General features: G+C 42.7%; 52 protein-coding genes (1 of these 52 running past the window's edge). 4 read left to right on the plus strand and 48 right to left on the minus strand.

Annotated elements, in window-relative coordinates:
* Nucleotides 1-149: 149 nt before the first annotated feature.
* The 7 genes from ACFPZG_RS02940 to ACFPZG_RS02970 form a co-directional block, all read right to left on the minus strand.
* Nucleotides 150-1601, minus strand: a complete 1452-nt coding sequence (locus ACFPZG_RS02940; RefSeq protein WP_283732611.1) for an alpha-amylase family glycosyl hydrolase — start codon at nucleotides 1599-1601, stop codon at nucleotides 150-152.
* A 203-nt stretch (nucleotides 1602-1804) separates the two neighbouring features.
* Nucleotides 1805-2179: a YisL family protein gene (locus tag ACFPZG_RS02945; RefSeq protein ID WP_283732612.1), complete on the minus strand. Its 375-nt coding sequence runs from the start codon at nucleotides 2177-2179 to the stop codon at nucleotides 1805-1807.
* 71 nt (nucleotides 2180-2250) lie between these two features.
* A complete protein-coding gene (locus tag ACFPZG_RS02950; RefSeq protein WP_283732613.1) occupies nucleotides 2251-3150 on the minus strand; it encodes a fumarylacetoacetate hydrolase family protein in 900 nt (299 codons plus the stop codon).
* 84 nt (nucleotides 3151-3234) lie between these two features.
* A complete protein-coding gene (locus ACFPZG_RS02955) occupies nucleotides 3235-4440 on the minus strand; it encodes a DUF418 domain-containing protein (RefSeq protein ID WP_317940630.1) in 1206 nt (401 codons plus the stop codon).
* Nucleotides 4437-8162 (minus strand): helicase-exonuclease AddAB subunit AddA, encoded by a 3726-nt coding sequence (gene addA / locus ACFPZG_RS02960; RefSeq protein WP_283734682.1) that lies wholly within the window; start codon nucleotides 8160-8162, stop codon nucleotides 4437-4439. Before addA ends, ACFPZG_RS02955 begins: the two co-directional genes overlap by 4 nt.
* Entirely contained in the window at nucleotides 8146-11637 is a 3492-nt protein-coding gene (gene addB, locus ACFPZG_RS02965; protein ID WP_317940629.1) for a helicase-exonuclease AddAB subunit AddB, read from the minus strand. Before addB ends, addA begins: the two co-directional genes overlap by 17 nt.
* A 281-nt stretch (nucleotides 11638-11918) precedes the next feature.
* Entirely contained in the window at nucleotides 11919-12542 is a 624-nt protein-coding gene (locus ACFPZG_RS02970; RefSeq protein ID WP_283732616.1) for a TVP38/TMEM64 family protein, read from the minus strand.
* Nucleotides 12543-12696: 154 nt separating this feature from the next.
* Here ACFPZG_RS02970 and ACFPZG_RS02975 point away from each other — a divergent pair, with 154 nt between their 5' ends.
* Entirely contained in the window at nucleotides 12697-13422 is a 726-nt protein-coding gene (locus tag ACFPZG_RS02975) for an AzlC family ABC transporter permease (RefSeq protein ID WP_283734683.1), read from the plus strand.
* A gap of 11 nt (nucleotides 13423-13433) precedes the next feature.
* Complete coding sequence (locus ACFPZG_RS02980) at nucleotides 13434-13742, plus strand: AzlD domain-containing protein (RefSeq protein ID WP_283732617.1); 309 nt, start codon at nucleotides 13434-13436, stop codon at nucleotides 13740-13742.
* Between the two features lie 87 nt (nucleotides 13743-13829).
* On the opposite strand, the gene ACFPZG_RS02985 is transcribed toward ACFPZG_RS02980, so the two are convergent.
* The 19 genes from ACFPZG_RS02985 to ACFPZG_RS03075 all read right to left on the minus strand — a co-directional run bounded on the left by ACFPZG_RS02985 (nucleotide 13830) and on the right by ACFPZG_RS03075 (nucleotide 33441).
* On the minus strand, nucleotides 13830-14096 hold the full coding sequence (locus ACFPZG_RS02985) for a CsbA family protein (protein WP_381426399.1): 267 nt from the start codon (nucleotides 14094-14096) through the stop codon (nucleotides 13830-13832).
* Nucleotides 14097-14120: 24 nt separating this feature from the next.
* Nucleotides 14121-15290: a PDZ domain-containing protein gene (locus tag ACFPZG_RS02990; RefSeq protein WP_283732618.1), complete on the minus strand. Its 1170-nt coding sequence runs from the start codon at nucleotides 15288-15290 to the stop codon at nucleotides 14121-14123.
* Nucleotides 15291-15454: 164 nt separating this feature from the next.
* On the minus strand, nucleotides 15455-16897 hold the full coding sequence (locus tag ACFPZG_RS02995; protein WP_317940628.1) for a S41 family peptidase: 1443 nt from the start codon (nucleotides 16895-16897) through the stop codon (nucleotides 15455-15457).
* 71 nt (nucleotides 16898-16968) lie between these two features.
* Nucleotides 16969-17562: a peroxiredoxin family protein gene (locus ACFPZG_RS03000; RefSeq protein ID WP_283732621.1), complete on the minus strand. Its 594-nt coding sequence runs from the start codon at nucleotides 17560-17562 to the stop codon at nucleotides 16969-16971.
* A complete protein-coding gene (locus tag ACFPZG_RS03005) occupies nucleotides 17555-18208 on the minus strand; it encodes a hypothetical protein (protein ID WP_283732622.1) in 654 nt (217 codons plus the stop codon). The genes ACFPZG_RS03000 and ACFPZG_RS03005 overlap by 8 nt, the downstream gene beginning before the upstream one ends.
* Before the next feature lie 232 nt (nucleotides 18209-18440).
* On the minus strand, nucleotides 18441-19724 hold the full coding sequence (locus ACFPZG_RS03010) for a murein hydrolase activator EnvC family protein (protein ID WP_317940691.1): 1284 nt from the start codon (nucleotides 19722-19724) through the stop codon (nucleotides 18441-18443).
* Between the two features lie 57 nt (nucleotides 19725-19781).
* Nucleotides 19782-20666 carry a permease-like cell division protein FtsX gene (ftsX, locus tag ACFPZG_RS03015; protein ID WP_317940627.1) on the minus strand — a complete coding sequence of 295 codons (885 nt, stop codon included), beginning with the start codon at nucleotides 20664-20666 and terminating at the stop codon, nucleotides 19782-19784.
* On the minus strand, nucleotides 20656-21342 hold the full coding sequence (gene ftsE, locus ACFPZG_RS03020; protein WP_283732624.1) for a cell division ATP-binding protein FtsE: 687 nt from the start codon (nucleotides 21340-21342) through the stop codon (nucleotides 20656-20658). The genes ftsX and ftsE overlap by 11 nt, the downstream gene beginning before the upstream one ends.
* Before the next feature lie 229 nt (nucleotides 21343-21571).
* On the minus strand, nucleotides 21572-21895 hold the full coding sequence (gene cccB / locus ACFPZG_RS03025) for a cytochrome c551 (RefSeq protein ID WP_283732625.1): 324 nt from the start codon (nucleotides 21893-21895) through the stop codon (nucleotides 21572-21574).
* A 220-nt stretch (nucleotides 21896-22115) separates the two neighbouring features.
* Nucleotides 22116-23217 (minus strand): peptide chain release factor 2 gene (prfB, locus tag ACFPZG_RS03030; RefSeq protein ID WP_283734685.1). Its coding sequence is split into 2 segments (ribosomal slippage): nucleotides 22116-23144 and nucleotides 23146-23217, totalling 1101 coding nucleotides; the frame shifts between segments, so codons are not numbered across the junction.
* Nucleotides 23218-23323: 106 nt separating this feature from the next.
* The gene (gene secA / locus ACFPZG_RS03035) at nucleotides 23324-25831 is read right to left on the minus strand and encodes a preprotein translocase subunit SecA (protein ID WP_283732626.1); all 2508 of its coding nucleotides are present in this window, start codon (nucleotides 25829-25831) and stop codon (nucleotides 23324-23326) included.
* A gap of 354 nt (nucleotides 25832-26185) precedes the next feature.
* A complete protein-coding gene (hpf, locus tag ACFPZG_RS03040; protein ID WP_317940626.1) occupies nucleotides 26186-26752 on the minus strand; it encodes a ribosome hibernation-promoting factor, HPF/YfiA family in 567 nt (188 codons plus the stop codon).
* Nucleotides 26753-26860: 108 nt separating this feature from the next.
* Nucleotides 26861-27262: a PilZ domain-containing protein gene (locus ACFPZG_RS03045; protein ID WP_283732628.1), complete on the minus strand. Its 402-nt coding sequence runs from the start codon at nucleotides 27260-27262 to the stop codon at nucleotides 26861-26863.
* 57 nt (nucleotides 27263-27319) lie between these two features.
* The gene (locus ACFPZG_RS03050) at nucleotides 27320-28801 is read right to left on the minus strand and encodes a methyl-accepting chemotaxis protein (protein ID WP_317940625.1); all 1482 of its coding nucleotides are present in this window, start codon (nucleotides 28799-28801) and stop codon (nucleotides 27320-27322) included.
* Between the two features lie 166 nt (nucleotides 28802-28967).
* Nucleotides 28968-29321 (minus strand): flagellar protein FliT, encoded by a 354-nt coding sequence (locus ACFPZG_RS03055; protein ID WP_283732631.1) that lies wholly within the window; start codon nucleotides 29319-29321, stop codon nucleotides 28968-28970.
* A complete protein-coding gene (gene fliS / locus ACFPZG_RS03060) occupies nucleotides 29318-29719 on the minus strand; it encodes a flagellar export chaperone FliS (RefSeq protein WP_283732632.1) in 402 nt (133 codons plus the stop codon). Before fliS ends, ACFPZG_RS03055 begins: the two co-directional genes overlap by 4 nt.
* A gap of 58 nt (nucleotides 29720-29777) precedes the next feature.
* Nucleotides 29778-31280, minus strand: coding sequence for a flagellar hook-associated protein 2 (locus ACFPZG_RS03065; protein ID WP_317940624.1), 1503 nt, complete (start codon nucleotides 31278-31280; stop codon nucleotides 29778-29780).
* A gap of 15 nt (nucleotides 31281-31295) precedes the next feature.
* On the minus strand, nucleotides 31296-31667 hold the full coding sequence (flaG, locus tag ACFPZG_RS03070; RefSeq protein WP_283732635.1) for a flagellar protein FlaG: 372 nt from the start codon (nucleotides 31665-31667) through the stop codon (nucleotides 31296-31298).
* Between the two features lie 172 nt (nucleotides 31668-31839).
* Complete coding sequence (locus ACFPZG_RS03075) at nucleotides 31840-33441, minus strand: gamma-glutamyltransferase family protein (RefSeq protein ID WP_283732636.1); 1602 nt, start codon at nucleotides 33439-33441, stop codon at nucleotides 31840-31842.
* 260 nt (nucleotides 33442-33701) lie between these two features.
* On the opposite strand from ACFPZG_RS03075, the gene ACFPZG_RS03080 reads away from it, so the two are divergent.
* Complete coding sequence (locus ACFPZG_RS03080; protein ID WP_381426400.1) at nucleotides 33702-33893, plus strand: hypothetical protein; 192 nt, start codon at nucleotides 33702-33704, stop codon at nucleotides 33891-33893.
* A gap of 90 nt (nucleotides 33894-33983) precedes the next feature.
* On the opposite strand, the gene ACFPZG_RS03085 is transcribed toward ACFPZG_RS03080, so the two are convergent.
* The 22 genes from ACFPZG_RS03085 to ACFPZG_RS03190 form a co-directional block, all read right to left on the minus strand.
* A complete protein-coding gene (locus ACFPZG_RS03085; RefSeq protein ID WP_317940623.1) occupies nucleotides 33984-34379 on the minus strand; it encodes a hypothetical protein in 396 nt (131 codons plus the stop codon).
* A 96-nt stretch (nucleotides 34380-34475) separates the two neighbouring features.
* A complete protein-coding gene (locus tag ACFPZG_RS03090) occupies nucleotides 34476-35951 on the minus strand; it encodes an acyl-CoA synthetase (protein ID WP_283732638.1) in 1476 nt (491 codons plus the stop codon).
* Between the two features lie 19 nt (nucleotides 35952-35970).
* A complete protein-coding gene (locus ACFPZG_RS03095; protein WP_283732639.1) occupies nucleotides 35971-36711 on the minus strand; it encodes a beta-ketoacyl-ACP reductase in 741 nt (246 codons plus the stop codon).
* A 12-nt stretch (nucleotides 36712-36723) separates the two neighbouring features.
* Nucleotides 36724-37620 carry an intracellular short-chain-length polyhydroxyalkanoate depolymerase gene (gene phaZ / locus ACFPZG_RS03100; RefSeq protein WP_283732640.1) on the minus strand — a complete coding sequence of 299 codons (897 nt, stop codon included), beginning with the start codon at nucleotides 37618-37620 and terminating at the stop codon, nucleotides 36724-36726.
* Between the two features lie 3 nt (nucleotides 37621-37623).
* On the minus strand, nucleotides 37624-38643 hold the full coding sequence (locus ACFPZG_RS03105; protein ID WP_317940622.1) for a 3-oxoacyl-ACP synthase: 1020 nt from the start codon (nucleotides 38641-38643) through the stop codon (nucleotides 37624-37626).
* A complete protein-coding gene (locus ACFPZG_RS03110; protein ID WP_317940621.1) occupies nucleotides 38643-39644 on the minus strand; it encodes a branched-chain amino acid ABC transporter permease in 1002 nt (333 codons plus the stop codon). Before ACFPZG_RS03110 ends, ACFPZG_RS03105 begins: the two co-directional genes overlap by 1 nt.
* A gap of 4 nt (nucleotides 39645-39648) precedes the next feature.
* Nucleotides 39649-40509 carry a branched-chain amino acid ABC transporter permease gene (locus ACFPZG_RS03115; protein ID WP_317940620.1) on the minus strand — a complete coding sequence of 287 codons (861 nt, stop codon included), beginning with the start codon at nucleotides 40507-40509 and terminating at the stop codon, nucleotides 39649-39651.
* 13 nt (nucleotides 40510-40522) lie between these two features.
* Nucleotides 40523-41230 carry an ABC transporter ATP-binding protein gene (locus tag ACFPZG_RS03120; RefSeq protein ID WP_283734686.1) on the minus strand — a complete coding sequence of 236 codons (708 nt, stop codon included), beginning with the start codon at nucleotides 41228-41230 and terminating at the stop codon, nucleotides 40523-40525.
* The gene (locus tag ACFPZG_RS03125) at nucleotides 41208-41981 is read right to left on the minus strand and encodes an ABC transporter ATP-binding protein (protein ID WP_317940619.1); all 774 of its coding nucleotides are present in this window, start codon (nucleotides 41979-41981) and stop codon (nucleotides 41208-41210) included. Before ACFPZG_RS03125 ends, ACFPZG_RS03120 begins: the two co-directional genes overlap by 23 nt.
* 98 nt (nucleotides 41982-42079) lie before the next feature.
* Nucleotides 42080-43351 carry a substrate-binding domain-containing protein gene (locus ACFPZG_RS03130; protein ID WP_283732642.1) on the minus strand — a complete coding sequence of 424 codons (1272 nt, stop codon included), beginning with the start codon at nucleotides 43349-43351 and terminating at the stop codon, nucleotides 42080-42082.
* Between the two features lie 660 nt (nucleotides 43352-44011).
* Nucleotides 44012-47212 (minus strand): BTAD domain-containing putative transcriptional regulator, encoded by a 3201-nt coding sequence (locus ACFPZG_RS03135; RefSeq protein WP_283732643.1) that lies wholly within the window; start codon nucleotides 47210-47212, stop codon nucleotides 44012-44014.
* 256 nt (nucleotides 47213-47468) lie between these two features.
* Nucleotides 47469-48437: a catalase gene (locus ACFPZG_RS03140; protein ID WP_283732644.1), complete on the minus strand. Its 969-nt coding sequence runs from the start codon at nucleotides 48435-48437 to the stop codon at nucleotides 47469-47471.
* Nucleotides 48438-48550: 113 nt separating this feature from the next.
* The gene (locus tag ACFPZG_RS03145) at nucleotides 48551-48859 is read right to left on the minus strand and encodes a hypothetical protein (protein WP_283732645.1); all 309 of its coding nucleotides are present in this window, start codon (nucleotides 48857-48859) and stop codon (nucleotides 48551-48553) included.
* 320 nt (nucleotides 48860-49179) lie between these two features.
* Nucleotides 49180-49929, minus strand: coding sequence for a DUF5694 domain-containing protein (locus ACFPZG_RS03150; RefSeq protein WP_317940618.1), 750 nt, complete (start codon nucleotides 49927-49929; stop codon nucleotides 49180-49182).
* A 77-nt stretch (nucleotides 49930-50006) separates the two neighbouring features.
* Nucleotides 50007-50456: a GNAT family N-acetyltransferase gene (locus ACFPZG_RS03155; RefSeq protein WP_283732647.1), complete on the minus strand. Its 450-nt coding sequence runs from the start codon at nucleotides 50454-50456 to the stop codon at nucleotides 50007-50009.
* 298 nt (nucleotides 50457-50754) lie between these two features.
* A complete protein-coding gene (locus tag ACFPZG_RS03160; protein WP_317940617.1) occupies nucleotides 50755-51276 on the minus strand; it encodes a cupin domain-containing protein in 522 nt (173 codons plus the stop codon).
* Entirely contained in the window at nucleotides 51276-51878 is a 603-nt protein-coding gene (locus ACFPZG_RS03165; protein ID WP_283732648.1) for a hypothetical protein, read from the minus strand. The genes ACFPZG_RS03160 and ACFPZG_RS03165 overlap by 1 nt, the downstream gene beginning before the upstream one ends.
* A 71-nt stretch (nucleotides 51879-51949) precedes the next feature.
* On the minus strand, nucleotides 51950-52783 hold the full coding sequence (locus ACFPZG_RS03170) for a hypothetical protein (protein ID WP_283732649.1): 834 nt from the start codon (nucleotides 52781-52783) through the stop codon (nucleotides 51950-51952).
* 436 nt (nucleotides 52784-53219) lie between these two features.
* Nucleotides 53220-54593, minus strand: coding sequence for a flagellin N-terminal helical domain-containing protein (locus ACFPZG_RS03175; RefSeq protein ID WP_283732650.1), 1374 nt, complete (start codon nucleotides 54591-54593; stop codon nucleotides 53220-53222).
* Between the two features lie 181 nt (nucleotides 54594-54774).
* Complete coding sequence (locus ACFPZG_RS03180) at nucleotides 54775-54996, minus strand: hypothetical protein (protein WP_317940616.1); 222 nt, start codon at nucleotides 54994-54996, stop codon at nucleotides 54775-54777.
* 173 nt (nucleotides 54997-55169) lie between these two features.
* Complete coding sequence (locus ACFPZG_RS03185; RefSeq protein WP_317940615.1) at nucleotides 55170-55529, minus strand: hypothetical protein; 360 nt, start codon at nucleotides 55527-55529, stop codon at nucleotides 55170-55172.
* A gap of 59 nt (nucleotides 55530-55588) precedes the next feature.
* Nucleotides 55589-55939: a hypothetical protein gene (locus tag ACFPZG_RS03190; RefSeq protein ID WP_283732653.1), complete on the minus strand. Its 351-nt coding sequence runs from the start codon at nucleotides 55937-55939 to the stop codon at nucleotides 55589-55591.
* Nucleotides 55940-56935: 996 nt separating this feature from the next.
* Between ACFPZG_RS03190 and ACFPZG_RS03195 the strand changes: the two genes are divergently transcribed.
* Nucleotides 56936-57671, plus strand: the start of a protein-coding gene (locus tag ACFPZG_RS03195) for a phosphocholine cytidylyltransferase/choline kinase family protein (protein WP_283732654.1). It continues 1136 nt past the right edge of the window; only the first 736 of its 1872 coding nucleotides appear in the window; it begins with the start codon at nucleotides 56936-56938; its stop codon lies beyond the right edge, outside the window.

Genomic DNA, 57671 nt, shown 5'->3' on the forward strand with positions numbered 1-57671 from the left:
ATATGATTGGTTCCGTTATAGGATCACATGCCGGCCCTGGAACAATCGCAATTTTCTTTTTGAATAAATTAAATTAATGACTTACTAATAAAATGCCTTTTCAAACACGGTTTTGTCCGTGTCATGAAAAGGCATTTTGTAATAAATGATTAAGCTTTTTTACTTTCTACTTTTCTTCGTTCTCGTCCTTTTTTTATCATAATGAACAGGAATCCAAGGAAAATTACATAGACAAGAATCGATGCGATTAAGTAAGGAGTATTGAATCCTTTATCATCATCAGCGATATACACTTCCGCGATTTCCCTATCTAAAACGACTCGGAAAACACCATCATCCGATTCACGGATCAGATCGCCGTCTAAGAGGCCGCGTAACTTTTTATTTTCGCCAATCTTTTCAATCGGAATTTCCACGTTGGCAGTCTTCGATGTATTGTTAACAGCAATGAGCCATGTCTCGTCTTCGGAAGAACGTTTGTAAACGATGAATCCATCTTTGTTGTGAAGCAATTCAAATTCACCATTACGAAGTGTATCCGATTTATTACGCAACAGATTCAGATTGCCGATCAATTCCTTGAACTCCATATCTGTCTTGAAATTGAATAACGGATGGCTTTCAGGAGCTTCTTTTCCGTTCACCGCGATTTCAGTCCCATACGTCATAAGCGGAACGCCAGGAAGCGTGAAGAGTGCCGTTGCTGCCACTTTCCATCGGGTCGGCGGGAACATCCTCAATTCAACCATATCATACGTGAGACGTGGTCCTGTTAGATCATCGAATTGAATCAATCTAGTTTCGTCATTGTCTTTGAAAGTTTCCATATTCGATGAATCCGGATCTATCGTCATGAATGTTTCACGAAGGATATCCATCTTCGTGCCACTTGGAGTAGAATCGAAATTCGCAGCGCTTTCCTCATTCGTCAAAACATATGAACCTTCCTGAGCACCGTGGATAGCGTTAATCATTTCATTCAAATAAGCATCGTCAAATCCGTCCAATTGCGTAAGACGAATACCATCCAAATCATATGTTATTACAAAATCAACTACTGCCCTGATCAAATCCTCACGAACTTTTGGATCAGAAGTATTCCAATCGACTGTACCATCCGCGGAATGCGTGAATTTATACGTACGATCTTTGGTCCACTCATGATCTGCACCCACTTTGCCTAACGGAAAATCCGCAATCACTTTCATCTTCTGTTTATGGACTTCCTCAACCAAATCCTTAAGCTCGTCATCTGTTCCAAAATGCGGATCCAATTCGGAGTAAGACAACGCTTTTTTTCCATCATAGGACTCGGACTTAAATACCGGCCCGATGGAAATCATCGTGAAGCCCATTTCAATAATATGCTGCAATCGGGCATGGATTCCAACAAAATCCCCACCATGGAATGCATAGTCATCATGAATATCAGCATCCAAATCATTCTTGCGATCACCGTTATTATAGCGATCCACCAATAAATCATATATGCTTTCATCAGCAATGCTTGTATCTACTTTGGCTGAAGCATTTGCCGGTAAAACTGTTGAGATGAACAGTAAAAAACATGCAACAAAGCCAGTAAAACGTTTTCTTTTCACAAAAAAAGCCTCCCTACCCGAGCTATCTGTAGCCATTTTATCAAAACAGAACGCTCCCCGCCATGTAATGAAATAAAAAATGAATTGCCACTGGTAAAATGAGTCTAATTTGTGAATGGGAGGCGTGTTTTTGCAAGGACACCTTCACAAAAATAAAACCTCCGGCATCATTTGCCGGAGGCCCAAACCTTTTCATATCATGATTAAAAGAATTCAAAGCCCATCGGCAATTTGAAGCCGAAGAACATTGTCACGAAAAAGAAAACGAAGAACAAAATCCAGAACATTGTTACAGGCTTTCCTTTTGTAGAACGAACCAATACCATTTCCATCATCCCGATTGTCACTAAACCAAGAAGGAATTTGATACCGTATTCAGCACCTCTGCCATAATCCATACCTTTGATGAAAAGCGCAACGCCTGAAATAAGGATCAGCACATAGAATAGGCGTGCGATCATATGCGTAATTTTCTTGCCTTTCGTCCCGTTAGCCATTACAGCTGCGACGAGAAAAACGATTATACCAACGACCCATGTGAAAATATGAAAATGGGTTGTATCCGACAAAAATCCCAAACTGTTCACCTCATCTATTATAATTCCTATTTATCCTATCATAGAAGGGCTTGCCAATATAGAAAAATGGTTTACACGAAACGATTAACAAGCGTACCGATATTCTCGATGGAAATCTTCACTGTATCTCCCGCCTTCAGGTATTTCGGTGGGTTCATTCCCTTTCCGACCCCTGCAGGTGTTCCGGTCAGAATGACATCGCCTATCTCCAGCGTGACAAATTTCGAGATTTCAGAGATCAACTCATCTATTTTGAAAATCATATCAGCTGTATTTCCATTTTGGCGTAATTCACCATTCACCTTTGTTGCAATCGAAAGCTGATGCGGATTCGGAATTTCATCCTTCGTCACGATATACGGACCCATTGGACAAGTACCATCCAAGCTTTTCCCAAGGAAGAACTGTTTATGGCCATATTGTATATCCCGTGCAGTCACGTCGTTTGCAATTGTATAGCCGAAAACGTGGTCATAGGCAAGTTGTTTCGGAATTTTACTCCCTTTCTTACCAATCACAATAGCCAATTCGCCTTCATAGTCCATGTTCTCCGTGAGGTCTGCGTGAATTGGAAGGTCCTGTTCGTCAGCAGCAATCGAAGTCGGTGATTTTGTGAAGATCATCAATTTTTCAGGTGGTGTGTCCGCGCCCATTTCCGCTGCATGTTCGGCGTAGTTTCTGCCGACGCACAGTACATTCTTTGGCGTCCGTGGAATTGGAGAAAGCCATTCGATATCCGTAAAAGCATGTTTGAATTGTTCCGGATTTTCACTATTCCGAGCCTGTTCGGCAAGTTTCCTCACCTTTTCAACAAACTCCAAACCTCCTGCGATTCCCTCGATGATTGTTGAAGGGAAATCCTTTTCACCGAATGTCTCGGCAATTGATTTCACATCCCAGACCGCTTCCTCTTTTTTCACTTTCGGACCGAATAATGTTTTGCCTTCAAACCGGAACGATAAAAGTTTCATGTACAAGCCCATCCTTCCTCATAATTTGGATAACACTTCATTTAATCAATCATATAAGCACCTACGCTTATATATCCATTAATTCTACAAAACTTTCCCGTTCTCCTCTTTTTTCGGCAAATTTCTACCGAAGGCATCTCTGCCGTAGGTCCCTTTGCGCCATAACCATTCAAACGGCCCCATCCTGAACTTCATAAGCCATAGTTCCGCAAAAATCACTTGAATGGCAAAAATCCCTACAGCTATCATTGTTCCTGTCTCTATATCCACTTTCCCGTATAGTCCCAATCCGTAATTGTAAAATAGCAGTGTTCCAATGACAGATTGCATCAAGTACGTCGTCAATGACATACGTCCCGCTTTTGAAACAGGTCGGAAAATGGTCATGAAAATAGGCAATTGACATAAAAGGATAATGATTCCCGCATATCCGATTGCCAATATTGGACCTCCAATTAGTTGCTGGATCAACGTATTGTAGGACGTGTGGGTGTCCATATATGGCCATGATTTAATGAAAATCCCGATTGTTAGGCTTAAAATAGTAACGAGGGCAATTCGCCCTTTCCATTCAGAGGCACGTTCAAATAACTTCATTTTGGAGAAAGCCGCGCCAATCATAATAAGCGGAAGAATCATGAAAACTCCCATAAATGTGCCTGTCATTCCGAACAATAACCATTCTGAAATCCTGAACGCAAGCACTTCTACATATGTCCCATGCCCATAGGCAGTTATAGCCCTTTCAATCTGTTGGATATCCGAGAAACCTTCCATCAGCTGATTGGGGTCGTATATTGTCATTAAATAAATGACACCAATCAGTAATAGCGAAGGAATCAAATAGACTAAGGCTGCAATCCATAAAAGCCACTTTTTCGGTATTCTTACAGCTGCAATCATTATGAAGCCCATTATCGCGTACGTAAAGAGCACGTCCCCCGACCAAACGAATAGTGCATGAACCAAACCGAAAGCCAAGAGTATAGCAAGTCGCTTTGCCATCATCGGAGCATAATTCGCCCCGTTCGCGTTTGCCTTATCATACTGCATATTCAACCCATAACCGAACAGCATCGCAAAGATGGGATAAAAGCTTGCCTCTATAAAAATATTGATTAGCTTGTAAGACTCCTGATCACCCGGCGTCCCGAAATAGGTTTGTGCATCGATGTAGAAATATGGTGAATGGAAAATTAGCATATTTGCAATGAGAATTCCAAGAAGCGCAAAGCCCCTTAGCATATCTAATGAATCTATTCTGCTGCCAATCGTAGGTGATACTCTCAAACAGACTCCTCCTGAACTTGCATAATCCTCTCCCCGTCGAACAAATAGAGGACCATTTCTTTTATTTGTATTTTTGCAATTGACTCTACAGCCTTCTTGTATAGGCTCAACTGGATGCCATAGCGTTTCTGCATTTCATCGACAAGGTCAGCTTCATTTTTATAAAGCCCACGAATCCGGTCTGTCTTATAATCTAAAAGCACCCAGCCATCCGCTTCTTCGAATAAGCAATCGGCAATCCCTTGTAAAATCTGATGATCTCCGTCTTTTCCATCGAATGCATACGTAAATGGAACTTCCCGAAGAATACGATTCGATTGCGATAATCGCTTGAATATCGGCGTTTCAAAAAAATGAAAGACCATATTCACATCGACTGCTTTCGCTTCGTCCTCCGTAAGTAATTGACGTGCCGTTAATTCGGTAATAAATCGTTCAATCTCTTGTACCGAATGGGAATTAGTCATTTCGATATGCTGCATGATTGTATGCATTGCAGTCCCGATTTCCGCACCTGATAATGCCCTTGATTGCAAGAACGAAGGACGGGCATGCAAATATGGAGTACTTACTTCATCATCCTTTGAAGCAAAGAAATCATCGAAATCGTCCTCCCGCTCAAGCAGTGACACCCTTTTCAACTCACTTACCGTCTGTTTGGATCTTTTTGAAACAGAAGCCATATACGGGTAAACATAGTCAAATCTTCGCTTTACTTCAGAAGACCAATCCGCGTCTACTGCTTCATCTACGGGAATCAGTTCCTGTATTTCAGCAGTTTCCACTGAATTGACTTCGGTATCTACAAATGAAGAAACTGGATATGCGAAAATTTCCCATTTGGATGCATCAGCGGTCAAACTACCGCCGTACATAACACCAAACTTTTCGAAATCTGAATGTCTTGCAATCGCAGGTCCGATCCAATCCAAATAACCGTTCGCCCGGGATCTTGTGTATTCCGGCAACATAGCACCCGATTCCAACAGCTGTGCATCCTGCCATTTACCGATTGCCTTTTCGATATCCTTAACAGATGCAATGAGTTCGAGATGCTCCTTCGCCCTCGTCATTGCTACGTATAGGACCCGCATCTCCTCCGCACGCATTTCAAGTTCCTTCTTCTCTTTCATCGCGAGGAAAGGCAACGATGTATACGTAATACGAAGATCTGGATCAATCGCTTTTACGGCAAGACCGAAATGCTGGTCGAATAAATACGGTTCGTTGAAATCCATCTTATTGAACTGCCGGCCGGCCCCTGCTATGAAAACATAAGGGAACTCCAGACCCTTTGACGAATGGATTGTCATGATACGGACGACATCCTCCGTATCGCTGACGTAACGAGCTGCCCCAAGATCATCTCCACGCTTCTGCATCCTGTCGATGAAACGTAAAAAGCGGAACAGGCCCCGGAATGATGTCTTTTCATAGTCAATTGCACGGTCATGCAGCGCCCTCAAGTTAGCTTGTCGTTGCTTTCCGTTCGGCATGGCCCCAACCATTTCATAATAATGGGTATCCGAAAACACTTGCCATATAAGCTCGGCTAATGAACCCCGCCTTGCCTGATTGCGCCAGTCCTCGAACATTAGGAAAAAGCGTTGTAGTTTCACTTGTGTTTCCGAAGCGATTCCCGCCCCGCCGGTTGCCATGAATAGCTTCAATGCCTCATAGAACGGCTTGTTCTTCGCAGCAAGTCGGACTTGGGATAACTCATTTTCTGTCATACCGACAAATGGCGCCCGAAGTACGGACGCAAGCGGAATATCTTGATAGGGATTATCGATGACACGTAATGTATTGAGCATAATCATCACTTCAATAGCGTCAAAGTAACCATGTGATAATTCCGCGTAAATCGGTATGTTAGCAAGCTTAAATTCTTCCGCAATTTCTCCTGACCAGCTCATTGAGCGCATTAGAATGACAATATCTCTGTATTCAAGAGGTCGACGCTTTTCAGTGAATGCATCTGTCACTTCTGCGCCAGTTGCCATTAGATCCTTAATTCGTTTAATCATATACCGTGCTTCCACCTGTGAACTTTTCAAGCTCTGTCCAGTTAACTCTGTTGCCTCATTGTCGTCCTCAGTACCGATATCTTCTCCATCATCCGCGTAAAGCAAGGTCAACGCTGTGGCCGACTCCTTTTCCGGATAACGAGCACCGTATTTCAAGGCGGCTGCATCGTCATAGTCAACTTCTCCTACACGTTTCCCCATCACTTGAGAGAAGATGAAATTCGTTGCATCCAACACTTCTTTTCGGCTTCTGAAGTTAGCGTTCAAATCGATTTTTAACCCATTTTCGCCATCATTCGACGTAAATCGAGTATATTTCCCAAGAAATAACCCTGGTTCTGCCAAACGAAAACGATAAATCGACTGTTTCACATCTCCCACCATGAATAAATTCCCGTCCGCTTCGCTGCCACGCTTAACCAATTGGATAATCGCTTCTTGCAACAAGTTGACGTCCTGGTACTCATCAACAAGAACTTCCGCGAATCGATCCAAATAATCTGTCGCGATATCCGAGGGCACAAGTTCACCGTCCACTTCCCTCGCAAGAATTTGCAAGGCGAAATGCTCCAAATCCGAAAAATCCACAAGTCCTCTATCCATTTTGACTCGTCCATAGCGTTCACCAAAATCTATGACTAACCCGACAAGCGTATGCATCGCTGGGGCCATGAGACGTATTTCATTCAATAGACGTGCAGGTGTACGGGCAAAATAGGACTCTTTCAATGTATTGATGATTTTCTTCACTGAATCCCTTATCGCTTTTGCTCGTTTCGCCAACTCCTCATCACATGTGTTTTTCCTGATTGTACCTGCCTTGACCCAAGTCAATGAACCGAAGAATGAATATGTTTCCTCCCAAGTACCTTCCTCAATTCGCCGCTTCGCCTCCCTAATCCATTGCAAATCAGCATCTGCGGTTACTGCAAGTGGCTCGGGACCTTCTGGCATCAGTGCAATGCGTTTCATATCCTCAGTCAGGGCAATCGCTTCTTCAAGCGTATGACGAATTGCCGTTTTCAACGGTCCAACGAAATCGAGTTCATCTATCGTTATATCTTCCCCAATCTCATATTGCATCGGAATCATCCGGAGCCATCTTTCAGGAGAAGGATGAACCCTTGAATAATCATAGAGCTTATCGATTAACGTCTCGATTGACTGGTCATTGCGGTCTGATGTGAAACTGTCCGCAAGACGGTACATCGCTTCGGGATTTTCTGCATTATATGCGTCTTCAAGCACATCCCCGATTGTATCATCGCGTAGCAACGCCGCTTCCGTGCTATCCGCGATACGAAACCCCGGATCGATGTCAAGAAGATAGGCATACTGTTTAACAACATTGAGACAGAAGGAGTGCAAAGTGGAAATCTGAGCTTTATTCAAAAGGTTTAATTGCCTGCGAAGATGGATTGAATCCGGGTTGACTGCAATCGCTTCTTCGAGGGCCTCAGCCATCCGGTGGCGCATTTCAGCCGCAGCAGCGTTCGTAAACGTGACGACTAGCAATTCATCAACATCAATTGGATTAGAACTGCTCAACACTTTTTCAATCATCCGTGTTATCAACACTTTCGTTTTTCCCGAACCAGCAGCTGCCGACACAAGAATGTCTTTGCCTGTTGCCCAAATCGCCTTCCATTGCGCATCTGTAAACGTCACATCAGCCGGTTTAACTGGAATGTCCATCATCCATCACTTCCTTTCTCATTTTCTCTAATGTTTCCTCAGGTTTCATATCTTCATATTGGCGGTACAATTGCTCTGGATTAGTCGGATCGAATTGGCAAACCGATCGATACGAGCAATATTGGCAAGGCATCTTATCCTTCAATTTATACGGATAGACCCGTGTATCGCCGGCAAGCATCCCGTCGCCAGCCTGTTGATGGCGTTGTCTGACGAACTTTCGTACAACTTGCAGATCATCCGATGCAAGTACCCTTGAAGTCTTTGAAAACGTTCCGTCCGTCTTCAAAGCAGCCGGAATAACGGTCGATGTTTTGCCAAGTTGCGCATCCATTCCCATGACAACTTCCGTGTCATCTAATAAGTACCCACGCATTTTATAGGACTTTATGATTTCCTGCTCAACCAAATCCTCGGTGAGCTCCAACTCTGTTCTGATCATCGGATTATGGATATGCAAGTAAAGGACTCCTGCGGGATCCGCCTTGAATCCAATCCATTCTTCCGCATGTTCGACCGCGACATCTAAATACGTCAACATCTGTAAAGATACGCCATAATAGACATCCGTCAAATCCAGTTGTTTGGCAGAAGATTTGTAATCTACAATCCTCAAATAATTCTTCCCATCAATTTCAGTCGCGTCGATGCGATCTATCCGCCCACGGAGATTCATTTTATTACCACGGCGAAGCGGAATCTCTAAAGGCGGCAACTGTTCATTAGGTCCGAAGGCAGCTTCGATGGCGACCGGTCTGAACACACTTTTCGTCGCCTGCTTCCCAAGGGCGAAAATTGTCCTTGTTAGGATATGGGTCAGTTTCCGTCGGATATAATGATAGCGGCTTGTCGATAACAAGATACGATTGAAAAACATTGGTGTAATGAATTCCATTGCATCTCTCGACAGTTGCCAGCATTGCTCTTTCGACAATTCCGTCCAAGACTTCCCTGTCCGATTCATTTCATCCGAAATCCATTTCAATGCAGCGTGAAATAGATCCCCGATAGACGGGGCTTCCAATGTATATTCCATCCGTTCCTGCAGCCCGAGCCCATAGGACGCGAAATGCTGGAATGGACAGCTGTAATACGATTCCACCCTTGAAACACTTGAAACGAACGACTTGCCATACAGACCTTCCGTCATTTCCGGCGCGAGCCGTTCAGTCTCATTACGGCTATTCCTCGATTTCGTTATATGTTGAAGCACGGAAGACCATAACGGATCATCCTCATAATAATCAAGAACAGCCTTCCATTCCGCCTGAAGCTGTCCCGTTTTCTCGGCTTCCTTAACCCTCATTGATACATATGGTAGAGCCGTTCTTGGATGAATGATGTAATCGATTTGCTCACCATTATCTAATAGCTCAGATGGATCCGAAACTGCCAACTGTAACCCTATATTAGGCAATAACTGCCCAATCCGTTGAATATAAAGCGACGGTAAAAGTGATTTCCCTTCCTCATCCGCAATCGGATAGGAGATGAAAAGCTTCTCCCTTGCCGACGTGAACGCTCTGTACGCCATATATGATTCATCCATTAGTTTCATCTTGGATGACGGTGCAAGCTCAAGTCCGCTTTTCGAGAACCATTCCCTGTCTGAATCGGACAGAAGTCCTTCAGCATCGACTCGTTGTGGAAGAACGCCATCATTGACCCCGATGATGAACCCGACTTCGATTTCCATCAAACTTGCAAGTTCAATCGTCGTTACGGTCACTTGATCGAGGGACGGTGGAATCCGGGTGAATTCGAGCGTATCAAACCCTTCATCCAAAATCCGGGCTGCCTCTTTCAGCTCCATTTCTTTATCTCCAAACATAAGAACGAACTGATCAAGGACATTAATCCACGAATTCCATGCCTGCTCATGCTCTGTCGCATTCAATAGCCTACCGGCACGCTCTTCTTCCGCCCGCAAATCGATGATTTTATCAAATACATGCATAGATTCCAAGAATGAAAACATCGCCGCTGCGAAATCCCGTCCATTTTTAGCCCGTTTCAAGTCAGCTTCAAAATTATTCAACGGCTCACGGATCAAATCCCTTATCGCATGCAACTCCCGCTCTAGCTGCAATTCCTCATCGGTTTGCACTGTCGTATGCAATTCCAAACCACGATATCGCTTCACCTTCCAGCGAACTTCATCCATCCACCGCTTCCCGTAAATTCCATTCGCAATCACATAGTTTTCAAGACGATCCGCACGTTCACGCCAAATCAGCTTATCTTCCCTATGCGGAAAGAACAAATCCGTTTTTACAGCCCGGAATATGGTCTCATACGTCCACCCCGATGTCACGGCCTCCAAAACAGAACGTGAGAACTCAATTAGAGGATGGTGGAGCATCGGCTTTTTCCTACTGATGAATACAGGGATATCGTATTGCGAAAAGATCGTTTCGATTAATTCATCATATTTTTCCGGCTGTCTGTACAAAATCGAAATTCCTTTATATCGTTCGCCCCGCATCACTTGCTCACGGATTTTCCTTGCCACTGCATGAATTTCCGCCCGACGATCCGTCGCTTCGATTAAAGTTATTGCACCTTCGGACGGTCTTTCCTTCGGAGGATACAACTCAAATTCCCTTTCGAAATGTCTAAGTTCCTCGTTTTTAAACCGTAGTGCTTGTCCAAGATGAACGCCTTCTTCAATATCGACCGATTCATTACGCGCAATCTCCCTAAGTCTTAAGGAAGTCCTAACAGGATTAAAAAACAGCTCATGATCTGCATGCCCCGATAGATCAGATTCCATCGGAAGGACAACAGTCACCCGATGCCCGTACTTCAGCAATTCAGTAATTATTTCATACTCTCTTGCCGTAAAACTCTCAAAACCATCTATATAAATATCCGCGCCTTTTATCAGTTCCGAATGCTTAATTTGCGAAGTCAATAAAGTGAGATGCCCTTCACTATCCACATACGCTGTCCCAAGACGCTCCTCTATTTTCGTAAGAAGTAAAGTCAAATCACTTACCTTATCTTGCAGCGTACGTGGTGCATCGCCCGCGGACAATTCCTGCTGCAAACCGATTAAGGATTCATGATCCAAGCAATACCTGCTGAACTCTTTCATAAGGTCTCCAATTTTTTCGGTGAACCCTCTTTTATTGGCCGCCTGCCTGAACAATTTCAACTCATCACGATTCTCTTCCAAAACACTTCGCACAAGCATCCGATAACCGAACCCATCAACTTCCTTGCGCGTGATGCCTCCCGTTTCCTGCAGAACCCGCCACGCAAGCCGCTTAAATGTCGACACTTGCGCTCGAATTATTCCATTCAAACCGAAGTTAACCGACAAACTATGTTCCATCGAATACGACATCTGATCCGGGACAATTAAAATAATCGCAGATCCAAGCGGGTCCCGTTCAAGCTCAGCTGCAATCTCCCGCTCTATCAACGTCGTCTTCCCCGTCCCGGCCCTGCCGGTTACAAAGCGTAAAGTCATCGCCCTCATCCCTCCTATCAAAATAAAAATCCCTATCTCCCTATCTTTCATTGTACCGAAAGAATAGGACGACAGGAACTATTTGCATCATACCTTTTTAAGGTATGCCTACCATCAAAAAACTTATAAAATCATCCAAAAACTTATAAACTCGCCTATACACGCATAAATCACGTCAAAAACTCATAAATCCGCCTACTCACGCATATATCACGCCAAAAACGCATAAATCTGCCTACTCACGCATAAATCATGCCAAACACGCATAAACGCAACCGCCATCAATCTTCATCCTCATCATAAAACATCGTACTCGATTCCTCTTCCACTTTCTTATCAAGACGCTTCTCAAAATACTTTCCTACCACCCATAACAACACGATAATCCCCACAACAATCGCAGTACGAATCGGCTGCGTCAACAACGCCTTCAAATCATACCCGATAAATCCAATCGTGAAAATCATAACGAATTTCCCAGCAAGAAGAACCAACAAATAACTTTTCTTCTTCATATTCGACAAGCCTGCCACAAGATTCACAAGTGCGGACGGCGTAAACGGAAAGCAAAGCAATATGAACAACGGCCCGAAGCCATTCCTCTCCACCCAGCCGATCAATCGTTGCACGCGCTCATGCTTAGTCAAAAAACTCAACAAACGATTTCTACCGTACTTTCTGATAATCAGAAATACAACATAAGAGCCTACAACCGTTCCTGCCCATGATAAAATGAAGCCATACCAAATTCCATAGGCAACCGTATTCGCTATGACAAATACGAAAAGCGGTAAAAACGGCAAAAATGATTCTATGAAAGGCAGCAAAAGTCCGATTAACGGTCCAAGCGCCTTATATTGTGCAGCCAACTCACTTATTTTATCAACATCTAACCATTCACTCATTCACAACACCCTCGTCATATATACAATTCCCTAAACAAACTTCCATTAATAGACTATTAGTTCAACTATTCCCTTTTCCCTTATAGAATACCACCAAAACACAAAATTTATAGTATAATTTCAAATATACATACAAGAAAGATGTGACTATTTGATGAATAATCAGTTCTTATCCGGACTGAAATCCGGACTTAGCATCGCAATCGGCTATTTTCCGATTGCTTTAACGTTCGGATTGCTTGCCAACACTGGGACAAGTGAAATGCCTGGACTTTCACTCATCGAGGCTACTGCCATGAGTATGTTCGTCTACGCAGGTGCCGCGCAATACATGTCACTCAGCCTCATCAATTCAGGAGTCGACCCATTCACAATTGTTGTTAACACATTCATCGTCAACATCCGGCACTTTCTTATGACGGCTTCCTTGAATGAAAAGATGCATCGAGCACCAAAATGGATAAAATCGATTTACGCATTCGGCATTACAGACGAGTCCTTTTCAGTCCTCGCCATAAGGAAAGAGGAGAAAATCACTACGGCTTTCGCCTTCGGAGTTACAACTATCGCCTATGGGAGCTGGGTGATTTTCACCGTAGTTGGCTACGTCATCGGCGCCAACTTGCCTGATTTCCTACAAGTTGCCATGTCCATTGCCTTGTATGCTATGTTCATCGGACTGCTTGTCCCGGCAATGAAAGGCAATCGTAAAGTAGTCATGCTTGCCTCACTTGCAGCAGCCATTCACAGTATCATCTATTTCGGTGAACTTCTTTCAACCGGATGGGCGATTCTTGTCTCAACACTTAGCTCGGCAATTTTAGTTGAAGTTATTTATTCCCGACGAGGAAAAAATACTGACAGCGACTACATAGAATAGGAGGTTGACTAATGGGAACAACATACTGGTGGATGTTAGCTGGGATGGCAATCGTGACGTATCTCCCAAGGATGGTGCCGCTCACATTCCTTGACGGAAAAGAATTGCCTCCAATAATCAGTGGCGTACTTAGAAACATCCCTTATGCAGTATTGGGAGCCCTAATCTTCCCTGCGATTCTTTTCGTGCAGGAAGGCAATATCCTCTTCGGTATAATCGGAGCCGCAACAGCATTCCTTATCGCGTTCCTTGGTGGTGGCGTCATGTCAGTCGTCCTTGGAACAATCGGAGTCCTCGCAATTTATGGCCTGTTTATATAATAAGGTTTATTAGTTCAATTTATACAAAAACAGGCATACTCTATTCAATTAAGAATAGAATATGCCTCTTTTTATTTATATAATTTATTAGCCTTCATCAACCTCTTGGCCTTTCTGTTTTGCCCTATTCACCATTCGCGTCGCATACCAAAAACCGACCGTCAGCGAAAGCGCATCCGCGACATAAAGGATCCAGTTATGCGTATAACCCGCGTAAACCGAAGCTGCAATAAGCGCAATTGTTAACGCAAGCCCGACAATGTGATGGAAGGTAACCCTTGTAAAAAATACAACGAGCAACCCTGGAAGTAATAGTGCAAGTATCAATTTCGTTTCCAATGTGGCAATATCCATTTTCCACCTATCCTTCCGAATGGATTAACGGACGACTAACAGTCCCAATCGATGATGATCGTGGCGATACAGCACTTGCTGCATAAGCCGAACTTCCCCGTCACGGCCTATCACTTGCAAACGGCAATGTGCAGCATTCACCTGGATGGCATCATATAATTCCTTTTCATTCGTAACCTGGATGCCATTTACAGTTCTGATGCATTCACCGGGAATAAGACCAAGCTTTTCACCAGGAGATTCCGGCAAGATCCCCGCAATGATAACTCCAGTTGGTTTCGGAACTGCAGCAAATCCACTTTTCCGTTCACGTATTGCGAAAAAGATGGTAATCGCTGCCCTGCCGATAAAACCGACTAACAGAGCAACCCAACCTAAAATCGGCAGCCAATAGGCAGATATACCGATAATGACGACAATCAATCCAATTATTGTAACAGCTCGTCCAATTTTAGGGAACATGATATCTGAGAAGCTTGCCCGTGCAACCTGGGAGAATCCGATAATAATTGGCACAGGAAGAAAGCTAAAAGTCGTTCCTCCAAGTGTAAACTGCGGCCAATATGGTGTGATAGCTGACAAGAAATCTCCAGGCACAAGAAATACAATCGGTAAAAGCCATAGCCGTTTCGACTTATAAGCAGCAGCCCGCAATCCCCGATTCGTAGATGTCAGGAAAGGGGATGCATAGTGAACAGTATGTCGGCGAATGAGGAAACCTTCTGCAACGAGGAAAAGTCCTGCAATGACAGCTACTGTTAACGCCATGTCACCTAATAGATCCACGTTTCCTATAGTCCATCCACGAAATGTAAAATCAGGCATGAATCGTTCCAATGCATATAAACCGAAAAACGCGATCGTTGCAAAGTAAATCGGCGATGCAGTTTGATAAAGAAACGAAATCATAGACAAAATAGCGATTGCTGAAAATAGGACGATCCAAGAAACTTCTACAGTCAAACCTACGCCTGATATAAGAATCGATAGAATCAGAGCGGGCATCCATGATTCAGCTAACAGCCGTTTCATTTCCGTCAAGCCTGGAAGTAAGCGTACTAGGAAGCTACGCCGTTCCCTTTTCACGCGAAAATACCCTAACCCGACCGCCACACCAAGGGCTATCAACCAAACAGGATTCAAGAAAAATAGTCCAACCGCTTTTAACAAATCCACTATTACGTTTTCACTCATCAACTGTCACCTTCCCATCCCCGAAAACATGATTATTCTTTATTGTATCAAAAGAATCGTCATACGTGTGAGAAGCCCAAAAATTTTCTATGAAACTACGTGTTTAACAACAAAAAAGGCCCTTGTCAGAAACAAAGGGCCTTTCAGCTTGATTAATTAATTAATTAATTGCTTAATAAATGATGGACATACCCAATAGCAACCTGCAGCTGGACATCATTCTTTTTATCTTTACGATAATTTTCCACTCTTTCCCTTAGTGATGCAAAGAACTTTCGATCCATTATGTTTTCTGTCGGGATCTTGGAATCCACTCGAAATGCGTGCACTGCGAGGGCTGTTGATTCATCAAAGTAGCCGTCTTCCCTGTCAACCGCATAACCAAGTCCGACCAACAGTTTTTGGGCATATGAAATGTCCTCATGGTAATCGCCTTCTGCATACACCTCCGTCGAGAAACGGATATGTTCCGTAAATAGCTTATCCTGTTCCGATTCAAGGTCGACATTGACACCTTTGCCATGTATCCATGTTTCTTTCGGTGTCAACCATTTATGAGTGGTAAGTTTCATCTCACCGCCATTTGATAGTTCCATCGTATCCTGTACAGTCCCTTTTCCGAAACTCACCTTACCGATGATAAAGCCACGGCGTAAATCCTTCAAGGCACCACTTAACACTTCACTGGCCGAGGCGCTCCCTTTGTCCTGCAGTAGAACAACCGGTATATTTTTCAGTTTTTTATCATAGGAAAACTTTTCAGACGGCTCGACAACAAGAGGTGTGAGTTGACCTTGAGCGTTCTGCATATAAGCAAAGATTGAATCATCAGGCAACAAACTTCCCGCCACTTTGGCAACAGCACGTAAATACCCACCAGGATTACCTCTAACGTCAATAATAAGAGCCTCTGCACCGCCGGCAATCATATCATCGGTCGCTTTTTTCCATTCAGCGGCCGTTTCATCGCCAAACATTGTCAATGCTATGTAACCGAATTTCTTGCCCCGCTCTTCCATTAACTCAGCCGATACGGTCTTAACCGGAATTACATCACGCATCACTTTCAACTCAAGATGCTTGCCTAAATCCGGCCGGTAGATCGTCAAACTGACGGTAGTCCCTTCCTTGCCTTTGATTTTTTTGACGACATCTTGAAGTGTCATCCCGCCTAACGGCTCGCCGTTAATACGTACAATCTCATCGTAAGGTTGTAGGCCCGCCTTTTCTGCCGGAGATCCTTTAACTGGAGCAACAATGATATACTTTCCACCCGACCGAGTAATTTCAGCTCCGATTCCCAACTTTTCACCAGCTAACGATTCCCGATGCGAAGCGGCCTCTTCCTTAGAAAGATACGTCGAATACGGATCACCGATTGTATCCGCCATTCCTCGCAATGCACCCTCAATTAGCCTGTCCCCTTCGACCTGGTACACCGTATTCTCCTGGATGATGTTATACGCCTCATTAATAACAGGGAACATTTCCTTCATTGCCACGTCCGCATTTTTCCCTTTTTCAGATGAACAGCCGTCCAGCACCAAAAATAGACCTGTTGCTATCACAGCTAATAATGCGAACACAAAAAAACGGCTTCTGCGCATCGATAACTTCCCTCCTCCGTTTACTATATGAACGAAGCGGGGCTGTTACGACAACAGAAAACCGTATTTTGTCAATCAAGGTCTTGGACAAGTCTTTCCATCATCGATTCATCCATTGGTCCGACAAGCACATGCGCAATCGTACCGTCCGTATTCAGAATATATGTCGTTGGAATCCTGAATGCCTGATAAGATTCCCCGACCACACCTAATTCGTCCAACGGAATTGGAAATGTCAATCCGTATGAATCCACAAATTCCTGAACAGCTTTCACTCCACGATGTTCATCAGTCGTCAAATTGACTGCCAAAATTTCCACATTATCCTTTTCGGCAGAATTCTTGTAGTAGTTCTGCATATGCGGCATTTCCGCTTTACATGGCGGACACCAAGTCGCCCAGAAATTCAGGATGACCTTCTTCCCTTTCAAGTCAGAAAGCTTAACCATATCTCCAGTCACTGTCGTCAATTCAAAATCGGGAGGCAAGTCCCCCTGCCTTAAACCGACATCTTCCATCGCGACTTCGGATCCTACTCCGGACTCAACCAAAACGCCGGCTGTAGCAATCGGGTCTACCTTCTTCAAATTCGTACTGATCATGATCACAACCATCGAGCCAATGAGCAACGCAGCAATTATGTATCCAATCACTTTCTTATTCAAATCCGCTCCCCCGTTCTGTTTGGACTTTTGTAACCTTGAAAATCGCTATAAAAAATACGCCGATAATAAGCGTTATGAAAAGTGGTGGATTCAGCAATCCTTTTGGCTGAATCGTGGCCACAAAAATATGCGCCGCCATAAATAACATTGATATCAGGGCAATATGATCCCCTATTTGTTCAATTCTCCAGACAAAAAATGTTAGGGCAATAAAGATAACTACAGTACCAATTCCAGCGATCAAACTTCCTTTATTCAACAACACCATCATTACCTGAAATATAGTCTGCACCGTAACGGCCCCTGTGAATAAAGCAACGAGAGATTCCTTATCCACTTTTCCCCTTATCCAATCAAACCAAATTCGACCGGCAACGAAAAGCAGTCCAAGACAGAACCCAGTAAATCCCCCATTGAAATAAACAATGGAAATAGGCGCCCGGATCACCGTACTGAAATCAGTAATGATCACCGATAACTTCCAAATGATAATTATATAAAACACCGCATCACTAAACAGCGTGGCTGAAACTTTTCCAAGCCTTAAGCGAATAATACTATATGCAATTATAAAGGCAACAATGAGTGCAATCCAGTTGGATGGCACCGTGATATTACCAATTACGTAAAGTTTCGTAACAAGCATCCGGAAAACTCCTTTATCCTTATACCACCTATGGTAGATGAAAGACCAACAAATTGCGAGAGGCTAACTTGTAGTTTAAAGAAGAAAAGGTAAATATTTGTGAAGTTTTAGCCATAAGTCGTTAGTGTCCCCGGAAAACAAGAAAGTCTCATCGCGAATTCGAAAGGTCTACCCGCAACCTCCCCACTTCCAAACTCCATAAAAAATCCGCCCGGGAAAGGGCGGATTTCAATTAAAACGATACATATCGTAATGGATTTACTGCACTTGGACCGGACGCTGTCCAGTTACCTATATGCACTTCGAAATGAAGATGTGGGCCTGTTGAGTTCCCGGAATTGCCAAGTGCACCAATGCGGGTACCTTTATCGACAACCTGTCCTACACTCACATTGATTTTCGATAAATGTCCGTACACTGTTGTGAAAATGCTACCATTCGATGAGTGGGTGACCATGATCACATTTCCATAACCGCCCATTTGCCCTGCATAGGAAACGACTCCGTCCGCTGCAGATACAACTGGTGTTCCAATTGAATTGGCAACATCAGTTCCACGATGTTGACGTTTAGTTTTGAAAATCGGATGCACTCGCCATCCGAAGTGTGAAGAGACCCTACCGTTTGCCGGTCTTGTCCAAAAACCGCTGGACACGTTGGGCAATGCTCCCGGTTTATTCGCAGCTGCAGCCGCCGCAGCTTTCCGTTTACGCTCTTCCTCTTGTCGGGCTAATTCTGCGATACGCTTCTGTTCGGCAATCACTGCTTTTTCAAGCTCTGCCTCAACTTCAATCGTATCATGGTACTCTTCTTCAAGATCTTTCTTTTCTAAAGAAAGCTTTTCCTGTTCAGCTTCCAATTGATCAATCAATTGGCTTTTCTCTTTTTTCTGTGCCTCAAGTGAAGCTTTCAATTTTTCCAATTGCGCTTTGCTTTCTTCCAACTCTGCTAGTTTCTTTTCTACAAGCGCTTTCTCTACTTCAAGCTGGTCGATATCTTCCTGTTGCCTGCGCATAATATCACGGTCAGCATCCATCAATGTTGTAACCGCAGAAAAACGGTCAATGAAGTCCGCAAAGCTATTTGCACCAAGCAGGACATCCAAGTAACTCACTTGGCTTCCCTTTACCTGCATTGCACGAACGCGTTCACGAAGCACCACATCACGCTCTTCAATTTTCTTTTCCAAATCTGCAATAGATTCTTTTAATATATCAATCTCTTCATTCGTTTGATTGATACTATCGATGACTTTGTTCATATTCGCATTTGTTTCTTCGATTTCTTTATTCAATGAAAGAATTTGTTTCATAAAGTCTTCAATTTTAGCTTCAATCTTTTTAATCTCGTTTTCTTTCGTTTGAATGTCAGATTTAAGGTCATTCTTTTTTATCTCATTCTGCTTTTGTTCTTTCTTTAATTCATTTAACTTACTTGCCAGGACTCCTGTTTCCCCGATAAATGATGTAAACATGAATACCGCAATAATACTCACCAAAAACCATCTGCGCTTCATCAAATTTTCATTTTCCCCCTTTAGGCTATGCTGGTAGACAACAACATTCCCAATCTATTAGGCTCTAAGAAATTTACGAACAGACATAAAACTACCCCATACTCCGATAAAGATTCCCATGAATAGAAGAAGTCCATTTACCTGGTAGATGAACGGTGTAGCGTTCAATAATTGGAATAGCTCGTTTTGTAATCTCGGTTCCCATTGTTGGTACAGTTCATAATACGAAACTGAAATGACTATCATCGGAATGATTGAACCAAGTACGCCAAGCCAAATTCCTTCCAACACGAATGGGACTCGTACAAAACTATTTGTTGCACCTACTAATTTCATAATCTCAATTTCCCTACCTCTCGCCACAATGGTAAGTCGGATAGTATTTGAAATTAAAAACATAGCTGTGAACAATAATGCGAGAATGAGCCCCATTCCAATATTCCTACTTATAGTAAGTACATTGAAAAGCTTCTCGACTTTTCCTTCCCCATAAACGACCTTATACGTGTTGTTATATTTATCGATTTTCAAGGCAATCTCGGCAGTTCTATGAGGGTCCGTCGCTTTGACGTAAAACGCATCTCCTAAAGGATTGCTTTGCTTATATAAATTAAGTTCATCACCAAAAGACTTGATCATCTTGTCTAACTCTTCATCCCGCGTGGCGTAAATAATACTTGCCACGCCCGAGGTTGCTTTGATCTCTTTTTCCAACTGTTTAACCGCTTCGGCATCTGCTGCAGGTTCCGCAATTACTTTTATTTCAACGTCATTCTCAAGATTATCCGCCAATTGATTCAAGTTCATCATAATGACGATGAACACCCCGACTAACAGAAGTGTAACAGTTACTGCACTGACAGAGGCGAAGGTCATCCAGCTGTTACGTCCGAGGCTTTTAAGGCTTTCCCTGATATGTCGCCCCAATGTCCTAGCTTTCATAACCGTAAACCCCTTCATATTCATCTCTCGTGATCATCCCGCCATCGACGACGAGTACACGGTGTCTGATTGTATTCACTATTTCCTTATTATGCGTGGCCATGACAATTGTCGTGCCCCGCGCATTAATTTGTTCAAAGATCTTCATGATTTCCCAAGAAGTATCTGGATCCAAGTTTCCTGTAGGCTCGTCCGCAATGACGACCTTCGGAACATTGACGATGGAACGTGCAATGGATACCCTCTGCTGTTCTCCACCAGACAATTCATTCGGAAACATTCTGGCTTTTTGCGTCAATCCGACAAGCGCCAAAACGTCATTCACTTTTTTGCGAATTTGTTTAGGAGATTCCTCTATTACTTCCAACGCAAAAGCTACATTCTCGTAAACATTCAACTTAGGAAGTAGTTTAAAGTCTTGGAAAACAACACCAATCTGCCTTCTTAAATAAGGGACTCTTTTGTTCCTTAATGTTGCAAGATTAATGCCATTGACTAGTATGTCACCTTTTGTAGGACTTTCCTCTCTGTACATCATTTTGATGAACGTTGATTTCCCCGCCCCACTTGGCCCGACGACGTAAACAAACTCCCCACGACCGATTTCGACATTGATGCCATTAGCAGCAACAACACCGTTTGGATATTTTTTATATACATCTTTCATCACAATCATTTGAAAACCACCTGAATATTATTGTATTCCACATTTTTTTCCCGACAACCACATTATAACATGCATAAGCACTGCGAGTATTACAGATTTATTTCATTTGGTTCGACAGAGTACCACATTTTTTTCAATCTGTAAATAAAGTTCATTGTTTGGATTATTTTGGTAAATAATTTTAGCTATAAAAAAACGCAATAGGCAGGTTTGCCCATTGCGTTTGTTACTTAACGTATTATTTCTTTTCAGATAGCCACTTTGCAACAGCATCCAAATCTTCGCCTTTGATTAGACCGCCAGGCATACCATTTCTACCGTTTTGGATAATATCGTGAATTTCAGCTTCTGATAACTCAGAACCGATATTCGCTAAAGCCGGGGCTGTTCCGCGTCCTTCAAGATTCCCACCATGACAGCTTGCGCAGCTTGCTTGGAAAACTTTATCTGCGTCTACACCGGCAGTACTGCCATTGCCATTGTTGCTCGCATTGTTTCCACCGCCACATGCACCAAGTACAAGTGCTGCTCCAAACATAACTCCTAAAAGCTTGTTCTTCATTGTTTTTCCTCCTGTCATTAAAAGCTCTGCTACATTCCTTAGTATACCAAAGGAACCGGATCGTAAACTTCCGTCCAACCTGTTCATATTTATCAAATTTATGACAAATTGGAAGGTTTTTCTCAAGCTTCATACTTCCCTTTACCTTTTACTATACACCTAAATGAAAATTTTAAACTCAAAATAAAAAAGCGCACCGAAGTGCACTTTTTTGTCTGTCTTATGAAATTCTAGAGCGTAAATACGCATTGATGAACAGGTCGATTTCTCCGTCCATGACAGCACCAACGTTACCTGTTTCCTCATTCGTACGGTGATCTTTAACCATGGAATATGGGTGGAATACATAAGAACGGATTTGGCTTCCCCAACCGATTTCTTTTTGCTCTCCACGGATTTCAAGAAGTCTTGCCTCTTCTTCCTCGCGTTTGATTTGATAAATTTTCGCTTTCAACAAGTTGATGGCGCGTTCACGGTTTTTGATTTGTGACCGTTCTGTTTGACAGGTAACGATTGCACCTGTCGGGATATGCGTCATACGGACTGCTGAATCAGTCGTGTTGACGTGCTGTCCGCCCGCTCCACTTGAACGGTATGTGTCGACTTTTACGTCTTCCATTTTCAAGTCAATATCGACGTCACCGTCAAATTCAGGCATGACTTCGATTGATGAAAATGACGTATGACGTCTACCTGACGAATCAAAAGGCGAAATACGTACAAGACGGTGAACGCCTTTTTCGGCTTTCAAATAGCCATATGCATTATGTCCTTTAATCGATAGTGTGACCGATTTGACACCCGCTTCATCACCCGCCTGATAATCAAGCGTTTCTACTTTGAAGCCTTGGTGCTCGGCCCAACGTGTGTACATGCGAAGCAGCATGGATGCCCAGTCCTGGGATTCCGTTCCGCCTGCGCCTGAATGGATTTCAAGGACTGCATTGCTTCTATCGTATTCATCACTCAAAAGCATTTGGAGATCGAAGTCTTCCATTTTTTTCTTGAATTCTTTTAGTTCGGCAAAGAGCTCTTCTTGTAACTCTTCATCGGCTTCTTCACGAAGCAATTCCAATGTCATTTCAAGATTTTCTTGCGTGTCGTTGAGTTCGTTAAATTCACCGACTGTATCTTTCAATGCATTCGATTCGGAAATGACTTTTTGCGCGGAATCCTGGTTATCCCAGAAGCCTGGCTCAAGCATGATTTCGTCGAGTTCTTGCATACGTGCCTCTTTGTTTTCTAAGTCAAAGAGACCCCCTGAAGTCCGCTAATTTCTTAGCTGTTTTGTCAAGCTCGTTCCGAACATCGGATAATTCCATCATAGTTGTTTCCTCCTGAAAGTAAATAAAATGAAACTTCCATCAGTAAAACGCAATCTGCGTAATACCGATGGGAAGTTAATATTACATGTTATATGACTATTTGTCAGCCTTTGCCATGGCAGTTTTTGTACTTTTTGCCGCTTCCGCAAGGGCATGGGTCGTTACGGCCGATGTTGACTGCGCGGCGGACAGGTTTTTTAGTAACTTTTTCGCCATCCTCTTTTGGATTGACGGCCTGACCTTTTACAACTTCTTCACGCTCTAAGTTGTTGCGGATTTCAGCTTTCATCACATATTTTGATGCATCATTTTCAATAGATGCTACCATATCCTCAAACATGGAGAAACCTTCAGCCTGGTACTCACGTAGTGGATCAGTTTGACCGTAAGCACGTAAGTGGATTCCGTGACGTAATTGGTCCATTGCGTCAATATGATCCGTCCACTTCGAATCGATTGCGCGGAGTAGGATGACCTTCTCGAACTCACGCATGCGGTCATCCGACATTTCGGCTTCCTTCTCATTATATCGTTCAATGACCGCATCGTGAATTAAAGTTTTCAATTCTTCCGCGGATTTCCCTTCCAATTGAGCGACAGTTAGACGACCTTCCGGCAAAAGGTTTGCCCCAAGGAAATCTTCAAGTCCTTTCAAATTCCATTCAGCATCTTTTTCATCCGGTGCATGCATTGCAATGACTCGATCGATGACATTTGATAACATGCCTTCGAGTATTTCACGGATATTTTCGGATGCAAGAACTTCATTACGTTCTTTATAAATGATTTCACGTTGTTGGCGCAATACATCATCATATTGCAGCAAACGTTTCCGGGAATCGAAGTTATTCCCTTCCACACGTTTTTGTGCAGATTCAACTGAACGTGACACCATTTTTGATTGGATTGGCGTCGTATCGTCCATACCAAGCTTCGTCATCATGCCTTTCATTTGCTCAGAACCAAAACGGCGCATCAATTCATCTTCAAGGGAAAGGTAGAACTGAGTGACACCTGGATCTCCTTGACGGCCTGAACGACCACGAAGCTGGTTATCGATCCGTCGTGATTCATGTCGCTCTGTACCGATTACTGCGAGTCCACCAAGGTCTTGAACACCTTCACCAAGCTTGATGTCCGTACCACGGCCCGCCATGTTCGTTGCAATTGTAACGGCGCCTTTTTGACCTGCTTCCAAAATGATATCCGCTTCACGACCATGGTTTTTCGCATTCAATACATTATGTGGAATACCGTACTTTTTCAAGTAATTCGAGATGATTTCAGATGTTTCAATCGCTACTGTACCAACGAGAACCGGTTGCCCTTTTTTATGGCGCTCCCGAATATCCTCAGCAACAGCCTTGTATTTTCCATCCATCGATGCATAGATCAAATCCGGACGGTCATCACGCGCGATTGGTCGGTTCGTCGGAATGGCAATGACATTCATATTGTAAATATTACGGAATTCTTCCTCTTCCGTTTTTGCAGTACCCGTCATCCCGGAGAGCTTGTCATACATTCTGAAGAAGTTCTGGAAAGTGATTGTCGCAAGCGTCATCGTTTCATTTTGAACTTCCAAGCCTTCCTTCGCTTCGATTGCCTGATGCAAGCCATCACTGTAACGACGGCCGCTCATCAAACGACCTGTGAATGAATCGACGATAACTACTTCGCCTTCCTGGACGACATAATCGACGTCAATATGCATACTTGCATGGGCTTTCAATGATTGGTTGATCGCATGGTTTAACGTAACATGCTGCAAATCAAACAAGTTTTCGATGCCGAAAGCTTTTTCGGCTTTATCAACACCGGATTCCGTCAGTACGACGCCCTTCGTTGATTCGTCATAGGAATAATCCTCTTCTTTTTTCAACGTCATGACAAAACGGTTAGCCAAACGGTAAAGCTCGGCCGATTTAGCCGCCTGTCCTGAAATGATCAAAGGCGTACGCGCTTCATCGATCAAAATTGAGTCAACTTCGTCAATGACCGCATAATGAAGCGGCCGTTGCACTTTATGTTCATCATATAAAACCATGTTGTCACGTAAATAGTCGAATCCAAGCTCATTATTCGTTGTATACGTAATGTCAGCAGTATATGCTTCGCGCTTTTCCTCTTTTGACAAGCTGTTCAAGTTCAAGCCTACAGTCAGTCCAAGGAATTCAAATAGCTCTCCCATTTCATTCGCATCACGGCTTGCAAGGTATTCGTTCACCGTTACGACATGGACGCCTTTTCCTTCAAGTGCATTTAAATAAACGGAGAGTGTTGAAGTCAATGTTTTACCTTCACCGGTCTTCATCTCCGCGATATTTCCTTCATTCAACGCGGCAGCACCCATGATTTGTACACGGAACGGATACATGCCAAGGACGCGTCGTGAAGCTTCACGGACGACTGCAAATGCTTCTGGCTGGATTTCTTCAATTGTTTCACCATTTGCAACTCGCTCTTGGAATTCTGCCGTTTTCTCTTTTAACTGCTCATCGGAAAGTTGTTCCATTTCCGCAGCATGGGATTCAACGTTATCTGCAATTTTTTCAAGACGTTTTAAATCTCTTTTATTCGGATCAAACATTTTATTCAATACGCCAAGCATTTAGGTCACATCCTCATTAAGTTCACCCTTCATTTTAACATTGTAAAAAGCACCGTGCAAATAGTCGGAGCAATTTGTAAAGGGTTTATTTTAAATATATCAATAGATTAACATATAAATAAACCGTTGCTTTCCGTTTCAGGCGGACGCTTTCCGGGGGCACGGCTTCAATCTCCTCGTCGCTTCGCTCCTGCGGGGCTTTCAGCTCGCGCTGTTCCCCCTGGAGTCGCCGCCTTCCACTCCAAGCAACTAATTTCTGTCTACATATATTGGACGGTTCTAAAATGGGGCAAGTTTCCCCACGAAATATTCAAAAGACCCCCGGATTTCTCCGGGGGTCGAGATTTATTTAATTCAGTTTGTTTCGATCAAACCGTATTTCCCGTCTTTTCGTTTGTAAACGATATTAGTATCTTCTGATTCGGAATCAGTGAAGATGAAGAAATTATGGCCAAGCATGTTCATCTGAAGGATTGCTTCTTCTTGGTCCATCGGTTTCAAGTCGAATTGTTTTGTGCGGACGACTTGGAACTCGAAGTCTTCATTCACAGTCTCTTCTTCGTTGTTATTTTTCTCTTTTCCGACGGATTGTAAGAAAGCTGCTACGCCTTCTTTTTCGCGGAACTTACGGTTCACTTTTGTTTTGTATTTTCGAATTTGACGTTCTAATTTGTCTACGATCAAGTCGATTGCAGCGTACATATCTTCGTGCCGTTCTTCAGCACGCAGTGTCAAGTTTTTCATAGGAATTGTGATTTCCACTTTTGTCTGTCTGTCATTATACACTTTCAAATTGACATTAGCGGTTGCATTTGCACCTTCTGTGAAATATCTTTCGAGCTTTTGTACTTTTTTCTCGACGTACTCACGAATTGCTGGAGTTACCTCTAGGTTTTCCCCCCGGATGTTAAAGTCTAACATATGAACTCCTCCTTTGATTAACCGATACTATATACTTCTACATCTATATTTTAATTTCCTTCTTTTATTCGAAGGAAAAATTAAAATCTTGTCGAATTGTGGCGAAAATCATCTTGTTGGAGGATTTTCGCCTCTTTTTTCAATAGCCGCTCCGATTTCCGTCCGTCTGCGCAGCTTTAGTTCATCAAGAATTAGTTTTTCAGTTGAAGCGTCTTCAATAAATTTGATGCCGTAACGGATTCCATCGATACCCCGCCTTTTCCATACTATTTCTCCGATGACATTAATATTCGCTTCATAAATCACGAAGTTAAGTCGTAGACGTACAGGCCCAGTATCCGTCGGTATATCTAAACTCGAAATAAGTTTCGTACCGCCAGTGCTGATATCCAAAAGCATGCAATTGCCTGGATTGGATTCATTCGATGATCCCTCGACTAAGATGCGAAAAGTTGCTGATAGGGGGTTGTCGAAAGTATGCCTGAAATATTCATGACGTTTGTATTGCATGTCCCCACCCCGTTCCATTTCCTTTCCTTATATTCATTATACCAAATGAACTGATTTTTATCGACTTTCAGCCAACTCTTTTGTCCTCTTCATCGTTCCTTCAAGCGTTAGCACGATTTGTTCATTATCTGCAACCGTCGTATGCACTGTGGCATTGACTTCTTCAAGTGATGCGCTTGATTGTGCTAGTAAATCGGCAAACGTTCCGGTGGTGTTACCGATTTCCGAAGTATCAATTGAAATCATCTTAGTTTTTGTATCAAACATCAAAAGATTCTCGTGCAAAAGACCTAACGTTTGATGCATGGACTCGATTTTTGATTCAGCATCGATTGTTATCAGGCCTTGCGACTTTAATTTATCGGTGCTTGCTGTTAAATTCTTTTGAGATTGTCTATTCATTTTATTTACATCTGTCAGGTTGTTATTAATTTCATTTAGCGTTTCAGCTGTAGTTTGTGCAAGTTTCCGTATTTCCTCGGCTACGACGGCGAACCCTCTTCCATGATCTCCGGCCCGTGCCGCTTCAATTGACGCATTCAATGCCAATAAATTCGTCTGTTCGGTAATGGAGGCAATCGATTTTGCTAATGCATTTGTTTTTTCGATATTTCGAGTTAGCAGGCCGAATGATCCATTCAATTCATTCAAAAGCTGCTCCACTTCTTCCATTCCATTTCGAACGCTACGCATCAGGCTTACGATTTCATCCGACTCAGATCGCAATTCTGCCGCATCTTTAAACATCGACTGCGTTTCGATTTGCATATTTGCCACATCGTTTTGCACCCGTTCTGTATTTTGCGCAATCCTGCTAATCTGCTCGGCTTCCCGTTCAACACTTGCTGCGATGTCATCCATAATTTCTAATAATTCTTTTTGAGAAGTCCAGTGCCGCTTTGCAGTATGTGCGATTGAGACTAAATCATCCGCCACTTTCTCTACGTTTTCATTCAGAGTTAGATGCTTATATTCTTCCTCTTTTGCACGTTTCTCCTGCTCCACTGTAAATACATTCACTTGCTCCTCAAGCTTTTTTGTCTGCTTAATTTGAATGAAAAAACCTGCCGCGAGCAAAATAAGTGGCAACATGAGACTTCCTTTGCTTGACGCAATCTGTTCCTGATATGGATAATTCATTAAAAAAATAATCATTACAGCAATCGATAGGGCAAAACCATATGTCATAATCCGCATGGACACATGCACACTGGCAATGCCAGCGATGAAAAATGCGATTCCAGCGGTTACGATGGAAGGATCACCAACTACACCATTGAAAATCGTTGCAAACGCTGTGATGCCAATGATGATCCATGGAAACAGTTTCTCGAAAAACAAGATTTTTTTGGATAAAAGAAATACGATGATTGACGTCGTCAGAGGAATTGTCATGCTAATCGTTTTTAATGCATCCTGACCGGTTAGATAATAATAAATTGCCCCTATTAAACTTGAAGCACCAAGCGTTACGAATAAAATAAAATTTTTCTTAGAAAATTGCTCATACATGAGCTTTTCCACATCTCCTACTCCCATTTTTTTCATTCCCCCTTTTAAGTTATTGTTAACCCCATTATGTTATTTTCAATGTACCATGAATAGTGAAATAGTTGTAGATGAAAAGTGGGAGTTTTGACGTAATGGTGTTGTTTTTAGTAGAGTACCGACAAAAAAAGCCAATCAGTGTGAACTGATTAGCCCTTCATCGCTTCGTGTCGTAAAATGTTCCATCCCTCGCCACATTGGCATATGGGTTAATGTAACTTTTCATATGATCTTTCTTGGACTGTGCAGCGGTTATATCGGTGCGGATATGCTTTGTGAATGTAGAAAGTCCCTTCACAACCTGCTGTTCCAATCCGACTATAACCCTTCCCAATTCTTCTTCTTCCGCTGTGAAAGGAGCGACAATATCCATTTGTAATAAATCTCTTTCATCCAATAGCCGATCGATTTCCTCAATTACAGCGTCTCGATTTTCTTCATCTGTTCGACTCGTTAATGACAGGAGTTGCTGCGCCGTTTCCTGCCAACGTATCATTGACGACCGGATCATATTCCATCCATATTCGCGTATTGCTTCGAACGATTTATTTGAATGACTTGCTTCCACGTATCGCGAAACTCCGTGATGATTTCTGCCGCTTCATCATACATCTTATTGTCGTTTTTAATATTTCCTTCAATAAGTCGGTGATTGACGAACTCATACAACACCGTCATATTCTCTGAAATCGGTACTGACCGATCAAGCGTCACCACTAACTCGTTTACGATTGCCTGCGCCTTCTGCGTCGCTATATTCTTTTCCTCGATATTTCCTTGTTCCAAAGCCCTTTTTGCCTGATGGATGAATTTCAAACATCCGTTGTATAACATAAGCGTCAATTCACCAGGCGTCGATGTATTCACTGAATTGTTCTGATACATTGCATATGGATTATTAATTGCCATTGGTTTTATTCTCCTTTAAAGGTTTCCACTGTTACGGACATCTTTACCCCATTTATAATTACTGACCAAACATATTCATCATGTTAGCGGATTGGGCATTGGCCTTTTGAATCGCTTTTTCCATTGCAGTGAACTGCCTCCAATATCGATCCTCCATCATTTTCAGACGATCTTCGAAGCGGTCGATTTGCTGGTTCATGCTTTTCAAGCTGCGTCCCATTGCGAAGTTATCACTCACTGTACCGGTTGTGCCCGCTTTTTCTGAAATAACTGCATTGAAACCATCCATAGTTTTACGGAACTGAATAGCAATTCCACCCTTGTCTGTATCTGTAGCAGATTTCGCAAACAATTCGTAGACTTGGTTCGGATTTTCAGTGATTGCTTTTCTTAAATCATCTTCATTGATTGCCAGCTTTCCATTTTCTTTGAAGTCCTTGATTGGTTCTATTCCAATCTTTTTCAAACTGATAAATTCACCATTTGAAGTTTCCACTTGACTACTCATCAATTGCCTAAGATTTGTTAATAAACTTGCTATCGTAGGATCATTCCGTAGCGTACCGCTCATCGCCTTTTCTTCCCAAAGTTCAATTTCTTTTTCCTTCATATCTTTCTTCTGTTCATCCGAAAGAGGTTGGAAGTTTCGATACTTTGGTTCACGGATTTTCTCATTCAATTCTTCGATCAATTTATTATAGTCATCAACGAATTTGACGACGGATTCTACGATTTTATCGGTATCCGGGGCGGAGCTGAAGGTGACTTCATCAGTAGTTACTTGTTTTAGATTCACTTCAAAACCATTGATTGTAAAGGTATTAGATGCACGTTGTGTTTTAAGCCCATTAAATATAAATTCAGCATTATTACCGGCGGTAAATTTAGGTGAATTGTCATCATCTGGATCATGGGTGCCAGTTAGCTTTAAAACATCACCTAATTTACCTTCAATGACTATACTCGGAGTACCAACATCACCTTTAAGCGCACCGCTGTTTTTAGCAGTCATTGCTATTTTACCTGTATATTCATCAAAAAAAGCATTAACGCCAGTTTCACTATTGATTTTCTTAATTACAGAGTCAATTGTATCTGTTGCGGAAAACTTTAATTCCTTTACTTCTCCCAATTCACCATTCTTATCTATCGCTCTTACTTTAATAATCTTTTCTCCATCATAGCCTTCTAACTGTTCTAACCTTGTTGAGCCTTTTACGTTCGTAAGCATGCCCCCTTGCAAACTCGCCTGAGTTGCCAACTTGTCTACTTTAATCGTCCCCGCAAACTCACTAATCGCACTTAGTCCCTTAATCCCCACAGCATTCGGATTCGATATATTAACCGTCTTCTGCATAAACGTCGACTGACGCCCCATTGTATCGGTTACTTTATATTTCAGGTCCGTTATATTTCTATTCACACTCCGATAATCATCCATCTGCCACTCCGTATATTGCTTCTTCTGAGTGATTTTCTCGAGTGGGATTCGATGTGCCTTCATCATATCCCTTATGATTTGTTCCGTATCCATGCCTGTTGCTAAACCGCTAATTCGCATACTGTTTCAACCTCCTCAGATTTTCCGGTCGATGAGTACTCCGACAAATTCCCTCATGGCCGCGTAGGTATCCATTAGCTTTTTTGAAGGAATTTCTCGGACGACTTCGTCTGTTTTCTGGTCTATAATTACGACGTAATATTCATTTAATTTATCATGTAATTTAAAGCGTAACTGTGTGTTTGCACTTTCAAGGAATTTATTCATGCTATCGGTCACTTGCCGAGCTTTTTCGATTGGCAGCTGCTGCCCTTCTTGTGATTGCTCCTGAACATTTACAGATATAGCTTGTACTTCCGCGACTTTCGAATTCTTTTCAGGTGCCGCACTTTCCAATTTCGCCCTTATTTGTTGTGTGCCACTTGCATCCCCAATGCGTCCGACCATCTTCCCAACCTCCTGTGAATAAGAAATTCATTACCCTTTGTATCGGCTAAACTAACTATAAGTTGAGTAAACAGCTAAAAAATAACATGCATACTTTGTAAACATAGAAAAACACCTCCCCAACCGGATTTCATATGAAACCGGTTGAGGAGGTGCTGCCTATGTTATTTATTTACCAAGCGACTATTGTTCCATCTGTTCTTGATTCGGTTCCGCCCGCAAGGACGCCAGTTTCCGGATTGCGCCAAATGATTTGACCTCTACCGAACGAACCGTTATCCAGTGTAGGCACGATCTGATGCCCTAATCTTGTTAGTGCCTGTGCAAGGTGATTCGGGAAATTTGGTTCGACATGCACTTTATTCCCCTCGATCCATTGCCAACGCGGAGCATCCAATGTAGCTTGCGGATTCAAGTGATAGTCGATCGTATTGACGACAACTTGGAAATGGCCTTGAGGTTGCATGAAGCCACCCATGATTCCGAATGGTCCGACAGCCTTTCCGTCTTTCGTCAGGAATCCAGGGATGATTGTGTTGTACGTACGTTTCCCTGGTTTCAACGCATTTGGATGCGATGGGTCCAATGAGAAGTCCACCCCCCGGTTTTGAAGTGCAATTCCAGTTCCCGGCACGACGATTCCCGAGCCGAAGCCCATATAATTCGATTGGATGAATGAAACCATATTACCTTCCTCGTCTGCAGTCGCCAAATAGACCGTTCCGCTTTTCGGTAATTCATATGGATCTGGAATTGTTGCCCTGTCCGTAAGTTTAGACGCACGCTGCTTTGCATATTCCTTCGACAGCAAGTGGGCAACGTCTATTGGCATATCTTTTTCTTCGGTAATGAATGCTTTACCGTCTGTAAATGCCAGTTTCATCGCTTCAATCTGTTCGTGTAATGTACGTACATCATTCGGGACCGGCGGGTTCATCTCAGCATAGATGTTTAATGCCATTAGCGTAATCATGCCTTGACCGTTCGGAGGGATTTCCCAAACATCATAGCCTTTATAATTTGTCGAGATTGGATTGACCCATTCGACTTTGAAATTTTCAAGATCCGACTTTCGTAAATAACCATTGTTCGCTGCCACATGTTCGTGAATCGCATCTGCTAATTCACCTTTGTAAAAGGACTCGGCATTCGTTTCGCCAATTTCCCTCAATGTTTTCGCGTGCCCTGGAGACTTCCACATTTCCCCTGTTGCTGGTGCTCTCCCATCGGGTGCGAACGTTTTGAACCATTCGTCAAATTCCGAGGAATCAAGTGATTTGAAGCGATTATATGCAATTCGCCAATACTTTCCTAAAATAGGTGTTAACGGATAACCTTCTTCTGCATAACGTATTGCAGGTGTTAAAGCTTCAATTAAAGGAAGCTTACCAAACCGTTTTGATAGCTCAGCCCAAGCTGCCGGCACCCCGGGTATTGTAATTGGTTTGAATCCCCAAGTTGGAATTTTCTCATGTCCGTCTTCTTTAAATGCATCTATCGTCATTGCTTCCGGCGCCTGTCCGGATGCATTTAATCCGTATAGTGTATCCTTCATCCAGACAAGTGCAAACGCGTCTCCCCCGATTCCGTTCGAAGTAGGCTCAACAACTGTCAGTGCAGCAGCCGTTGCGATTGCCGCGTCCACCGCGTTGCCCCCTTTTTGCATTACCTCGATACCCGCTTGTGCAGCAAGTGGTTGAGAGGTTGCCACCATTCCCTTTCTTGCGAACGCGGTATGACGAATTGTTGCATACGGATTGTACAGGTAGTCCATTTCAATTCCCCCATTATAGATAAATGATTATTATAAATTCTATTATAATGGAAGATTGCTATAAATAGTTCAAAAATTATTTAGATTCCCTAAGTATTATTAAGAAATCTCATTTTTTATAACTACAACATCAAAATTTTCTATTTTAAAGTGATCTCCCCTGTGCATAAACCTCCATACGTCAATGTTACTTGCGTATTGTAATGAGAGGGGAATTTTTAGTTACCTTTCTCTCAAATCCACTTCAGGAGAAGGGAGGAATGGACATGTTATTTTTTGAAGATGAAATCGAAAAAGTGAAGAATAAAGTCGGTAGCAAGATGTGGGGAAGTATGAGATTACAAGACCCCCGGATAAATGGCCAATTACGAAAAGATCAGATGGCAAGGGATGCAGAAGCAAATAATACAAGAGAACGCCGAAACCGTCTGTTAAATAGGTATGATCCTTGATAAATATACTGGGATTGGGTTAACCCTGTGCCTATAATTTATAATCTGATAGTGAAAAACGCGGCCATATCGGGCTGCGTTTTTTTATTGTTAGGAGTTCCCGTAGAATGCATGGGACTTCCCGTAGAACGATGTTGACTTCCCATTAAATGCAGAAAACTTCCCGTAGAACACCGAGAACTTCCCATAGAACGACGAAGACTTCCCATAGAACACCGGGGACTTCCCGTAGAACACCGAGAACTTCCCATAGAACGCCGAAGACTTCCCGTAGAACGCAGGGGAGTTCCCATAGAACGCCGAAGACTTCCCGTAGAACGCAGGGGAGTTCCCATAGAACGCCGAAGACTTCCCGTAGAACGCCGGGGACTTCTCATTTAACGTCGATGACTTCTCATTAATCACCGATGACTTCTCGTTTAGCGCTGAAGAGTTCTCATTCAATACCAAAGAGTTCTCATTAACTCCCATTAACTTCTCATTCATCGTCAAAGACTTCTCCTTTACTAAAAAAACCTCTCCCGTTACCCCCACAAAAAAAAGCGTCTCCAAGTCAAATTCCGACTTTTGAGGCGCTCTTGATTAAATCAGCATCTTGCATAAATACCCACTATCGATTTTGCCGACATGTGTTTTCGGTAGCTCATCTAAAATAACAATTTTCTTTGGAATCTTATAGGAAGCAAGTGTGGCTTTGCAATGCGCAATGACAGCGTCATGATACAAATCACTTTCAACAGCTACCACGAAAGCAACTACAATTTCTCCCCATTTATCATCCGCCATACCGACAACGGCTGCTTCGCGGATTCCGGAATAATTGATCAGACATTGCTCTACTTCTTGCGGATAGACGTTTTCCCCGCCAGTAATGATCATGTCTTTCTTTCTTCCGACGATGAATGTATCACCGTCCTCATCGATTTTAGCCAAATCACCTGTGCGGAGCCATCCATCCTGTACGACTTCTGATGTTTCACGTGGTTTATTCCAATATCCTGAAAATACATGGGGCCCCTTCACCAAAAGCTCGCCAATTTCGCCTTTTTCACAACGGTTTCCTTCTTCGTCCAACACCTGGATTTCATTGAATAACATACTTTTCCCAACAGAACCGACTTTACGTTCCGAATCTTCAGGGCGTATGAAAAAGTTATTCGGCCCTGCCTCCGTCAATCCGTATCCTTCCTTGAACCGCAACCCTTTTTTCCTGAAAGAACGATAAACCGTCGCTGGACATGGAGCTCCTCCGGATAAGAATACTTTCATTGAAGGAAACGAAGATTGGCGGAAGCACTCCGTCTGAATCATCATCTGATACATCGTCGGGACGAATAATGAAATCGTCGCTTCGTATTTATCTGTTACTTTCAAAGCTTCTTCCGGGTCAAATTGATGTCCGATAGCAACTGTTCCACCTGCCATCAGTAATGGGATGCTTAATGCATTTAATCCGCCCGTATGAAAAAGCGGCATGTAGTTGACGGTCGTATCATCTTCGGATAACCCCCAACTTATAATCGTATTCAACGCGTTCCAATTCACCGCATCATACGACAGCATGACACCTTTCGGCATACCGGTCGTGCCGCCAGTATAGATAATCATCCAAGGATCCGTATGATTCACCTTTTCCTCAAACGCCGAATTTTCGGGCATCCCTAACGACTCGATGACTGTAAGTGAGACGGAATCGGCAACTTTCAACCCAAATATCGATTCTTTAAAACTGTCATCGTAAACAACTAACACCGGCGTACAGTCCTCTAACAACGCCTGCAATTCCGGGCGGCTCATCCTCCAGTTCAACGGAACATACATCAGCCCGACTTGCTCGCACGCGAATAGAATGGCAAACAGCTCAGGTTTGTTCGGGGAATAAACGGCAATCCGTTCCCCTTTCGCAAACCCTCTTTCCCGGAAAAAGGAAGCCCACCGAATTATCCGATTTCGCAAATCCTTGTATGACCAGCGCACATCCGTATGGATATCGATTAACGCAATCCGATCAGGAGATAGTGCGGCCCTTTTCAATATCCAGCCTTGCTCATGGAACACGGTAGTCCCCCTCCCTCCATTACATCATTATTCCGCCGTCGACATGCAGGACATGTCCGTGTACATAGTCGGATTCTCCGCTTGCTAAAAACAAATACGCATTGGCGATATCTTCCGGTTTTCCAAGCCGTTGCAATGAAACCGCCGATTCCATCTGGTGTATGACTTTTTCAGGCATTTTACGAACCATCGCAGTCGCCGTGAATCCTGGCGCTACCGCATTTATGTTGATGCCTTTACGTCCGAACTCTTTTGCCCAAGTCTTCGTCATACCGATTACAGCCGCTTTCGTCGCGGCATAATTCGTCTGCCCGAAATTCCCGTAAACACCACTTACTGAAGACGTGTTGATGATTTTCCCTGCTCCAGCAGCAATCATATGTGGTACGACTGCTTGCGTGCAATTGAAGACGCCAGTAAGATTCACATCCAAGACACGCTGGAAATCTTCCGGCTCCATCTTCAGCAATGTAGCATCCTTCGTAATCCCTGCATTATTTATTAAAATATCAATCTTGCCATAGAGTTCAATTGTTTTTTCCGCTACCTGAGCAACGCTCTCACGGTCGACGACATTCACTTGACAGAAAGTGATTTCATACCCTTTTTCTTTGAATAAAACCTCTTGCTCCTTGCCCGCGGCTTCATCAAAATCGGCCATGATAACAGCTGCCCCTTCTTCAGCAAAACGCTCGCATGCAGCCAAACCGATGCCGTTCGCTCCTCCAGTAATAATTGCTACTTTCCCTTTTAGTCTCATTATGTCAGCTCCTTACGCCAAAAACGTTTCAATCGTCGAATTCAGTTTTTCCAAGTTATCCACAAGCGGGGAATGCCCCATATCCTCGAGCGATACAAACGTCGCATTGTCGCCAAGGTCTTCCATGATTTCTTTGGTCATTTGCTCTGTCACAACATAGTCACGGTCACCGCGAAGGACAAGTACGGGAATCGTAATATCTTTTGCCTGGTCACTGCCTTCATTGACGCCGTTATGAATTGGACTTATATTGAATGTGTTCAATGAATGGTAGACATCAGCCAAATTCCGTTGGGTTAGCATGTCGTCAACATACTCTTCGTATTTATCCGTAAGAGGTTGCTGATGAGTGTAGATCAACGCATTCCAAACTGCTTTTAAGCCATCCCGATTTTTTGAGTCATACAATCCTTGCATCGCCAACGTCTTTCCAGGATCCTGCTCAACGTCTTCGATTGTTTGCAAACGATGCTCAATGTCAGGGGTACCGTCCGTCTTCGTACCGAAAAACGGATAGCCCCTTGTGGATGCCGAAGCATTGAGGACAAGTTTTTCGCATTTACCCGGATGATCAGCAACATACTGCATGCAAACAGCCCCGCCCGTCGACCAGCCGATTAAGGAAAATTCCTTCAACCCTAACGCCTCGATGAAACCGTGCAAGTCCTCGGAGAAGTCCCGTATACCTGTAACTCTCTCAAAATATGTAGACTCTCCGAACCCGCGCATATCGAGTGCATAGATTTTATACTTCGAATCCATCTTGTCAATCAGGACGTCCCAATGCTTAGACGAGGTCATATTCCCATGGACGAGAACGACGTTTTTGTCGCCGCCATCCCGCTCCCGATATGCAATCTCTTCGTTGTTCTGCAACACGACTTTTTTTAATCCTGTTTTTAGTTCCATCCGTTATTCCTCCTCACATTTTCCCCATTTCACGGTCACCGCACCCCATGCATAGCCGATTCCAGCGCTGACAAGGACTGCGAGATCACCGTCTTTCAATTTCCCTGCTGATTGAGCCAACTCCAATGAAAGGATTTGATCCATTTGGCCAATATGACCGAATTCATGCAAGTAAATAGATTGATCATCAGTTAGACCAAGCTCGCGCAACACATAATCATGCGCTGACCTTTTCATATGCAAAATAGCTAAATAGTCGATTTCCTTTTCGGTATATCCACTTTTTTGCAATGAACCCCGGATGACTTGAAGGAAGTTTTGCATCGATTTCTGTTCAAGCCTTGTTTTCATTCCAACTGGATCAAGTACATCAAGGCGATATAAACCATTATCCAAATCCTCGGTTGTCAGCGGCCTCTTTGTTCCCCCGACAGGAACGACGACATCTTCCGAGAATGAGCCATCCGTAATAAGTTCCGTTTCAAGTATGATGTTCTCCATATGATCACGACGTAAAATCATCGCCGCGCCGCCTGCCCCAAGGTTGAACATGAAGCGTGTCCGTTCATTTTCATAATCGATGAAGTCGCCATTACGGTAACCGCCGGCTAAAAGAACCGTCCGAATGGAAGGATCAGCCACCATAAGACTTTTCGCCACTTTTATCGCCATTATCGTCGTGCCGCAGCGGAGCGCCACATCGAATGCCCATGCATGATAGGCACCAATTTCCTCCTGCATCTTTATAGCAGCCGTCCATAATGGATATTCCTTATGCTCCTCACCGATATAGATGATGACATCAATTTCCTTCGGCTCGATCTGCCCTTTCCTCATCGCTTCACGAGCCGCCCAGATCCCCATCGCAACGGTATGATCATGCTCACCGGGAATTGGCTTTTCCGTAATACCCATCTTCTGTTTCACAACGTCGACGGGTAAATTAGCACGTTCTGCGATTTCTGCCGCAGTCATTTTTGTTTCAGGAATATAAACACCAGTGCTGACAATCCCGACGACCATTATGAAACCTCCTTCTTAGGTACAGTTTTTGCTCCATCCTTTTTCATCTTCCGTTTCCAGAATTGCTCCCGTATTGTTCCGACAACACCTCTCGGGAAGAAGACGACCGCTAAAATGTATACGATTCCGAAGAAAATGATCCACCGTTCGAAAATCGGATATTCTTTTGCCAAGCCTGATAAATAATACTGCGCTAATTCAATTACCCCTGCACCCACAATCGGGCCGATCAATGTCCCCACACCGCCGATGATCGTCATAAGTAACGCATCCAAAGTGATATCCATCGTCAGCACACTCGTATTGACAAACCGAAGCGATACGGCATACAACGAACCTGCCAAGCTCGCAATAACACCCGCAACGACTGAGGCAATCACTTTATAATGCAGTGGATTGAAGCCAAGGGAACTTGTTCGCTGTTCATTCTCCCTGACGGCAACAAGCACTCTTCCGAAAGGAGAATTCACAAATCTTCTTAGGAATACATAAACGAGTACAAGGCAAGCAAGAACGACAAGATAAAACATGACACGATCTTTGAAAAACTCCGGTGCTTTAAAAGTAAATCCGTCATTCCCCTGAGTCAATGTCCGCCATTTCTCCGCTAACACTAAAAACAATCCAGACACAGCGAGTGTCAACATCGCATAGAAGTGGCTTTTCAATCGCAATGTAAGTAAGCCGATGAAGAAACTGATCAATCCTGCAAGTAGCATGCCGACACCGATTGAAACGATGAACGTCCCCATAGTCGGCTCAATCCTCTTCAGCATGACTGCGGTCGTATATGCACCCATCCCGAAGAACATCGCATGCCCGAATGAGACAATACCCGTATACCCAAGCAAAATATCATAGCTCATCGCAAGGATCGAAAAGATGAATATTTGCGTCAATAAAATAGTCCAAGTCCTTGAATCCGATACGAATGGGAAGATCGCAAGCGCGATTACAATAACGACAAGTAAGTAATGATTCAATTGAAATTTTCTTTTCATGCCGTCACCCCTTTGCCCTAAATAGCCCTTGCGGACGGAAGATTAATACGATTGCCATTAGCATCATATTGACCGCAAGTGAAAGTGCCGGAACGTAATAGGCCATATAACTTCCCGCTAACCCTACAAGGATAGCGGCTAATAGCGATCCAGAAAAACTGCCCATTCCACCGATAACAACAACGATGAACGCCAAAATCGCAAATTCAAATCCCATTTCTGCATAGATGACACCGGAATACGGGGCAAACAGTGCACCACCGAGTGCTGCAAGTGCCGCACCAGTCATGAATACATATAGGAATACGCGTTTAATGTTAATGCCAAGTGCCTGCACCATTTCTTTATTCATAACGCCCGCACGGACAACAAGACCGATTTTCGTTTTTTGCAACATGTATTGAAAAATGCCGAAGATAACAAACCCGACGATAATGATGAATAATCGGTACTTAATAATAAGGACATCCCCAAATTCCCAGCTACCTTCCAATTTCGGTGGCACTATCGCCCGTATTTGATTGGGCCCCCAAACAACTTTCAACAGCTCCGCCAACACAAGCATGAATCCAAGCGTTATAAGAATCTGCTGAACGTGATTCCCGTAAACCGGCGTGATGATAAGCTTCTCTGTAATGAATCCAAGGACTGCCCCCGTTACGATAGCACCTAAAATACCAAGAATAAAACTACCGGTAAGCGAATAAAACCAGACCGCGGAATAGGCACCCCAGGCAAACAATCCACCATGCGCAAAGTTCAACACGCTCATCAAACCGAAAATAAGGGTCAATCCGGAAGCAAGTAGAAAGATGAGCATGCCCGTTGCCAAGCCATTGACCGTCAAATTGATAAGTAATTCCATCGTGCAACCCCCTTCACCCGATTCCCAAATATTTTCGTTTCAATTCTTCATTCCCTATCAAATCTTTCATCTCACCCGCATGCACCGTCGCACCGTCATCGATAAGTGTGTACCGGTCCCCAATCCTGCTTGCCATGATGAAATTCTGTTCAACAAGCACAATCGTCGTGCTTTTTTTCATTTCCGTAATAGCTTCCATCACTTTCTCGATGACAATAGGAGCAAGACCTTTCGAAGGTTCGTCGATCAACAGCAACTTGCTTTCATGGACGAAAGCCCTCGCCATCGCCAACATCTGTTTTTGTCCACCCGACAGATGCCCTCCATCTTTTTTCCAAAACGTCTTCAAATCAGGAAAGAGATCCAACACATATTCCTGTCGGGCAAGTGTTGCATCATCCTCTTTACGCATTGCTACTTTCATATTTTCCTCGACGGTCAAATCGGCGAAAATCCCTTGGTCTTCCGGAACATACCCGATGCCTGTATTGGCTATTGTATATGTAGGCTGTTTTTTGATGTCCTTGTCCTCAAAAAAAATTGTCCCTTTCGAAGCGGGTGTCAATCCCATAATTGTTTTCAATGTCGTCGTTTTCCCAGCCCCGTTACGCCCTAACAGCACACTCACTTCCCCTTCACGCGCTTCAAATGAAACACCTTGAAGGATATGATATTGCCCGATAAACGTATGGATTCCCTCAACTTTCAGCAAGGTTTTCATCATATAAGCCTCCCAGGTACGCGTTTTGAACCGTCTCGTTGTTCATGATTTCCTCAGGGCTTCCGTCTGCAAGGAGTTTGCCGTTGAAAAGCACCATAATCGAATCCGATAGGTCGAGAATCATATCCATTTTATGTTCGATTAAAAGAATCGTCTTATCGCCCGTCTGTTTGATCGCTTTTATGACATCAAGGATGGCTGGCACTTCCTCAAGCGACATCCCAGCAGTCGGTTCATCTAATAAAAGTACTTCCGTATCAAGCGCCAAAAGCATCGCGATCTCTAACTTCCTTTTTTCTCCGTGGGATAACTGGCTCGCGATTGCGTGTTCCTTCCCTTGTAGCAAGACAACCCCAATCAGCCTTTGCGACTCTTCCAACAGCTTTTTATAATGAGTGAAATGCCGGTACATCTGATACCGGATCTTTTCCTTTGATTGGACCGCAAGGCGTACATTTTCAAGTACAGTCAAATTCGGGAATACGTTCGTAATTTGGAATGAACGTCCAAGACCTAACCGCGCTCGTGCGACGGAAGACATTGAAGTAATATTTTCCCCTTTGAAATAGACATCGCCTTCTGTTGCCTTCAGTTCTCCGCTTAGCAAATTAAAAAATGTAGTCTTACCTGCCCCATTCGGACCGATGATAGACTTCAACTGTTTGGCAGGCATTTCAAAATTCACTTTGGAAACTGCCGTATGTCCACCGAAGCGAATCGTCAAATTTTCTGTTTTAATGATCGGTTCCATATTGTTTCCTCCTTCCACCTGTTCAGCCCTTCTCGATTGGATGAAACAGGGGGATTTCATCCAATTGAGAAGGACAGTACAAACTGTCCTTCTTTCTTTTACTTATTCTGGATTGGTGGCTCAGTCTCCTCAGGTGACAATTCTCTGAGAAGTACAGGCACTGGATACGGAATGCCTTCTTGCTTTTCAAGTTTAATAGAGTAAAGTGTTTGCAATGCTTGGTGGTCTTCCGCACGGAAAGTCATCTTCCCTTTCGGTGTTTCGAAAGACATGCCTTCCATTACTTTTATCAACGTTTTGCCGTTAGCATCGCCATCTGATTTCTTCAATGCTTCTACAATCGCGATTGCTGCTGACATACCACCCGGTGTGAATAGATCCGGAACTTCACCGTTGTATCTTGCTTTATGTTCCTTCACTAGCCAATCATTGATTGGGTTGTTAGGAAGCGTGTGGTAGTAAACTGAGAATCCTTCCATGCCTACAAGTGGCTCCATGATGGATAGTGCCGGGATATCCGGTGCACCAGTCGAAATCTTGATGCCTTTTTCTTGCATCTTCAAATCAGCAATTTGGTTCCAAGGCGAGTTTGCACCTGCCCAAACGACAAACATATAATCCGGTTTTGCTTCAATGACCTTTTGCAAGTTCGAAGTGAAGTCAGTTGCAGCTGGATCAGCGAATTCCTCGATGATGACTTCTGCTCCTAAAGCTTCAGCCGCTTTTTTGAATGCTGCAATTCCATCCCATCCAAATGAATAGTCCGGTGCAAATGTAGCAATTTTCACTCCTGGTCCAGCAATCGCCGCAGCTCCAGCGACAGCATCCTGCGATGAGTTACGTCCCGTACGGAAAATGTATGGGTTGAACTCTGAACCTGTAATGCTATCCGCAACTGCCGGCTCGACGATCATGATTTTCTCGTATTCTTCAGCAAGTGGAAGAACGGCGAGTGTGTCACCAGAGCTGGATGATCCGACAAGGAAGTCGACTTCATCTTCTTCAAGTAGTTTTGTTGCTTTTTGTACTGCGACTTCTGGTTTTGTTTCTGTGTCTTCGTAGACGACTTCAATTTTCTTGCCTGCGACTATCATTGTTCCGCCTGTTGCATACTCAAGACCAAGTTCAAAGCCTTGCTTAGTTTGCTTTCCGTATGATTCAAGGGCGCCAGTAAGGGATGCGAGGACACCGATTTTGATTGTGCCTAATTCTTCCTCTTCCTCTTCTTCTTCGTTTTGATTTGACTGGTTTGTTGCTTTTTCGTCGTCATCCGTCTTTGTGGATGCTTCCCCTCCATCGGATTTGCTGCAAGCCGCCATAATGACCAGCATCATTGCGACCAATAAATACAACCATGATTTCTTCTTCATACTGCAACTCCTCTCTCCATCTGTTTTTGTAACCGCTTTCTTTCTGTCTATTACTCTATTCGATGATAGTTGCAAATCAGTTGCAAATCGAACCACGAAGAGTTCGATTTGCCGTATTTCTGCGCTCTTTGCAGAAATTAAGGCAAAGGTTAAAATTGGTCGTTGATTTTCGCTTCGGGCGGACGCTTTCCGCGGGGCGCGGGTGATCCTCCTCGGTCGCTTCGCTCCACTGCGGGGTCTCACCATTCGCGCTAAATCCCGCAGGAAAAGCCGTTACGAAGAACGGCTTTTGCGAACAAAAGCGAAGCGTTGAGAGCACATCTTTGCACTTCGCCGCCCTCCGCTGCAATCAACTAATTCTAATCAATTAGTAACTTCTTTATTTAAGGGCTTTATCAGTAAAAGGCACTTGGCGCATCAGTAGGTCCCCAATTTCATACAAAGACCTGCGTGAATGAAATTACTTGGGACTTCCCGTAGAATGTAGATGACTTCCCATTGAACACCAGAAACCTCCTATAGACCCGTAACAACTTCCCATAGAACGGGGATGACTTCCCGTAAAACCTTGAAGTTTTCCCATAGACAGACAATAACTTCCCATTAACTTCCCCTAATTATAGGATCTATCAAAAAAAGGAAGCGACATAATCTGCTTCCTCATAATTCGTTCATAATCATTCGATACATCTGCTCGGTTGTTTCCATTGGTTCAATTGCGAATTCTTCTTGTAAAACGGCCTTACATTTCATGTACCACTTTATTGATTGTGGACGGTTTTGGAGTTGGTAGTGTGCGTACATAAGTAAGCGGTAGGCTTCTTCCCATGTTGGTTCGATATGCAATAGCCGCTCTGCCCATTCGATTGTTTTGCCATACTCGCGTAGTCGGGTGAAGGATTGGGCGAGCCTCTCGATTACTTGGATGAAGTGCTGTTCGGTTTGATCGCGTTGATGGGCGATCCACTCGACCGATAATTTTTCTTCGAATAGTTTTCCTTTATACAGTGAAGCTGCTTTCATTAAGGATTCGACCGTTTGTTTTGCGTCTTTTTCTGAAAGTCCTTTTTCCATGAACTGATTGAATTGATCCAAGTCGCTTCGGATTTCGGCTCTTGGATTCAACCGGTACATTGTTTGTTTACGTAAGATAAAAAATGACGGTTCTCTTGCGCTTCGTACCGGTTCGATTACTTTTAATAAAGCATTCAATGCTACTTTAAAGTCTCGGTCAGCGCTTTTTTCATCGGCATCCATCCATAATGCCTGCATGATTTCTTCTTTCGGGACATATCGATTTTTATTTAAAAGTAAATAAAGGAAAAGTTCTTTCGCTTTATCCCGCTGCCATTTCCGCTCATCAACCTCGTCGAATCCAAGATACATTGTAAAAGGTCCTAAGACGCGTACATCTAATTTGTAGCCGGGATGAGAAACGACCTCATCAAGTTGCAGGAAGTGGACTACTTGTTGGATACCTGCTTCTGTTGGTAGCAGGCGCGCCGCCTTAAGCACCAATGGATGGATGGATTGGCGATCGAACGGGCCAAATATAGTATCTGATGATAAAAAGAATGAGTAATGATGGGTCATCATTAGGGAGAAGCATTGTTTTGAATACGCTCTGAATAAATCATCATTATCCAATCGGTCATAAATGGCCATGAACCAAAATGCAACGACCATCTCCCCATAGTGATCCCCGCATTCCTTAAATATTCGCTCCGCTTCCTGTAAATGACTCTCGCTTTCCTTTTCATTCCGCGCGTAAAAGTAGACGATCGACAAACCGACATGTATTAATCCAGACAACCAACCATCATTTACACGTTCCGTTTCATGCAAACCTGCTTTTCCGTATTGGATCGCTTCGGAATAATTCCCTTCCCTTGTAGTCAATATGGATAAACCCATATAAGCTTCCGCGTTGCCGCGTGATACATTCAACTCGTCCATTCGCTCTATCGCCTGTATGTAAAACTCTTTAGGTGTGATCAAATCGGTAGGGTCGGCAAGTATTTTCGCATGCCCCATTCGAATGCGGCCAACAGCTTCGATGAATCCGGACTTTTCCGCGACACCTAACCGGATTCCCTTCGCAGCACTTTCCATAGCCTGCTCTGTTTGGCCTGTCATCACGTAAATCAAAGAAAGCAAGACGTCTGTTTCGCGATGTGCATCGGGTAGTGTGGAATCGTCGACCCTTGAAGACAATATAGCTTGAGTTTCAATTAACTTGCCCCTTCTCAACGCAATCCGTGCATCCAAATTTCCTTCTCGCAAAATGCTTTTATCGTGAATTTCCCGTTCAACCCATTCCGCCGCCGCCGATGCTCTGCCCAAGTTGACCAGATTCTCCGCAAATTGCCGTTTCAATAACTCCATTTCGAGAGGCGTGGTCTTCTCACTTTTTTCCGCCAAAAGAATCGCATTCATTAAATAAGATTCAGCCAATCCTGGTTGGATCGTGTCCAAGTAAATATGCGCAATACCCGCATTCGCCCTGCCCGCATAATAATCATCGCCGAGCTTTTCGGCAATCTGGATGCATTTCGAATAAGCCTCCCTTGCTTTCTCGTAAAAAGCACGGTACCGATGGGCCTCTCCCTCAAAATAGTAAAGGGGATAATAAATCTCCCGCATTTCGAAACTGAGCCCCTTCAGGATTTCCAGTAGCCATTCGAACTGCCCAGATTTGATCAATGCAGCGCCATTTTCCAAAATGGTTTTGCCGATGAAATTTGTGTCACCGCTTTTGAGTGCGTGAGATATAGCTGGAATCTGCTCCTTCCGATGGAGGTATAGTTCCGCTGCTTTCTTTTGATTCACTTCATATTGCTGCTTATCAACCGTCAGCCATTTCCGCTCCAAAAATTGTTGAAAAAGTGCATGGTAGCGATAGATGCCTTCACCGATTGACTGGATAAACACATGTCTACCCGCGAGTTCCTTGAGAATCAATGCGGCTTGCTCTCCATAAAAGTCTTTAATTAATTCCTCTGAAAACATCGGGAACATGGAAAACGCCAATGCCCACTCCTGTTCTTCCGGCATCATCCGATTGAAAACTTCTTCCGAAAGATAAGCGAACAGATCCTGTAATGCAGGTTTCATTTCAACAGATAAATCACCTTCCGCATCAGTGACATGGATCGCAAGCAGGTTGACTGCGATTGCCCAGCCTTCCGTCAGTTGGATAATGGAAGCCGCCTCTTCAGACGTCAAAACCTGATCGAAATAATCCTCAAAGAAAACCGAAACTTCTTCCTCGGAAAATAGGAAATCTTCTTCCACCAATTCGGTTAACTGGCCCGTCAGTTTCAATTTCACCAAACCCGACCAGCGCGGACGATTCCGCGTGGCAACGACAAGATGGATTTGTGGCGGCAATAAGCCAATCATCTTTTCGATTAAATAATTGATCTGAAAAACGTGGTCTACATAATGGAAGTCATCGATAACGATAAAAAATGGCTTTTCCAATTCAAAAAGCTCATTCATGAACAAAGCAAGCCAGCGCTCAAGATATAGTTCCCTCGGATAGATATCAGGGTCATCCCACTCGGATAGGGAGTCTCCGAAATGCGGACAAACCCGCCGGATACTTTCAGTCAAATAAGTAATGAATGGGAGGATATCGTCATCCGCTTCCGTGACAGAAAACCAGCTATATAACGCCCGCGTGTCATGAAAGTAAGCGGCTAACCCGGAACTCTTCCCGTAACCCGCACCACTATGCAACAACGTCAGCTTCACCTTTTCAGCCATCTTCATCTTTTTTACGAACGAAGCCCTACGCATATACGTCGCGGACGGGGTCGGAGGCATTAGTTTAGAAAGCAATATAGGTTTTGTCTGCATCGATTCTCACCTACCCTATTAATATCTCTTTCTAACTATTTTATCATAGGAAGGTTCTGAATTGAATGACATGTTTGGATCGTAATAAAAAAACACCACCCTACTGCTTGGTGATGGAAGAGAATTGTCGCTATAAGAAATGCCCTTCCCACCTGAAATCCACACGTAAATTTAAAATTGGTTTCATTTTAAGAAGCATCAACAGCCCAAAAATCCGTAAACTGCAGACTTTTTAGGCTGTCTTACTGAACCACTATTATTTAGGCAACCGTTCCTCCCGTAATCGCCTATCCGACGATTCCGCATAAACTGGTGACCGATATCGGAGAATCGGATCATCCGAGCATTCAAGCCCTTCCACTTCCATCGTTGGATCAAAAACGAGGGACTCCGCTGCGTCTTCCCTTACTGATTTCAGTGTCACAATTCCTGCTTCGATCATCGGCCGTTCATCCGGCCACCTGACACTTGGATCATCTACGAGGTCACCCTCTCCTGCTACCCTAACCATCAGGCGAAATTGCACATCACCGCTTTTCATACGCTCTATCAGCTCAGCCTCCAAATCATCCATGCGCCCGGCCGGCAATCCCTTATCCTCTTCAAGGACGGGCACCCACCTGAACCGTACAGCCTGCCGCTTGTCTTGCTCGTTCACCAAGTAATACGAATGGAGCGCATTGTACGTCTCCTCCGCAAAACTCGCAGTTGGCTTCAATTGCTTCAAGAGGGTTGGCACCGTCCGATATTCAGGATCTTTCCGAAGGACACGCCATTTTTCACGCCACGACAGCTCACCTTTCGTCATCATCTTTAGCAACCTGACAAACGCTTCAGGCGTCTTCGTGATGAACACTGGTACATTCGCCATCGTCAAGTTCGTAACTCCGCCATTCGGCAATGAAAACCGGACCGCCATCCCCTTGATCGGCACAAGCCATTCAGGCGGATCAGGCTTCACGGTGCTATGGGAAAACCGTACAACAGCTTGAACTTTTTCATCTTGCAAATGTTGCGCTTTAGTCAAGGATGCCACATTCCCGTTCGGCACAAATTCTGCGTCAAAAGCAATTCCCTTCGCATGCGCCCGCCGATAGCCTGGGTACCTTCCCGCAAAATCTTCAATCGCATCGACCGCTTCATCCGGCGCTATATACTTGTCTTCATTCCCAAACATAACCGCATCACTCTTTTCGCTGTTTACCTCCTCTATACCCTTAAACATCAAGGTTCATACCCACAAGAAGAAACAAAAATTCCTTAATTCATTTGCTATCCGAAAAAACCACCTTTCCAATTTTCACAAGAAAATTCGAAAGGTGGTTTTTAATTCAAAGTTTATTTAGCCTTTTTAAGCCGCTTCACATCAGATCTCATCGTTATGATGTCATCTGCTAATACTTCCAGCTTTCCATCGAACAGTGAGACTTTATCATCGAGCCGTTCGATATCTTCTTTCAAGCTTTTAATATCTTCTTTAATGACTGAAACATCTTCTTTCAAGATCGTTACATCAGCCTTAACTTCTGCAATTTCACTTTTCAATTCATCCTTCGTATCTTTCAATTGACTTGAAAGATCTACAACCTGACTTGAAAGGTCCATAATCGCTTGCAAGATCATTTGTTGGCTTATCTTTTCTTCCATATTTCACCCTCCTATCCTATTTAATCGGTCTATTTGTTCAATCAAAGATGTTCAATAATATTTACTGTAATCATATCAAAATTCAAGTTAACATTCATTGGCATAATCAGGGAAAATGGAAACATTTGTTCTCACTTCAATTATATACTCTTCGGGGGAATAAGGCAACGTTGATGAAAATAAGGGATTGTTAGTTTGTGCTATCGCTTTTATTTATAAAGCAAAAATGCTCAAGCTTCAAATCAAAAAGACACCTTCACTACCTAAAATTGCAGGGGTAGGAAGGCATCTTATAAATTTAATTATCATTACGGCACCCTTCAAACTAAATACGGATGCACAGGCTCAAGTACAACCTCCCCGCTTTCACGTAGGAAATTCCCAACAATCTCAACATGGCCCGATCCAACAATGAACAAAATCCGTTCATCACCCGAAGATGCTAAGTCCATTAAATTAGAGAACATAATCAAATTCCGCTCATACCACCAGACCAACCAGTCGATGCCGACATATGAATTCGCTTCTTTTATTCGGGCGATGTTCAGGTTCATGCGATGGTGTTGGCTAATCACATCCGGGTGGTTGGCATTAGTTAGCCATTCTTTCATAGTACGGTCCCCAATTGCAAGTAAATCATGGCCGTCCTCCAGCCATCCAAAAGTTTCTTGGAATAACTCCGGCTGATTCGCCTTCGCCCATTCGTAGACCTCCCCTGAACTCCTTCTCCCCGAGCCCTTCTCCATCCAGTCGATTGCATCCACTTTCGGAAGTCCCGCATCTTTCGCAACCCTAAAACCAAGCTGAAACACTTCGTTCATTTCCAACTCATATTCGCCGTTTATGTACGCATCATACTTTTCATTAAGCGCTGCATCCCACTTCTTCTCCACCTCAACAGCAACTTTCGTCGGTTTGAATGCAGATAACCGTTCTACGACCTCCTTGATTTCCTTTTGTCTCGTCTCTGAAAATAAGTCATCCGTTTCTGTGACGTAGACGTCCGCAGTCTCACCCATATGAAATGTACCTAACATAAGTATGGTCGGTTTTTTATGCATTTCGGTCATTTTAAACAATCCCCCAGTTACATTATTTTTTCTATTTTTACGGCAAACAATTAACTCACAATGCTGCCTTCTTTAAACTAAAACGACTTCCGGAAAATCATCTCTCCATCCGAATCATACTCGTGAATAAACACAAACCCCAAGTTTTCATAAAGACGAATCGCTCCGATGTTATCCGCATACACACTCAAATAGATAGGTTGCTCGCCGTATTCCGACAGCATGCGCTCAATCAGTAGCTCCGTGAAACGTCGGCCATACCCTTGACGCTGAAAACGTACATCTATAAGTAGCCGATCCATCCACAAATTGCGTCCACCCCCGCTATCCAGCAGCGCTCCATACATCGCAAAGCCAACTAACCGACCATCAACATACAACCCGACAGGTCGAAATTCCGGCCATTCCTCTGCATCTTTCAAACACTCTGCTGGAGACTCAATGAATCCCCGCTGTCCTTCAGAAACGCAGAGTTCTAACACATCCTTACTATTCTGCTCATCTACTTTGCGAATCTCGTAATTCATAGAAACATTCCCTTGTGATGAAATATGGGTTTTGTCACCATACTCCCGTTAATTTCTCTTAGTAGTTAGTTTATCATAAGAAGGTTCTGAATTGGGTTACATTTAGGGAAAGTAAATAAAAAACACCAACTTGCCAGTTTTGATGGATACTGGCAGGTTCGTGTTTTGTTAATACTTATAAGTTTGTTCGTAGGAATTTGAACTAATTTCAAATTATGTTAGCGGATTTGTGACAGAAGAAATTGCAATAATAAAACACCTACCCAATTTTAGGTAGACATCTCTCAAAGTACGCCCTTTATTCCGGAAGCACTTCATAAGCTAATTTCATAATGATTTCCTCTTGCTCTGGATACTTTGACAGCAGCTCTTCCCGTGTAAACATCTCAAAATCTTGGAATTCAAAGCCGGGAGACACCATGCACCCGACTAAAGAAAATGCATCTTCTTCCATAACAGATGATCCAAAGATTGAGTTTTTCGGAACGAGTGCCTGGGGGACTTCCCCTTGCTCAAGGTTCAGCCCAAGCTTAATCTCTTCATATGTCCCATTTTCGTGGAGTATATGTACGGTTAATGAACTTCCCGCGTGGTAATACCACAACTCATCTGACTTCAACCGATGAAAATGCGACACATCCGTAGACGTTAAAAGAAAATAAATGCTCGTATAAAGCTTTCTCTTCCCATCATACGTAACCGATAATTCCTCATCGGTTACCTGTTCATTCGAAACAAACGTCTGCTTATAATACCCGCCTTCCGGATGCGGTTTTAGTTCAAGTTTTGATACGTAATACATTGGATCTTGATTCATCATTAATTCAAATCCTTCCGAACAAACTCCGAATCGATCGTCTTCCCAAATTCCTCTTTTAGACGAGTAAAAATCGGTAACACACTATTCTTGATTATTGTTGAAATTTGATTGGTGTTTTTCTTTTCCATCGCTTTTCGAATCTTTAACAGCTCCGCTTGCATGTTGGACTTCAGCTGATTGAATAGTTCCCAGTTTGAAGGACGTTCTTTACTAGTGGTCACTACTTTCAGCATATCATTCAGCCACTCCATCCCGCCAAGTAGCATTTCAAACCTGTCCCACGTATCACTTGTCGGAACACGATTAAAGCCCTCGACAAGCACGCTCATATCAGGAATTGCACGCTGCAAATATTCCTCAGCCGATAGAAGGACATCATTCATAAATTCCTTTTCGGTCTTAATGACAACCTGTAGCTCCTTGATTTCGTCTAAGTTGCTCTCCAAATACTCCTCATGCTCGTCGTAAACTTCTTCACCGTCGGAAATAAAATGGCTGAAATAACGCCCTTCTGTCACGCTTTCGTTAATCAGCTCAATCACTTCATCCACTGACGGTACCTCTTTATACTCAATCTGTTGTTCACCGATAATTAATTTCAAAATAACTGCCTCCATCGAATCCAAGTTTATGATGCTGTTGTTTATATCGGTTAGTATGGGCATTATTTCAGCTAAACAGAAGTGTTTTCTTCTTGATAAAACCAATCTTCCCCTTTCGTCAAGTCCAACTGGAATTCTTCCACTGGCCTTTTCGGGAGGTGATAAACTTGTCCGTTTCGACGCTCGCCTTCCTGTTTAACTTGTGCCACCATCTGATCCCAATTTCTTCGTAATGCTGCCGGGGATAGGATAACCGTCTGCCAAAAATGATGCTGCTGGGACCAATTGATAAGATGTTGAATCTGCTCAATTGTCCGTTGATCGTTTTCAACGATGTGCTCCATATCGTTTGCCCATCTCCCTAAATCGGGTCTCCTGTTGTCAGGATGATTCCTACTGATCGTTTCATGTAGTGCCAATGCCAGTTGATAGTAATCGGACGATTCATCAAAAACAACAGCTGGATAATTAGTTCTTATATTCTTTTCTTTCTTACCTTTCTTGTTAGATGTTACCTGCCTGTTCTCCGGCTGTTGACTGCCTGTTGAAACGGCTGTTTCCAAGCTATCATTCTGTTGATAAACGTCCCAATTTACAATGGTTATAAGCCGATTTTGATTCGTTGATTCGTCTGTTAGAAATCCGTATCTTGCAAAACGTTTGAGAGCCGTACGGATTTTCTGTACAGTTATACCCTTCCCGCATTGTAAGACGAGAGACGGGAGTGACGTTATCATCTGTCCCGGCTGCAATGAATACTGATTCCCTTTCCATTCCCACTGCCGCTCCTTGTATGTAGCCATCTTCAATAAAGTTAATAGAATCACTTTCTGATCCGACGTCGCCTCCGTCCAAATGGGCTTATCCCACAGTGACCGATGAGTTTTAAACCAACCTTGATCCATTTTCCCTTCACCTCAAATTAAGATTTTATGAACAGTCCTTTCACTTACTATATAGAGTGTTTTTTTCGGAAAGGATACAGGGTGGTGGAATATTTTTTGTATAGGTTATAGAAACTCTGAAATATCACCATTTATTTTCGGATCAACGTAAACAAAGCAGACGAACTCTGCAAAAAAAAGCTATAAAGCAAATAAAAAAGAGACTTCCGCGAAGAAGTCTCTTTTAAAATATATCAAGGGTACGATTAACGTAGAAGTTGTAATACGCCTTGTGGTTGTTGGCTTGATTGCGACTTCTCTCGTTATTACTAAAAGGTCAGACTATATCTACTCCCTAATGGCAAGGATACTTCAGCCCATTTAAAGTAAGGTTTAGGTACCAGGTTCTAAAACAATTCCGAATTCAATGAGACCTGGGACCTGAAATTCACTTTCACTATTTCAAAAGTTGCAATATCCCTTGCGTGATTTGATTTGCCTGCACCATCATGGCTTGAGATGCTTGTAAAATGACTCGGTCTTTACTAAGCTTCATAATTTCGCTGGCCATGTCAGCATCACGGATCCGAGACTCAGCATCTGATAAGTTTAATTTGCAACAAGAAATATTATTAAAAGCATGTTCCAATCTGTTTTGATATCCACCTACCGTTACCCTGGCGCTTGAAACTTTGCTTATCGCATTGTCAATTTGAGTTATTGCCGAAATCGCACTGTCTCTATAATTTACTAACAAATTTTCTATGCCCAATTCCTGACTTGTTACATTTGGAATTTCCAACCTCATACTCTGCCCCGTATTACTGCCTGCCTGAATATCCACATATAAAAACTTTCCTTTAGCTACTTCAGTCTCACCGTACACACTATGATTGAATACTCCCCGACCATCAGCGGCAGGCCATTTTTCTTCTGCATGTCCCGGTCTATTATCATATATATATATCTTTCCTCCATTAACGGCTAACTGTGAATAGTGATCAACAAATCCTGTAGCAGAACTAGGTATATTTTTCGTTATCGGGTCATATTGAAAACCTGATTGACCATACGCATTTTCTATAATACTGCCCACCAAGTCAACTCCATATATAACTGCACTCACATCTACTTCCATTACAGGATTGAAATCATTCAGTCTAGACGTATCCGGATTGCCATTTACAAATTTAATACTATAAGCTTTTGTACAGGTAGCACATGTATAATGAACTCCCTTTCCAACTAGATTGGAAACTTCACTTGCTGATTTTATATTACTAAAGTCTATTATAGCACTAGCGTAATTAGTGCCTTTAAAAGAATATTTGTCATTTATACCATTGGTGTCTGTTATCTGGTGAACATATTGGGCTAAAGAATCCGATGTTGCCGAACTTCCCTCTTTTGCATTTTCCCCGGTAAGCAATACCAAGCCGTTGTATTCAGTATTATTCGCTATTGTATCTATCCCTTTTACCAATTCTGTTACTTCGTTTTGTATCGGATCCCTATCTTCGTTTGTGAGCGTGTCACTTGAAGACTTGACTGATAATTCTCTGATCCGTTGCAACATGCTTTGAATTTCTGCCATTCCGCTATCTGCTACTTGGATAAGAGATATGCCATCCTGAATATTTTGTTGTGCCTTTTCTAAACCGCGGATCTGCGCCCTCATTTTTTCGGATATGGCTAGACCAGCGGCATCATCACCAGCCCTGTTTATTTTTAATCCGGATGATAATTTTTCTGTGCCAGCCATTACTTTGTTATTATTGATCTTCATTCTGTTTAACGTATTTATTGCCGGTATATTGGACTTTAAGATCATAAGGGACCCTCTTCCTTCCTAATTTAACCTAGTGTATACCGGGTTTATTATAATTTTATTTTTCTTTTACATTTACTTTATATGTAATACTTTTCTAGTGATACTGCTGTATTAGGTGAATGCTCTTTACACAAAGAGTCAAAGTCAATATATTCCTTAGCACCTTTTCTTAATGGTAGCTTCAAAGTGTAGCTAAATTTAATGCTTGTTTATACTTAATCATTCTTTTGGCAAGATATTCAAATTCTATTTGAAGTGTCATTTCTCCTAGTTTTTGGTGTAAATAACGATTACTTGTCAGATAAACTGGTTCTATCCATGCGGAATCTTTAACCCATTTTACACCTTGGCGTTCGATGTGAATTGGATAAAGAAGCGGTACTGTCCCCTCTTCGGACGTCATACGCAAGTGTTCCTTTACCCTGAATCCAACAACAGGGCCCGTTGAAACTGCGACTCCCAAATCCTTAAGTGTTTTAAAGAGACTAGTATTTTTCAGTTTCACTATCCGACTGTCTTGTGGGAATAATTATAAGCTTTTCGGAATCGGATATTATTCCCTACATTCCGACACTTTTATATACTTTTAAGCTCTTCCCTCATGGTAATCTTTAATTCATTTCTTTTCAAATCAATTTGTTGAATCAATCTCTCATTCTTTTCTAATGAAATTGATGAACCTATATCTAAATCGTAATTTACCCACAAGTCATGTAATTTTTCTCTTAACTCATCAGCAATTTGTTCAACATCATCGGATAAATAAATTTGATTATAGAAAAAGAAATCATTTGCCGTAATAAAGTCTTCCCTTGCCTTCTCATATTCTATTCTTATTAATCTATAGTTTAATCTTTCAAGGGCAGCGGTATTATTATTATCCCAGTGATTTACAACAAATTCTATATCATACCCCGTAAAATCTTTTTCCCTCATAAATTGTTCAACGTCGGCGACCGTGGCGTTGGCAAATGTCAATATTCTTCTTTGACCTCTTAACTGCCTAATTTGACCGTTGCAATCTCTAACAACTTATACAGTTCCGGATAACACTCGTGCCGTTTCTGAGTGTAAAGCTCAAAATTCTTTAGTATCTGACCTTGTTCCAATTTCATTTTTTCAATTTCAATATTTATTTCTTTTTTCTCTACTTCCAATTTCGAAAGAAATTCAGATTTTACTTCTTCTGTTCTCCTCGTAATATCAGCAATATCCTCTTTAGTTGCATGGTTTTTACCTTTTTCATTCATGTAATTAGGCAAATAATTTTTAAGTAAAAGCCCACCTACTAAAGTAACCAAAATTGGAACTATTCCGTACATCATTGTTATTTCATATATAGCCATATAAAACGTCCTTTCTGATTAGTACGCTAAATGGATACTAAGATGTCAACCATTAATATAAATTTCACCAGTTTGAAATATATAAACAAGGACTTCATTGTACAATTCACTCTGTCTTAAATCAATTCAATTAAAAAACGCAATCCGAATAATCCCGGACCGCGTTTTATTAACCAGATTAACGTAGAAGTTGAAGTACGCCTTGTGGTTGTTAATTGGCTTGCTATGCCTCCATGTCTTTCAATCATGGTATAGACTATATCTTCACCCTCAAGTTACCTTGTAGGGGCTGGGCACTTCGAATGTTACGACTCGTAACACCCTACGGATTTCATCGTCATAGCGATTGCCTTAGACGGTATATCCTAGTCGTTGAACGTTCCCCACGGTTTCCCGACAGGGGCTTCGCAGCTGATTGTCCAATCTCTTCGTTTTTCAAGCCGTCACGTTTACCGTTTCCAGTTCCGCTGTGGCAGAAGAGCTCTCAGGAGGTTCCAGCAATATAGGTTTAGGTTCCAGGTTCTAAAACAATTCCGATTTCAATGGGAACCTGGTAATATTTCCACTCCTTTGAGGTTATTCCAAAATACTACTTCTTATTTTTATTTGTTAGTACCTATGCAAGCTGAATTCATGATAATTTAACGCCATGTCCAATATTTAACGCCACCCGAATTAATACTAATGATATCATAATTTTCCAGTTAAAATAAGCAATGGTCAGACTAATTGACTTCTTGGTGAATATCAATTACATAAAAATTGTTTAAATCAACCCGCAAAGTCGAACTCTCTTTTCCAATCTTCGCATTAAATGTTAGATTCTTTTTTGGGTCATTGATCAATTACTTGGATGCTTCTTCCATCCACCACGAAAGCGAAATCTTTCACTCCTCCCATTTAGTAATAAAAGTTGAAGTTTGTTATTTACATTATTTGATTATTCTACTACAATTATCCTTGTTCAAATATTGAACAAGGATAGGAGATTTACATATGCATAAGTTTAAAATTTTAGAGATTTTATCAAAGAATGCTGATGTTAATCAAAGGCATTTGGCAGATGAGTGCAATCTTTCAATTGGAAAAGTGAATTATACGTTAAATGAGTTGACTAAAGACGGGTTTATTGAAACTGGAAAATCAGGAATAAAACACCATTACCAAGTTACTAAATTGGGTAAAAATTATTTATTGAACGAGCTTGAACAATATCAGGAAACAAAAGTATTGCTTCATTCTAATGAAAGAAAGAAAGTCACTCAAGCTGTTATTTTAGTAGCTGGAGAAAGAAAAGATTTTGATATGCCTGTATGCTTACTTGATATTCAAGGTACAAACCTGATTGAACGAACTGTTTCGTGCTTAGAAGAAAATGATGTCGAAAAGATCATTATTATTACAGGTTTCAAAAAAGAAAAAATTGAAAACTATGAAGGCCTTAAAGGAAAAGAAAACATTATCTTTATTGAGAATCCTCGATATTTATGGACAGGCAGCATGGCATCATTGGCATATGCTGCGGAATATATTACGGACGATTTTATACTTGTGGAAGATGATATTTTAATTGAAGAAAAAGCATTTGTTGAATTATTGAATCATAAAGATCGTGATTGCATGCTTATCACAAAAGAAAGCGGTTCAGGTGATGAGGCGTTAATTGAATTACGAAATGGTTATGTTTATGAAATTTCAAAGGATAAACATCGTCTAAATCAAATAGATGGTG

The organism is Sporosarcina thermotolerans (assembly GCF_042658975.1).
Classification (GTDB): domain Bacteria; phylum Bacillota; class Bacilli; order Bacillales_A; family Planococcaceae; genus Sporosarcina; species Sporosarcina thermotolerans.

Bases quoted from the DNA above. Each gene is read 5' to 3' on its own strand.
- ACFPZG_RS02950 (WP_283732613.1), bottom strand. From the start codon at position 3,150: ATGAAACTTTTATCGTTCCGGTTTGAAGGCAAAACATTATTCGGTCCG.
- addA (WP_283734682.1), bottom strand. From the start codon at position 8,162: ATGGACATTCCAGTTAAACCGGCTGATGTGACGTTTACAGATGCGCAA.
- addB (WP_317940629.1), bottom strand. From the start codon at position 11,637: ATGACTTTACGCTTTGTAACCGGCAGGGCCGGGACGGGGAAGACGACG.
- ACFPZG_RS02970 (WP_283732616.1), bottom strand. From the start codon at position 12,542: ATGAGTGAATGGTTAGATGTTGATAAAATAAGTGAGTTGGCTGCACAA.
- ACFPZG_RS02975 (WP_283734683.1), top strand. From the start codon at position 12,697: ATGAATAATCAGTTCTTATCCGGACTGAAATCCGGACTTAGCATCGCA.
- ACFPZG_RS02980 (WP_283732617.1), top strand. From the start codon at position 13,434: ATGGGAACAACATACTGGTGGATGTTAGCTGGGATGGCAATCGTGACG.
- ACFPZG_RS02985 (WP_381426399.1), bottom strand. From the start codon at position 14,096: ATGGATATTGCCACATTGGAAACGAAATTGATACTTGCACTATTACTT.
- ACFPZG_RS02990 (WP_283732618.1), bottom strand. From the start codon at position 15,290: ATGAGTGAAAACGTAATAGTGGATTTGTTAAAAGCGGTTGGACTATTT.
- ACFPZG_RS02995 (WP_317940628.1), bottom strand. From the start codon at position 16,897: ATGCGCAGAAGCCGTTTTTTTGTGTTCGCATTATTAGCTGTGATAGCA.
- ACFPZG_RS03005 (WP_283732622.1), bottom strand. From the start codon at position 18,208: ATGCTTGTTACGAAACTTTACGTAATTGGTAATATCACGGTGCCATCC.
- ACFPZG_RS03010 (WP_317940691.1), bottom strand. From the start codon at position 19,724: ATGAAGCGCAGATGGTTTTTGGTGAGTATTATTGCGGTATTCATGTTT.
- ftsX (WP_317940627.1), bottom strand. From the start codon at position 20,666: ATGAAAGCTAGGACATTGGGGCGACATATCAGGGAAAGCCTTAAAAGC.
- ftsE (WP_283732624.1), bottom strand. From the start codon at position 21,342: ATGATTGTGATGAAAGATGTATATAAAAAATATCCAAACGGTGTTGTT.
- cccB (WP_283732625.1), bottom strand. From the start codon at position 21,895: ATGAAGAACAAGCTTTTAGGAGTTATGTTTGGAGCAGCACTTGTACTT.
- secA (WP_283732626.1), bottom strand. From the start codon at position 25,831: ATGCTTGGCGTATTGAATAAAATGTTTGATCCGAATAAAAGAGATTTA.
- hpf (WP_317940626.1), bottom strand. From the start codon at position 26,752: ATGTTAGACTTTAACATCCGGGGGGAAAACCTAGAGGTAACTCCAGCA.
- ACFPZG_RS03045 (WP_283732628.1), bottom strand. From the start codon at position 27,262: ATGCAATACAAACGTCATGAATATTTCAGGCATACTTTCGACAACCCC.
- ACFPZG_RS03050 (WP_317940625.1), bottom strand. From the start codon at position 28,801: ATGGGAGTAGGAGATGTGGAAAAGCTCATGTATGAGCAATTTTCTAAG.
- ACFPZG_RS03055 (WP_283732631.1), bottom strand. From the start codon at position 29,321: ATGATCCGGTCGTCAATGATACGTTGGCAGGAAACGGCGCAGCAACTC.
- fliS (WP_283732632.1), bottom strand. From the start codon at position 29,719: ATGGCAATTAATAATCCATATGCAATGTATCAGAACAATTCAGTGAAT.
- ACFPZG_RS03065 (WP_317940624.1), bottom strand. From the start codon at position 31,280: ATGCGAATTAGCGGTTTAGCAACAGGCATGGATACGGAACAAATCATA.
- flaG (WP_283732635.1), bottom strand. From the start codon at position 31,667: ATGGTCGGACGCATTGGGGATGCAAGTGGCACACAACAAATAAGGGCG.
- ACFPZG_RS03075 (WP_283732636.1), bottom strand. From the start codon at position 33,441: ATGGACTACCTGTACAATCCGTATGCAACAATTCGTCATACCGCGTTC.
- ACFPZG_RS03080 (WP_381426400.1), top strand. From the start codon at position 33,702: ATGGACATGTTATTTTTTGAAGATGAAATCGAAAAAGTGAAGAATAAA.
- ACFPZG_RS03085 (WP_317940623.1), bottom strand. From the start codon at position 34,379: ATGAATGAGAAGTTAATGGGAGTTAATGAGAACTCTTTGGTATTGAAT.
- ACFPZG_RS03095 (WP_283732639.1), bottom strand. From the start codon at position 36,711: ATGAGACTAAAAGGGAAAGTAGCAATTATTACTGGAGGAGCGAACGGC.
- phaZ (WP_283732640.1), bottom strand. From the start codon at position 37,620: ATGGAACTAAAAACAGGATTAAAAAAAGTCGTGTTGCAGAACAACGAA.
- ACFPZG_RS03105 (WP_317940622.1), bottom strand. From the start codon at position 38,643: ATGGTCGTCGGGATTGTCAGCACTGGTGTTTATATTCCTGAAACAAAA.
- ACFPZG_RS03110 (WP_317940621.1), bottom strand. From the start codon at position 39,644: ATGAAAAGAAAATTTCAATTGAATCATTACTTACTTGTCGTTATTGTA.
- ACFPZG_RS03115 (WP_317940620.1), bottom strand. From the start codon at position 40,509: ATGGAATTACTTATCAATTTGACGGTCAATGGCTTGGCAACGGGCATG.
- ACFPZG_RS03120 (WP_283734686.1), bottom strand. From the start codon at position 41,230: ATGAAAACCTTGCTGAAAGTTGAGGGAATCCATACGTTTATCGGGCAA.
- ACFPZG_RS03125 (WP_317940619.1), bottom strand. From the start codon at position 41,981: ATGGAACCGATCATTAAAACAGAAAATTTGACGATTCGCTTCGGTGGA.
- ACFPZG_RS03130 (WP_283732642.1), bottom strand. From the start codon at position 43,351: ATGAAGAAGAAATCATGGTTGTATTTATTGGTCGCAATGATGCTGGTC.
- ACFPZG_RS03135 (WP_283732643.1), bottom strand. From the start codon at position 47,212: ATGCAGACAAAACCTATATTGCTTTCTAAACTAATGCCTCCGACCCCG.
- ACFPZG_RS03140 (WP_283732644.1), bottom strand. From the start codon at position 48,437: ATGTTTAAGGGTATAGAGGAGGTAAACAGCGAAAAGAGTGATGCGGTT.
- ACFPZG_RS03145 (WP_283732645.1), bottom strand. From the start codon at position 48,859: ATGGAAGAAAAGATAAGCCAACAAATGATCTTGCAAGCGATTATGGAC.
- ACFPZG_RS03150 (WP_317940618.1), bottom strand. From the start codon at position 49,929: ATGACCGAAATGCATAAAAAACCGACCATACTTATGTTAGGTACATTT.
- ACFPZG_RS03155 (WP_283732647.1), bottom strand. From the start codon at position 50,456: ATGAATTACGAGATTCGCAAAGTAGATGAGCAGAATAGTAAGGATGTG.
- ACFPZG_RS03160 (WP_317940617.1), bottom strand. From the start codon at position 51,276: ATGATGAATCAAGATCCAATGTATTACGTATCAAAACTTGAACTAAAA.
- ACFPZG_RS03170 (WP_283732649.1), bottom strand. From the start codon at position 52,783: ATGGATCAAGGTTGGTTTAAAACTCATCGGTCACTGTGGGATAAGCCC.
- ACFPZG_RS03175 (WP_283732650.1), bottom strand. From the start codon at position 54,593: ATGATCTTAAAGTCCAATATACCGGCAATAAATACGTTAAACAGAATG.
- ACFPZG_RS03180 (WP_317940616.1), bottom strand. From the start codon at position 54,996: ATGACGTCCGAAGAGGGGACAGTACCGCTTCTTTATCCAATTCACATC.
- ACFPZG_RS03185 (WP_317940615.1), bottom strand. From the start codon at position 55,529: ATGAGGGAAAAAGATTTTACGGGGTATGATATAGAATTTGTTGTAAAT.
- ACFPZG_RS03190 (WP_283732653.1), bottom strand. From the start codon at position 55,939: ATGGCTATATATGAAATAACAATGATGTACGGAATAGTTCCAATTTTG.